This is a genomic window from Nocardia sp. 348MFTsu5.1 (assembly GCF_000383535.1).
Taxonomy (GTDB): domain Bacteria; phylum Actinomycetota; class Actinomycetes; order Mycobacteriales; family Mycobacteriaceae; genus Williamsia; species Williamsia faeni.
On record NZ_KB911524.1, the window covers coordinates 1 to 57,538 of the forward strand.

At 65.5% G+C, this 57,538-nt stretch carries 52 protein-coding genes (1 of these 52 cut by a window edge); 18 read left to right on the top strand and 34 right to left on the bottom strand.

Going from position 1 to position 57,538, the window contains the following annotated elements; all coding sequences use genetic code 11:
• Positions 1-65: 65 nt before the first annotated feature.
• A complete protein-coding gene (locus H290_RS30930) occupies positions 66-284 on the top strand; it encodes a hypothetical protein (RefSeq protein WP_231373822.1) in 219 nt (72 codons plus the stop codon).
• A 60-nt stretch (positions 285-344) separates the two neighbouring features.
• Here H290_RS30930 and H290_RS0123390 read toward each other — a convergent pair whose 3' ends face one another.
• Positions 345-1,400, bottom strand: a complete 1,056-nt coding sequence (locus tag H290_RS0123390) for a PDZ domain-containing protein (protein WP_020109275.1) — start codon at positions 1,398-1,400, stop codon at positions 345-347.
• A 131-nt stretch (positions 1,401-1,531) separates the two neighbouring features.
• Here H290_RS0123390 and H290_RS0123395 point away from each other — a divergent pair, with 131 nt between their 5' ends.
• From H290_RS0123395 to H290_RS0123405, 3 genes are all read left to right on the top strand, one after another.
• Complete coding sequence (locus H290_RS0123395) at positions 1,532-2,893, top strand: zinc-dependent metalloprotease (protein WP_020109276.1); 1,362 nt, start codon at positions 1,532-1,534, stop codon at positions 2,891-2,893.
• A gap of 122 nt (positions 2,894-3,015) precedes the next feature.
• A complete protein-coding gene (locus H290_RS0123400) occupies positions 3,016-3,915 on the top strand; it encodes a hypothetical protein (RefSeq protein ID WP_036520032.1) in 900 nt (299 codons plus the stop codon).
• 48 nt (positions 3,916-3,963) lie between these two features.
• Positions 3,964-5,280, top strand: a complete 1,317-nt coding sequence (locus H290_RS0123405) for an AarF/ABC1/UbiB kinase family protein (protein WP_020109278.1) — start codon at positions 3,964-3,966, stop codon at positions 5,278-5,280.
• 87 nt (positions 5,281-5,367) lie between these two features.
• Here the strand turns inward: H290_RS0123405 and H290_RS0123410 are convergent, their stop codons facing one another.
• Entirely contained in the window at positions 5,368-5,586 is a 219-nt protein-coding gene (locus tag H290_RS0123410) for a WhiB family transcriptional regulator (protein WP_051122190.1), read from the bottom strand.
• Between the two features lie 575 nt (positions 5,587-6,161).
• Complete coding sequence (locus tag H290_RS0123415) at positions 6,162-8,246, bottom strand: ATP-dependent DNA helicase UvrD2 (RefSeq protein WP_020109280.1); 2,085 nt, start codon at positions 8,244-8,246, stop codon at positions 6,162-6,164.
• A gap of 106 nt (positions 8,247-8,352) precedes the next feature.
• On the opposite strand from H290_RS0123415, the gene H290_RS0123420 reads away from it, so the two are divergent.
• Complete coding sequence (locus H290_RS0123420; protein WP_020109281.1) at positions 8,353-8,577, top strand: mycoredoxin; 225 nt, start codon at positions 8,353-8,355, stop codon at positions 8,575-8,577.
• Between the two features lie 19 nt (positions 8,578-8,596).
• Here the strand turns inward: H290_RS0123420 and nudC are convergent, their stop codons facing one another.
• Together nudC and H290_RS0123430 are read right to left on the bottom strand one after the other, a co-directional pair.
• A complete protein-coding gene (gene nudC / locus H290_RS0123425) occupies positions 8,597-9,541 on the bottom strand; it encodes an NAD(+) diphosphatase (protein ID WP_020109282.1) in 945 nt (314 codons plus the stop codon).
• Positions 9,542-9,595: 54 nt separating this feature from the next.
• Positions 9,596-10,666 carry a TrkA family potassium uptake protein gene (locus H290_RS0123430; protein WP_020109283.1) on the bottom strand — a complete coding sequence of 357 codons (1,071 nt, stop codon included), beginning with the start codon at positions 10,664-10,666 and terminating at the stop codon, positions 9,596-9,598.
• 114 nt (positions 10,667-10,780) lie between these two features.
• Between H290_RS0123430 and H290_RS0123435 the strand changes: the two genes are divergently transcribed.
• Positions 10,781-11,188, top strand: a complete 408-nt coding sequence (locus H290_RS0123435) for a hypothetical protein (RefSeq protein ID WP_020109284.1) — start codon at positions 10,781-10,783, stop codon at positions 11,186-11,188.
• Between the two features lie 5 nt (positions 11,189-11,193).
• Here the strand turns inward: H290_RS0123435 and H290_RS0123440 are convergent, their stop codons facing one another.
• Both H290_RS0123440 and H290_RS0123445 read right to left on the bottom strand, forming a co-directional pair.
• Complete coding sequence (locus H290_RS0123440; protein WP_036520035.1) at positions 11,194-14,562, bottom strand: ATP-dependent DNA helicase; 3,369 nt, start codon at positions 14,560-14,562, stop codon at positions 11,194-11,196.
• Positions 14,555-17,881 carry an ATP-dependent DNA helicase gene (locus tag H290_RS0123445; RefSeq protein ID WP_020109286.1) on the bottom strand — a complete coding sequence of 1,109 codons (3,327 nt, stop codon included), beginning with the start codon at positions 17,879-17,881 and terminating at the stop codon, positions 14,555-14,557. Before H290_RS0123445 ends, H290_RS0123440 begins: the two co-directional genes overlap by 8 nt.
• Before the next feature lie 119 nt (positions 17,882-18,000).
• Here H290_RS0123445 and H290_RS0123450 point away from each other — a divergent pair, with 119 nt between their 5' ends.
• Complete coding sequence (locus H290_RS0123450) at positions 18,001-18,780, top strand: alpha/beta fold hydrolase (protein WP_020109287.1); 780 nt, start codon at positions 18,001-18,003, stop codon at positions 18,778-18,780.
• A 1-nt stretch (position 18,781) separates the two neighbouring features.
• Positions 18,782-19,081, top strand: coding sequence for an MGMT family protein (locus H290_RS0123455; RefSeq protein ID WP_020109288.1), 300 nt, complete (start codon positions 18,782-18,784; stop codon positions 19,079-19,081).
• Positions 19,082-19,172: 91 nt separating this feature from the next.
• Here H290_RS0123455 and H290_RS0123460 read toward each other — a convergent pair whose 3' ends face one another.
• The 14 genes from H290_RS0123460 to H290_RS0123525 form a co-directional block, all read right to left on the bottom strand.
• Entirely contained in the window at positions 19,173-20,465 is a 1,293-nt protein-coding gene (locus H290_RS0123460) for a CdaR family transcriptional regulator (protein ID WP_020109289.1), read from the bottom strand.
• Positions 20,465-21,895, bottom strand: coding sequence for an NAD(P)/FAD-dependent oxidoreductase (locus H290_RS0123465; protein WP_020109290.1), 1,431 nt, complete (start codon positions 21,893-21,895; stop codon positions 20,465-20,467). The genes H290_RS0123460 and H290_RS0123465 overlap by 1 nt, the downstream gene beginning before the upstream one ends.
• Entirely contained in the window at positions 21,892-23,766 is a 1,875-nt protein-coding gene (locus tag H290_RS0123470; RefSeq protein ID WP_020109291.1) for a DUF3556 domain-containing protein, read from the bottom strand. The genes H290_RS0123465 and H290_RS0123470 overlap by 4 nt, the downstream gene beginning before the upstream one ends.
• Before the next feature lie 90 nt (positions 23,767-23,856).
• Entirely contained in the window at positions 23,857-25,311 is a 1,455-nt protein-coding gene (locus H290_RS0123475; protein WP_196809620.1) for an AMP-binding protein, read from the bottom strand.
• A gap of 161 nt (positions 25,312-25,472) precedes the next feature.
• Entirely contained in the window at positions 25,473-26,174 is a 702-nt protein-coding gene (locus H290_RS0123480; RefSeq protein ID WP_020109293.1) for a sirohydrochlorin chelatase, read from the bottom strand.
• Entirely contained in the window at positions 26,171-27,403 is a 1,233-nt protein-coding gene (locus tag H290_RS0123485) for a uroporphyrinogen-III synthase (RefSeq protein WP_081631699.1), read from the bottom strand. Before H290_RS0123485 ends, H290_RS0123480 begins: the two co-directional genes overlap by 4 nt.
• Positions 27,360-27,683: a nitrite reductase small subunit NirD gene (gene nirD, locus H290_RS0123490; protein ID WP_369758844.1), complete on the bottom strand. Its 324-nt coding sequence runs from the start codon at positions 27,681-27,683 to the stop codon at positions 27,360-27,362. Before nirD ends, H290_RS0123485 begins: the two co-directional genes overlap by 44 nt.
• 38 nt (positions 27,684-27,721) lie before the next feature.
• Positions 27,722-30,223 (bottom strand): nitrite reductase large subunit NirB, encoded by a 2,502-nt coding sequence (gene nirB / locus H290_RS0123495; protein WP_231373823.1) that lies wholly within the window; start codon positions 30,221-30,223, stop codon positions 27,722-27,724.
• 68 nt (positions 30,224-30,291) lie between these two features.
• Positions 30,292-31,743, bottom strand: coding sequence for an FAD-dependent oxidoreductase (locus H290_RS0123500; RefSeq protein WP_028463606.1), 1,452 nt, complete (start codon positions 31,741-31,743; stop codon positions 30,292-30,294).
• A gap of 2 nt (positions 31,744-31,745) precedes the next feature.
• On the bottom strand, positions 31,746-33,896 hold the full coding sequence (locus H290_RS0123505; RefSeq protein WP_020109298.1) for a molybdopterin oxidoreductase family protein: 2,151 nt from the start codon (positions 33,894-33,896) through the stop codon (positions 31,746-31,748).
• Positions 33,893-35,317 (bottom strand): NarK/NasA family nitrate transporter, encoded by a 1,425-nt coding sequence (locus H290_RS0123510; RefSeq protein ID WP_020109299.1) that lies wholly within the window; start codon positions 35,315-35,317, stop codon positions 33,893-33,895. Before H290_RS0123510 ends, H290_RS0123505 begins: the two co-directional genes overlap by 4 nt.
• 199 nt (positions 35,318-35,516) lie before the next feature.
• A complete protein-coding gene (locus H290_RS0123515; protein ID WP_028463607.1) occupies positions 35,517-36,371 on the bottom strand; it encodes a TIGR02569 family protein in 855 nt (284 codons plus the stop codon).
• Positions 36,372-36,468: 97 nt separating this feature from the next.
• Entirely contained in the window at positions 36,469-37,644 is a 1,176-nt protein-coding gene (gene moeZ / locus H290_RS0123520; protein WP_020109301.1) for an adenylyltransferase/sulfurtransferase MoeZ, read from the bottom strand.
• A 115-nt stretch (positions 37,645-37,759) separates the two neighbouring features.
• Positions 37,760-38,977, bottom strand: a complete 1,218-nt coding sequence (locus H290_RS0123525) for a DUF3152 domain-containing protein (protein ID WP_020109302.1) — start codon at positions 38,975-38,977, stop codon at positions 37,760-37,762.
• Between the two features lie 81 nt (positions 38,978-39,058).
• Here H290_RS0123525 and H290_RS0123530 point away from each other — a divergent pair, with 81 nt between their 5' ends.
• Positions 39,059-39,739 carry a TetR/AcrR family transcriptional regulator gene (locus tag H290_RS0123530; protein WP_020109303.1) on the top strand — a complete coding sequence of 227 codons (681 nt, stop codon included), beginning with the start codon at positions 39,059-39,061 and terminating at the stop codon, positions 39,737-39,739.
• A gap of 5 nt (positions 39,740-39,744) precedes the next feature.
• On the opposite strand, the gene H290_RS0123535 is transcribed toward H290_RS0123530, so the two are convergent.
• Positions 39,745-39,978: a DUF3107 domain-containing protein gene (locus tag H290_RS0123535; protein WP_028463609.1), complete on the bottom strand. Its 234-nt coding sequence runs from the start codon at positions 39,976-39,978 to the stop codon at positions 39,745-39,747.
• A gap of 102 nt (positions 39,979-40,080) precedes the next feature.
• Positions 40,081-40,776 carry a ferritin-like fold-containing protein gene (locus H290_RS0123540; RefSeq protein ID WP_036520067.1) on the bottom strand — a complete coding sequence of 232 codons (696 nt, stop codon included), beginning with the start codon at positions 40,774-40,776 and terminating at the stop codon, positions 40,081-40,083.
• Between the two features lie 225 nt (positions 40,777-41,001).
• Here H290_RS0123540 and H290_RS0123545 point away from each other — a divergent pair, with 225 nt between their 5' ends.
• Together H290_RS0123545 and H290_RS0123550 are read left to right on the top strand one after the other, a co-directional pair.
• Positions 41,002-42,726, top strand: coding sequence for a DEAD/DEAH box helicase (locus H290_RS0123545; protein ID WP_020109306.1), 1,725 nt, complete (start codon positions 41,002-41,004; stop codon positions 42,724-42,726).
• A gap of 6 nt (positions 42,727-42,732) precedes the next feature.
• Complete coding sequence (locus tag H290_RS0123550) at positions 42,733-43,959, top strand: PQQ-binding-like beta-propeller repeat protein (protein ID WP_020109307.1); 1,227 nt, start codon at positions 42,733-42,735, stop codon at positions 43,957-43,959.
• A gap of 31 nt (positions 43,960-43,990) precedes the next feature.
• Here H290_RS0123550 and H290_RS0123555 read toward each other — a convergent pair whose 3' ends face one another.
• A complete protein-coding gene (locus H290_RS0123555) occupies positions 43,991-44,782 on the bottom strand; it encodes a ParA family protein (RefSeq protein ID WP_020109308.1) in 792 nt (263 codons plus the stop codon).
• A 79-nt stretch (positions 44,783-44,861) separates the two neighbouring features.
• On the opposite strand from H290_RS0123555, the gene H290_RS29570 reads away from it, so the two are divergent.
• Positions 44,862-45,524, top strand: coding sequence for an acid phosphatase (locus tag H290_RS29570; protein WP_051122189.1), 663 nt, complete (start codon positions 44,862-44,864; stop codon positions 45,522-45,524).
• A gap of 34 nt (positions 45,525-45,558) precedes the next feature.
• Here the strand turns inward: H290_RS29570 and H290_RS0123565 are convergent, their stop codons facing one another.
• Positions 45,559-46,038: a hypothetical protein gene (locus H290_RS0123565; RefSeq protein WP_020109310.1), complete on the bottom strand. Its 480-nt coding sequence runs from the start codon at positions 46,036-46,038 to the stop codon at positions 45,559-45,561.
• A gap of 117 nt (positions 46,039-46,155) precedes the next feature.
• Between H290_RS0123565 and H290_RS0123570 the strand changes: the two genes are divergently transcribed.
• Positions 46,156-47,157, top strand: coding sequence for a diacylglycerol kinase family protein (locus H290_RS0123570; RefSeq protein ID WP_020109311.1), 1,002 nt, complete (start codon positions 46,156-46,158; stop codon positions 47,155-47,157).
• Between the two features lie 270 nt (positions 47,158-47,427).
• On the top strand, positions 47,428-47,682 hold the full coding sequence (locus tag H290_RS30935) for a WhiB family transcriptional regulator (protein ID WP_020109312.1): 255 nt from the start codon (positions 47,428-47,430) through the stop codon (positions 47,680-47,682).
• 123 nt (positions 47,683-47,805) lie between these two features.
• On the opposite strand, the gene H290_RS0123575 is transcribed toward H290_RS30935, so the two are convergent.
• Both H290_RS0123575 and H290_RS0123580 read right to left on the bottom strand, forming a co-directional pair.
• On the bottom strand, positions 47,806-49,314 hold the full coding sequence (locus H290_RS0123575) for a sensor histidine kinase (RefSeq protein ID WP_020109313.1): 1,509 nt from the start codon (positions 49,312-49,314) through the stop codon (positions 47,806-47,808).
• Between the two features lie 37 nt (positions 49,315-49,351).
• The gene (locus H290_RS0123580) at positions 49,352-49,570 is read right to left on the bottom strand and encodes a biotin/lipoyl-binding carrier protein (protein WP_028463612.1); all 219 of its coding nucleotides are present in this window, start codon (positions 49,568-49,570) and stop codon (positions 49,352-49,354) included.
• 121 nt (positions 49,571-49,691) lie between these two features.
• Between H290_RS0123580 and H290_RS32100 the strand changes: the two genes are divergently transcribed.
• Positions 49,692-49,766, top strand: a complete 75-nt coding sequence (locus H290_RS32100; RefSeq protein ID WP_369758845.1) for a 50S ribosomal protein bL37 — start codon at positions 49,692-49,694, stop codon at positions 49,764-49,766.
• A gap of 51 nt (positions 49,767-49,817) precedes the next feature.
• Here H290_RS32100 and rsrA read toward each other — a convergent pair whose 3' ends face one another.
• A complete protein-coding gene (gene rsrA / locus H290_RS0123585; RefSeq protein ID WP_020109315.1) occupies positions 49,818-50,129 on the bottom strand; it encodes a mycothiol system anti-sigma-R factor in 312 nt (103 codons plus the stop codon).
• A complete protein-coding gene (locus tag H290_RS0123590) occupies positions 50,126-50,860 on the bottom strand; it encodes a sigma-70 family RNA polymerase sigma factor (RefSeq protein ID WP_020109316.1) in 735 nt (244 codons plus the stop codon). Before H290_RS0123590 ends, rsrA begins: the two co-directional genes overlap by 4 nt.
• A gap of 145 nt (positions 50,861-51,005) precedes the next feature.
• On the opposite strand from H290_RS0123590, the gene H290_RS0123595 reads away from it, so the two are divergent.
• Positions 51,006-51,488, top strand: a complete 483-nt coding sequence (locus H290_RS0123595; protein ID WP_028463613.1) for an aminoacyl-tRNA deacylase — start codon at positions 51,006-51,008, stop codon at positions 51,486-51,488.
• Between the two features lie 12 nt (positions 51,489-51,500).
• Here the strand turns inward: H290_RS0123595 and H290_RS0123600 are convergent, their stop codons facing one another.
• The gene (locus tag H290_RS0123600; protein WP_020109318.1) at positions 51,501-51,908 is read right to left on the bottom strand and encodes a helix-turn-helix domain-containing protein; all 408 of its coding nucleotides are present in this window, start codon (positions 51,906-51,908) and stop codon (positions 51,501-51,503) included.
• Positions 51,909-52,022: 114 nt separating this feature from the next.
• Between H290_RS0123600 and H290_RS0123605 the strand changes: the two genes are divergently transcribed.
• Positions 52,023-52,925, top strand: a complete 903-nt coding sequence (locus tag H290_RS0123605) for an NADP-dependent oxidoreductase (protein ID WP_020109319.1) — start codon at positions 52,023-52,025, stop codon at positions 52,923-52,925.
• Positions 52,926-52,947: 22 nt separating this feature from the next.
• Here H290_RS0123605 and H290_RS0123610 read toward each other — a convergent pair whose 3' ends face one another.
• The 4 genes from H290_RS0123610 to H290_RS0123625 form a co-directional block, all read right to left on the bottom strand.
• Complete coding sequence (locus tag H290_RS0123610) at positions 52,948-54,273, bottom strand: diacylglycerol kinase family protein (RefSeq protein ID WP_020109320.1); 1,326 nt, start codon at positions 54,271-54,273, stop codon at positions 52,948-52,950.
• Positions 54,274-54,283: 10 nt separating this feature from the next.
• Positions 54,284-54,679: a DUF5313 family protein gene (locus H290_RS0123615; RefSeq protein WP_020109321.1), complete on the bottom strand. Its 396-nt coding sequence runs from the start codon at positions 54,677-54,679 to the stop codon at positions 54,284-54,286.
• Positions 54,676-55,416, bottom strand: a complete 741-nt coding sequence (locus H290_RS0123620; RefSeq protein ID WP_020109322.1) for an SOS response-associated peptidase — start codon at positions 55,414-55,416, stop codon at positions 54,676-54,678. The genes H290_RS0123615 and H290_RS0123620 overlap by 4 nt, the downstream gene beginning before the upstream one ends.
• 103 nt (positions 55,417-55,519) lie before the next feature.
• Positions 55,520-56,269, bottom strand: a complete 750-nt coding sequence (locus tag H290_RS0123625) for a hypothetical protein (RefSeq protein ID WP_020109323.1) — start codon at positions 56,267-56,269, stop codon at positions 55,520-55,522.
• A gap of 134 nt (positions 56,270-56,403) precedes the next feature.
• Between H290_RS0123625 and aroA the strand changes: the two genes are divergently transcribed.
• On the top strand, positions 56,404-57,538 hold the 5' portion of the coding sequence (gene aroA, locus H290_RS0123630; RefSeq protein WP_020109324.1) for a 3-phosphoshikimate 1-carboxyvinyltransferase. Its footprint extends 128 nt past the window's final position; 1,135 of the gene's 1,263 nt are visible here — the first part of the coding sequence; it begins with the start codon at positions 56,404-56,406; the stop codon falls past the right edge of the window.

Here is a 57,538-nt window from a genome sequence, read left to right on the forward strand (position 1 = left end):
ACGACCTGGCTTGCCCTGACCGATTCGATGACATCGACCACGCGCGGCAGTGGACCGCACAGTTCTTGGACCGCTACGCCCACCACCACCGTCACAGCGGTCTGGGCCGTCACACGCCGGCCTCGGTGTTCGATGGCACCGCCATCGAACACCGAGCCCGCCGCCAAAGACGACTCGACCAACTTTGGCAAGCCAACCCCCAGCGCTACCGGCGACCGCCGATAGCACCAGCGATACCTGACCAAGCAGGAATCAACATCAAGCACCTGTCTCAGACAGGTTGACAATTACCGTATTTGTGGCTCGTCCTCGTACAACTGGCTCGTTTGGTGGGGCAGAGACGATCAGCAGCTGGGCGCGGTCCGGCCGGCGTCGATGTCGGCCATGCCGTTGATCGCGTCGTCGAGGGTGTCCACCTTGACCAGGGTCAGCCCATCCGGGGTGTCGGACTTCGCTTCGACGCAATTCCCGGCCGGAACCAGGAATGCGGTGGCGCCGGCGTCGCGCGCGGCGCGCATCTTGTGCTGGATGCCGCCGATCTCGCCGACATCGCCCGATGAATCGATCGTTCCGGTACCGGCGATGAACTCTCCGCCGTTGAGCTCGCCCGGGCTGAGCTTGTCGATGATGGCAAGCGTGAGCATCAGGCCCGCCGACGGTCCCCCGATGTCACCGACATCGAAGTTGATCTCCAGGTTGGGGTCGCCGTTCTGTTCGGACAAAGTGATCCCCAGCAGTCCCTTGGTCTCGTCTTCGGGATTCGGAACCAGGGTCACCGTCTCGGTGACCGGCTTTCCGTCGCGGATGACGTCGATGGCAACCGGGGTCCCCGGAGCGATACCGGCGATCGCCTCCCGCAGCGCCTCCGACGTGGCAACCGGTGTGCCGTTCACCGCGACGATCTCGTCCTGCGGCTCCAGCTTGCCGGCAGAGGGCCCGTTGTCGGCGACACCGGAGACCAGGAGATCGATGGGACGGCCGAGGTGACTCAACGCGGCGATCTTCGCGGAGTCCTCCGAGCCCGACATCTGCTGGCGGTTCTCTTTGTCGACCTCGTCGTTGGATTTACCGGGTGGGTAGATCTGGTCGCGCGGCTGCAGTTGATCGTCTCCCGACACCCACATGCCGATCGCCTGAAAGAGGGTCAGTCCGTCGGTCACCGACACCGTGGTGAGGTTGAGATTGCCGGTGGTCGGGTCCAGTTCTGCGCCGGTGATGTTGACCACCTCGCGACCGTCCACCGTTCCCAGGGTGTTGACGGTCGGGCCCGGGCCGAGTGCCACGTACGGCACCTTCACAAGTGTTCCGACCAAGACGAATACGATCAGGAATGCCAACGCCACAAAAAAGGTGACGATCCGCCGGTATCCCGGAGCGATTCTGAGGGACTGCAGTTTCACCAGGCCCAGGGTAGAGGTCGACCTCGTCGGCCTGCCGCGCAGGAGACCGCACGTGGCACACCCGTTCACGTTTCGCGCACAGCGGATCGGTGATGCTCGGGTCCCGACCGATTCGCCGGTACCGTGGAGGCATGAATGACTTGCCCTTTGGATTCTCCCCTTCGTCCGGCGACGACGGGGATGGTGATGACGGCAAGAAACCCGGCGACTTCGATCCGAATCAGCTGGGTCAGATGCTCTCGCAGCTCGGCCAGATGCTCTCGGGCATGGGCGCGGGCATGGGGACCGGCGGCACCGCCGAACCGGTCAACTACCAGGTCGCGACCAGCCTGGCCCGTCAGCAGATCGGCAAGCACTCCCCCGTCAGTCAGGGTGAGTTGTCGGCGATCACCGACTCGGTGCGTCTGGCCGAGGTGTGGCTCGACAACGTGACCACGCTGCCGGCCGGTGTCACCAGCACCGAGGCGTGGACGTCGGTCGATTGGCTCGAGAAGACGCTGCCGACGTGGAAATCGCTGTGCAATCCGGTGGCCGAGCAGATTGCCGGCAGCTGGTCCACCAATCTGCCCGACGAGGCAAAGCAGTTCGCCGGTCCGATGATGGGCATGGTCAGCCAGATGGGCAGCATGGCTTTCGGTACCCAACTGGGTCAGGGTCTGGGCCAGCTCGCCAAAGAGGTCCTGACCTCCACCGAGATCGGACTGCCGTTGGCGCCCACCGGAACCGCGGTCCTGTTGCCGGAGGCGATCGGCATCTTCAGCGACGGCCTCGAGCAGCCAAGCCAGGAGATCCTGGTCTTCCTCGCTGCCCGCGAAGCCGCGCATGTCCGGCTGTTCTCCCACGTGCCGTGGTTGCGTCAGCGACTGCTCGCGACGGTCGAGGAGTACGCACGCGGCATCAGCATCGACTTCTCCGGTATCCAGGACGCCGCTGCCGGCATCGATCCGGCCACGCTGTTGTCGGATCCGAGCAAGCTCGAAGAGCTGATGGCCGGTGGCACCGCCTTCGAACCGAAGACCACACCGCAGCAGCAACATGCGCTCTCCCGCCTCGAGACGCTCCTCGCGTTGATCGAGGGCTGGGTCGAAACCGTGGTGTCGCAAGCCCTTTCCGATCGGATCCCATCGGTGGGCGCCTTGACCGAGACCATGCGCCGTCGGCGTGCGACCGGCGGCCCCGCCGAGGAGACCTTTGCGACGCTGATCGGTTTGGAGCTGCGCCCGCGCAAGCTGCGGGAGGCCGCCGATCTGTGGCGCAAACTGCTCGAAGCGTCGGATCTCGTGACCCGCGACGGTGTCTGGGCGCATCCCGACCTGGTGCCCGATGGCGACGACCTCGACCATCCGGCCGCGTTTGTCGACCGGGTGATCGGTGGCGGCAACCATGCATTCGACGATCCGATGGCCCAGCTCGAGAAGACCATCGCCGACGAGGCCCGCAAGCGTGAGGAAGAAGGCAAGGGCGACGGCCCCGGTACATCTCCCACCGCCTGATCCCTCGTCCTGCTGATCAATTGCCGTAGAGCCGCGTCACCGCTGTTCACGGCGTCGTCGACCTGTGGATAACCTTCGCCTGCAGGCCGCGCTGGCTGCCATCGTTCTGGTTCTGTGTTGCCATGACACACGCGCCTTTGCCGCTACTTCGTGCCGGAGCGGTGATCTTGTTGCGGCCCGGCGGCCGCATTCAGGTCGGATTCGACCCGGACCGGGCGGTGATCATCGACCCACCCGCGCATGTGGCCCCGGATCGGCTCACCGCATTGTTGCGGTCGCTGACCGGACCGCAGACATCCGAGGACACCGCGGCCCGGGCCGCGGCGGCCGGTCTGTCGGTCGACGAGATCCGTGAACTGCTCGATCAGCTCGTGGACGCCGGCATCGCCCACCACAGCAGAGCCGTGCTCACCCCGATGCGGATCCGTGTCCACGGTGCCGGTCCATTGGCCGACGCGGTGACCACTGCGCTCTCCGGGCCGGAGTTCTCGGTCCGGCAGTCGGTCCGGCGCCCACGGCTGTTCGACGGCGAAGTCGACCCGATCACCCACGAAGACCGGATGGTCACCTGGGCAACGGATCTGGTGATCCTGACCGACTTCCTCGCCCACGATCCCTGGCTGGTGTCGAGCCTCATGCGGCACCGGATCCCACATCTCATGGTCCGTCTGCGTGACGGTACCGGCGTGATCGGGCCGATGGTGCTGCCCGGGTTGTCGAGCTGTCTGCACTGCGCCGATCATCACCGCCGCGACCGCGATCGGGACTGGCCGATCGTCAGCGCCCAGCTGCTCGGCCAGAGCGGCTGGGCCGGGTCGGCAACCATCGCCGGGACCGCCGCGATCGTCCAGGGTGAGGTCGAACACATTGCAGCGGCGACCCGGCCCGACCGGAGGGAAACCGGGGACCTCCCCGCCCCGGCCAGCCTCGATGCCACGATCGAGTTCCGTGCGGACCCGTCCGCACTCGTCATCCGGGGCTGGTCACCACATCCTTTGTGCGGCTGTCGGCTACCAGAGTGATCTCAGGGTCGTCCACTAAGCTCGGGTCCATCGGAAAGGGGAAACTCAATGGCTGAGATCACACGAGGCGGTGCAAGGCGCAATGCCAAGCTCGCAGCGCTTCCGCTAGGGGTGGCGGGACGAGCAGCATCAGGATTCGGTAAGCGGCTCGCAGGTGGGGACAAGAACGAGATCGCAGCGGACATGATGGAGAAGACGGCGGAGCAGCTGTTTGCGGTGCTCGGCGAGCTCAAGGGTGGGGCGATGAAGGTCGGGCAGGCGCTCTCCATCATGGAGGCCGCGATCCCGGAAGAGTTCGGGGAGCCGTTCCGCGACGCGCTCACCAAACTGCAGGCGGAGGCACCGCCACTTCCGGCCGCCAAAGTGCATGGTGTGCTGGACAATCAGCTCGGCACCAAGTGGCGGGATCGGTTCAAAGATTTCTCCGACGAACCGGCCGCCTCCGCGTCGATCGGCCAGGTACACAAGGCAGTCTGGCACGACGGACGCGAGGTGGCCGTCAAGGTTCAGTATCCGGGCGCAGATCATGCGCTGAAAGCCGACCTCAAGACTTTGTCCCGGATGACCGGTCTGCTCAAACGACTCTCCCCCGGCACCGACGTGAAGTCGATGATGGATGAGCTGATCGAGCGCACCGAAGACGAGCTGAATTACACGCTCGAGGCGAACAACCAGCGGGCCTTTGCCAAGGCCTTCGCCGAAGACCCGAACTTCGTGGTCCCGCGCATCGTCGCATCGGCACCGAAAGTTCTTGTGTCCGAATGGGTCTATGGCACCCCGATGTCGAAGGTGATCAAGAACGGCACGCTCGACGAACGCAATGCCGCCGCCGCCAAGATGACCGAGTTCGAGGTCAGTTCACCCACCCGCGTCGGCCTGGTCCACGGTGATCCGCATCCGGGCAACTTCCAGTTCCTCACGGACGGCCGGATGGCAATCCTCGATTTCGGCGCCGTCGGACATTATCCGGACGGTCTGCCGGCGGCCACCGGGCCGATCCTGCGGTTGTGCCGGGACAAGAAGTACGACGAACTCAAAGAGGAAATGGTGCGTGCGAACTTCATTCAGCGTTCGCATCAGGACAAGGTGACCCCGTCCGATCTCGAGGCATACCTGCGTCCGTACGTCGACCCGCTCTACGGCGAGTCGTTCCACTTCACCCGCAAGTGGTTGCAACGCGCCGCGGGTGCTGCCTCCGACCCCCGCGGTGATGTCTACAAGACCTCACGAAACCTGAACTGCCCCAAGGAATACGTGATGGTGTTCCGAGTGCTCGGTGGATGTGTCGGTATTGCGGCACAACTCGACGCAGAGGCGCCCTACCGCGCCATCATGGAGAAGTGGGTCCCCGGACTGGCCGAATAAGACGGCCGCTTCCTTGGGCCCAGACGCCGAGCGGGCGGACACAGAACTCCTGTGTCCGCCCGCTTCTCGTTGTCAGATCTGACGTGATCATGCCGCGGTCTGGGTCTTGCGCGGCCGGCCGCGGGGACGTTTGCGCGCGATGACGACGCCCTGATCGAAGATCTCCCCACCCCAGACGCCCCATGGCTCCTCGCGGTTGAGCGCTTCGGCCAGGCATTCCCGCCGCAGGGGGCAGTTGCCGCACAGGGCCTTCGCCTGTTCGAGTTGGCCAGGGTTCTCGGAGAACCACAGGTCGGCGTCCGCCATTTGGCACGGGAGTTCCGTTTTGGATGCATCCAGTGCGAGTTCGCTGTCCCCGAAACCGTTGTCCCGGTATGACTCGAGTACATCGGTCATGAGTTCCTCCACTGTCGAATGTGCTGCTCGGATTGTTTTGAGACCCGGGCCGCTGATGTGGTGGAACAAGATTCGTTCTCAGATCACAAAAGAGGCCACGGGTTCGCTGTCTGCGATTCGCCGTGGCCTCAAATGGAGTCTGAGCTGTGTCAGATTTCTATTCGTTGCGAGAACACGGGGAACGCGAAGCGGGCACGGCGACGGACTGGTATAACCGTCGGCGGCTGGGGCGCCGGAATCACTGCTGTCATAGCCAGGAATTCCGGCTGGAGGGCAGCGGCGTGCGCAGTGCGGACTGCATTCGGACGGGTCGCGAGGGGCGATACGCGATGCCACGAAGCACATGCCATGACGGCATGGTCGACTACGCTCTCGGCGTTGTGAAAATCATTCACCGAACCTCTCCTTTCCCGTCTGTTCTGTGAGCCATTTGTGGCACCACAATGTTGTTGTCCACAGTAGGTGGTGCTCAAACATCGCACAACCTATTTTTGACCTGCGGGTTTACCGTTCCGAACAAGTGTCAGGACGTCTTCGCCGTACGAGTCGAGTTTCTTCTGACCGATCCCCGGAATCGCCACCAGGGCAGCGACATCACCGGGCTGCTGTTCCGCGATCGCGATCAGGGTGTTGTCGGAGAACACCACATACGCGGGAACCTTCTGCTCCTTGGCACGCCCACTGCGCCACTCCTTGAGTGCCAGCAACAACCCCTCATCGAGGTCTGAAGGGCATCGCTCGCAGCGGCCCAGCAATGATGCGGTCTTGCCCAGCAACGGCTTTCCGCACACCCGGCACTTGGGTCCGGAACGGGTCCGCTTGGGTTCGGCGATCTTCGACGCAGGCGAATCGTCCGGAACCAGGTTCACCACAAACCGTGACCGCCGCCGCGTCCCCCGGCCACCTTCGTTGCGGGACAGCGCCCACGACAGCTGCAGATGTTCGCGGGCGCGGGTGACGCCTACGTAGAGCAGCCGTCGTTCTTCTTCGATCGCGGCGTCGCCGGCCTTGATGGCCTGGCTGATCGGCATCGACCCGTCGACCAGTCCGACCAGGAACACCGCATCCCACTCCAGGCCCTTGGCGGCGTGCAGCGACGACAACGTCACACCCTGCACGGTCGGTGGATGCCGGGCTTCGGCGCGCGCGGCGAGCTCACGGGCGAGATCGGTCAGCGTCAGATCGGGAACATCATTCAGCATGTCCTCGGTCATCGTCACCAACGCCCGCAACGACTCCCAGCGCTCGCGGGCCTGTGCACCGGCCGGGGCCTCGTCGGTCAGGCCCAGCGGGACCAGGATCGCCCGTAGAATCGTCAGCGTCTGCGCTTCGGCCGGCAGATCGTCGCGCTGCGCGGTCTGGTTGACCGCCCGCATCGCCTGCCTGACCTCCGACCGCGAGAAGAACGCCTCACCACCACGCACCTGATACGGGATCCCGGCCGCGGTCAGCGCCTGCTCATGCACTTCGGACTGAGCGTTGACCCGGTACAGAATCGCTATCTCCGAGCCGGGGACACCGGAGTTCATCAGCCGTTTGATCGCGCGTGCGACGGCCTTCGCCTCGGTGGCCTCATCGGGGTGTTCGGAAAAATCGGGTTCGGGACCGGGATCTCGCTGGCCGATCAGCTGCAGCCGGGTTCCGGCGATGCGGCCCCGGGCGGCACCGATGACGCTGTTCGCCAGCTGCACGACCTGTGGCGTGGACCGGTAGTCCCGTTCGAGTCGGACCACCGTCGCGTCGGGGAACCGCCGGGAGAAGTCCAGCAGGTAGCCGGGCGTGGCGCCGGTAAACGAGTAAATGGTCTGGTTGGCGTCACCGACCACGGTGAGATCGTCGCGTGGCCCCACCCAGGCGTTGAGCAATGCCTGCTGGGCCGGTGTGACGTCCTGGTATTCGTCGACCACAAAACAGCGGTAACGGTCGCGGAACTCCTCGGCGATCACCGGATGATCGTCGAGGATGGCCCGGGTCATCAGCAGCAGGTCGTCGAAGTCGAGGAGCTGGTCACCCGACGGCGACACCTTGGCCTGCTCGTAGCGCTCGTAGACCAGGGCCACCTGCTCGGCGGGCAATGGTGATTCGCGACTGCTCTTGTAGATCGCGGCCGGGTACTCGGATGGCCCGATCAACGACCCCTTGGCCCATTCGATCTCCGAGATGAGGTCGCGCAGCGACTCGGTGGTGGTCGGCGCTCCGGCGGCCCGGGCCGCGCGGGAGACCACGGGAAACTTGTTGTCGAGCAGTTCCCACTGGTTGTCGCCGATGGCCTGCGGCCAGAAGTATCTCAGATGTCGCATCGCCGCGGCGTGGAACGTCAACGCCTGCACGGCATTTCCCTGGCCCGAGATACCCAGCGACCGCAGTCGGGTGCGCATCTCGCCGGCAGCTCGCGAGGTGAACGTGACGGCCAGAACCTGACTGGCCCGCACATGTCCGTCACCGACCAGATGCGCGATCCGGCGCGTGATGGTGCGCGTCTTACCGGTGCCTGCGCCGGCCAGGACACAGACGGGTCCGCGGGGTGCGAGCACTGCGGCCTGCTGCTGCGGGTCAAGTGAGGCATCCATGCGCATCAGTATCCCAATCACCACCGACAGCGCTCCGGCCGGACGGGAACACCGCCCGAACTCATGGTGTTATGTAGGCGTGACTACGGACAACTCAGTTCTGACGATGTACACCACCACCTGGTGTGGATACTGCAAACGCCTCAAGATGGGCCTCAAGACCGCCGGCATCGAGTGGGTGGAAATCGACATCGAGCAGGACCTGTCGGCCGCCGATTTCGTCGGCAGCGTCAACGGTGGCAACCATGTGGTTCCCACCGTCAAGTTCGGCGACGGCAGCACCGCCACCAACCCGACGGTCGCCGACGTCCGCAAGAAACTGGGCGTCTGACCGGCCCGGAATCCTCGGGTCAGCGCACCCCGGTTGCCGGGGTGTAGGCCCAGGCGCGGATCAGGGCACTGGCGATGGAAATTGATCCCGGCAACCGTAACCGCGCGTTGTCGACGATCGGATTGCCGTCCGGACCCATCCAGTCCTGCTGCGCCTCAATCGCTTCGATCACCTCGGCCCGACCGAACCACTCGGCCGCCGCGATTTCACCGTCGATGAAGTCGAGCGGTTGGTCGGGGTCCGCGGTGACCTCGAAGCCCACCATCAGCGACCGTGGGAACGGCCAGGGCTGAGACCCGATGTACTGCGGGTTCCAGGCATCCACACCGACCTCTTCGTGGACCTCCCGCAGCACGCATTGCTCGAGTGACTCGCCGGGTTCGACAAACCCGGCGAGGGTGGAGAACCACCGGTCGGGCCATTGCTTCTGCCGGCCGAGCAGGATGCGGTCGCCGCCGTCATGAACAACGGTGATGATCGCGGGATCGGTCCGCGGGAACTCCTCGCGTCCGCTGATGACGTTGCGGCGGGCCCATCCACCTTTGATCGGTTCGGTGTGGGCACCATCGACCGGCGAGAACCGGGCCGTGTCATGCCAGTTGAGTACACCCAGTGCAGTCGAGAGAATCCCGGCCTCGTTCGGGCCGAGTAGCTGGGCACCGCGACGGGGATCGTCTTTCGGTCCGTCGAGGACGTCGAAGCGCATCGCCCACATGTCGTGGCCGTCGTCAGGGTGCAATCCGAGGAACACCGCTTCCGGCGGCGGCGCATCGTCGATGTCGACCGCCGGGATCCAGCCGAGGCCGTCTTCACCGAGCGGATACCGGCCGGTGGGGTCGATCTGCAGGAGCAGTGCCCGCGACCACCCGTCCTTCAACCGCTGATGGTCGTCCCGGATCTCGTCGGCGCGGTTGTATTCCGCCCGCGACAACATCGGGGGCTGATCGAACTCAAAGCGCCGCACTGATTTACCTCTCGGATTTCGGTCGATGGTCTGTTCCACTGAATGCCGCGGCCGTCAGTCCGAGCTGCCCTGCCGGACGAACAGCAACCGGTCACCCTGCTCGATCGCATCGACCTTGCTGTCGTCGATGCGATGCAGTTTTCCGTCCCTGACGACACCGAGCACGATCTCCGGCAGGTGTCGCGGTGAGCCGCCGACCTCGTCGGGTTCCACATCTCGTTCGGCGATGGCAAAACCCTGGTCGGGTGTCAGGAGATCTTCGATCACCTCCACCACCGTCGGCGTGATCGTCGCCAGACCCAGTAGACGGCCCGCGGTCTCCGAGCTCACCACCACCGAATCGGCGCCCGATTGTTTCATCAGGTGGGTGTTCTCCGATTCCCTGATGGAGGCGACGATCTTCGCGTTCGGGGCCAATTCCCGGGCGGTCAGCGTGGCTAGCACGGCCGTGTCGTCGCGGTTGGTGGCCACGATTATCGAGGATGCATGTTGGGTGCCGGCCAGCCGCAGGACATCCGATCGGGTGGCATCCCCGCGAACGGTGACCAGCCCTTTGGCCGAGGCGTTGTCGAGCACGGCCTGATCGCCGTCGACAACCACGATCTCGGCCGGTTTCTGCCCGTCTGCGATCATCGCCTTCACAGCGGTCTTGCCTTTCGTTCCGTAGCCGATGACCACGGTGTGGTTCCGCACCTTGTTCCTCCATCGCTGGATCTTGAGCGCCTGCCGTGACCGTTCGGTCAGAACTTCGAGGGTGGTGCCGACCAACACGATCAGGAACATCACCCGCAGCGGAGTGATGACCAGGACGTTGATCAGCCGGGCCTCCGGTGTGAACGGCGTGATGTCACCGTATCCCGTGGTGGACAGGGACACCGTCGCGTAATAGAGGCAGTCCAGGAACGAGAGCGGGCTGGTCTGCACATCGCGGTAGCCGTCCCGGTCGAGATAGACGATGAACACCGCGGCGAACAATGCGGTCAGGGCAAAGACGACGCGACGGCTGATCGCCCGTCCCGGGCTCGATTGCATCTCCGGGATGCGCACCACACCGACCAGCGCGTGGTCGGGCATATCGGTCAGCTCGTCTTCTTTGAACCGCCGCCGTAGGCGCCCGGTGGCCATCTACCCGACCTCTGTCTCGCCGCGACCCACCGGTCGCAGAGTTTGCATCTGCACAAAGTGGGACTGTAGTCCTATCTGCCACCGGCCGGTGACACCATCAGGCATGGTGGAGGGATGACGGATACGAAGCAGAGGTTGCGGCAGTTGGCGTCTCCCAAGGAGCAGAAGCTCGCCACCCGGATGGGTGCGGCGCTGCTGGGAATGGGAACGCTGCATTTTGTCGCCCCCCAGCCGTTTGACCAGCTGATTCCCACTGAACTGCCGGGCAGTGCCCGCGCCTACACCTACGGCTCGGGGGTGGCCGAGCTGGCGGTCGGCGCTGCACTGCTGGCGCCCAAGACACGCCGCTACGGCGGACTCGCGGCCGTGGCCCTGTTCATCGGCGTGTATCCCGGCAACATCAACATGGTGCGGTTGTACAAGAACAAACCGTTGCCACAGCGCGCCGTCGCGTGGGGCCGACTGCCACTTCAGATCCCGATGATCTGGGCCGGATGGCGGGTCTGGAAGTCGACGCCGTGACCTGATCAGGACGCACCCTTCTCGCGGCGGATCAGGGCCGCGAGTCGGGCGCGGTCCGGCAGGTCGCGTGGCCGGAGCGTCGAGTTGGAACGCACGTAGTGGAAGGCCGCCCGCACCTTGTCGAGGTCGGTTCCGGTGAGTTCCGCCCACGCCACCCGGTAGGCGGCCAACTGCACAAAGACCGAATGCTCTTGCGCCGGTGTCGGTTTTGCGCCGGTTTTCCAGTCGACCACCGTGTATCCGCCATCCGGTTCGGCGAACACCGCATCGATACGGCCGCGGATGATCGTGTCGGCGATGACGGTCTCGAACGGCACCTCGACCTCGACCGGGTTGCGGGCGGACCAATCCGAGCGCAGGAACGCCTCGCGCAAGACGTCGAGGTCGGCGTCGGATCCGCCTTCGGCGTCGGCCGCGCCCGGTAGCTCATCGATGTCGAGAAGCCGGGTGGCACCGAATCGCCGTTCCACCCAGGCGTGGAATGCCGTGCCCCGGCGGGCCATCGGATTCGGCTTGAACGGCAGTGGCCGCCGGAGCCGCCGGGCGAACGCATCGGAATCCTTGTCGAGTTCGACCAGCTGACTCACCGAAAGATGTTGCGGCATGGTCACTTCGATGTCGGAGCCCAACCCTGCGGATCGCTCGGTGAGGAGCACCGCCAGATCGTTGGCCCATTCCCGGATCTGCGGGTCGTCGTCGCCCGGTTCGGGGGCGTCGTCTTCCCCGATGGCGAACAGCGCAGGTTCACCACGCTCGCGCAGTGCCGCCCGGACGAGGTCGGCGCCACGCTCGGTTCCGGGCCGGCGCGGCCCCAGCGGATCCGCCGGCCACGACGCCCCGACCGCCAGCATCGCCAGCGGATTCTCCGCTCCCTCATCGGGCTGGGGTGCCCACTGCGCGATGGTCAATCCCGGCGCACCGTCGTGAGATGTCTCGATCAAACTCTGTGCGATCTCATGCAGTTCGGTCAGGAACACCGACGGACCCTTGGGTTTGTCACCGGCCGGCGACCAATGATGTCCACTGATGATCAATGCCCGTTTGGTTCTGGTCAGCGCCACATAGAGGAGCCGCCGATCCTCTTCCAGCTTGCGGGCCCGCAACGCCTCCTGATGTGCCTCGATGGATTCTTCGAGTTCCTTGCGGTTCTCCAGGCCATCGAGCACCAATGGCGGAAATCCCTCGCCGTCCGCGGAGTCGGCGAGGTCACCCCGCAGTTCGGCAGGCAGTTCCCGGGCGCTCTTGAGCCAGGTGCCCTCGGCCTTACCTCCGGGAAAGATGTTGGTACACAGGTGCGCGATCACCACGATGTCCCATTCGAGCCCCTTGGCGGCGTGGACGGTCAGGATCTGCACCCGGTCTTCGGCGATCTCGACCTTGCCCGGTTCCAGACCCTTCTCGATATCGGCCGCTGACGCCAGGAACGCCAGTAGCCCGGGTAGCGTGGCCGCGGACCGTTCCGCGTAATTCGCGACGTATTCGGCAAAGGCATCGAGGTGTTCGCGCCCGGTGATGTTGCCGCGGAGTCCACGCGCCCGGATCTGCGCCTCCACATCGACCCCGGTCACCCGTTCGACCTCGGCCACCAGTTCGGGCAAGGGACCTCCCATGCGGGCCCGCAGCACCGACAGCTGATGCCCGAGCAACTTGATCCGGCGGTACCCGTCCGGCGAATAGCGGGCCGCCGGACCGGGATCGGCGAGTGCGTCGCCCAGACCCGCCTGATCCACGGTCTCCGACGGCACGGCCGAATCGAGTGCGCTGTCGAGTTCTTCGAGGCTGGTCATGGTGCCCGACACGATGCTGGTTCCGGCCGCGAGATCACGCGCCCGCGCCCACAGCGCCGCGAGGTCCCTGGCACCGATCCGCCAGCGCGGGCCGGTCAGCAACCGGACCGCCGCCGTGCCCGCCATGGGGTCGGACATCAGCCGGAGCATCGCCACCACGTCCTGCACCTCGGGCACGCCGAGTAGTCCACCGATCCCGACAACCTCTGCGGCGATCCCACGATCCGCGAGCTGCGCGGCGAGCGGTGCCGAATCCTGGTTGCGGCGCACGAGAATTGCCACGGTCGGCGGTTTGCCCTCGGCCTGGTTGTACTCGCGCTCGATCTGGTCGACGATCCACGTGCGTTCATCCGCCACGGTATCGGTGAGCGCCATGTCGATGGTGCCGCGCGGGGCATCGTCACGAGGTCGCAGGATGCTCACCGGAACGCCCCGGCGACGCAGTTCGTCGGACGCCGCGTTGGCCATGTCGAGGGCGTACCGCGCGTTGCGCCAGCTGGTGAGCAGCTCGAGCCGCCTCGCCGGACTGCCGTCGCTGCAACGGAAATCGGTGGTGAATCGTGGCAGGTTCGCCGCCGAGGCACCACGCCAGCCGTAGATGGACTGGATCGGGTCACCGACCGCGGTCACCGCGATCCCGGCACCGGCCGTCACACCCGGCGGGGTCCCGAAGAGTTGTGAGAGCAACACCCGTTGCGAATGACCGGTGTCCTGGTATTCGTCGAGCAGGACCGCACCGATGGCGGCCCTTTCCGCCTGGGCGACTTCCGGGTGTGTGGTGACCAGCTTGGCAGCCAGCGACATCTGGCTGCCGAAATCGAGCACGTTGGCATCGCGCATCGCCTGCCCGAGTGCCGCCACCAGTGGCACCAGCTGACGACGTTCATCGATCGCGGCCTGGATGTCTTTCAACTTCACCGGCGGCGTCGGCTTCTGGCGGCCGACCGGAGGAAGCGTGTCGATGAGCCGGTAGAGGTCGTCGCCCGCGGCGGCCAGCTGGTCGAGGTCCACGAGGTGTTCGGACAGCTCTCCGTACAGCTTGAGCACCGCTTCCGTCACTCCCCCAGGTGTTTTGGGGGTATCGAGGTCTTCGGACCAATTACCGACCACCGAAAAGGCGAGCTGCCACAGCTCGGTTTCGCTGAGCAGGCTCGCGGATGGTTCCACCGGCAGCAGCAACCCGTAGTCGGCGATCAACCGGCCCGCATACGCATGGTAGGTGCTGACCTGCGGGTCGGCCGAGCGCAGCTGTGCCCGAAGGTCGCCTTCGGGGTCCCAGCGCGACATGGCCGAGGATCCGGCCAGCATCGACAACCGGCGCCGGATCCGCGCGGCCAGTTCCTGTGCGGCCTTGCGGGTGAACGTCAGGCCGAGGACGGCGTCGGGTTCGACCAGGCGGTTGGCGACCAGCCAGACCACCCGGGAGGCCATCGTTTCCGTCTTGCCGGCCCCGGCGCCGGCCACCACCAGCACCGGTTCCAACGGCGCTTCGATGACCTCGACCTGCTCATCGGTCGGCGGTGGCTGATCCAGCGCACCGGCCAGCACCCGCGCGGAAATCCTTGTGTGAACCGCAGATTCAGCCATCGGTCACCATCCGTCCCTCGAGTTGGGACGGGCAGCTCGACTTCAGCGCGCAGTGCCCGCAGCCGTCGTTGACCGTCGCCTCGAACCCCGGCCCGATGCTCCGATACGCCGCCGACCGGACCACGGCCAGCCACTGGTCGACCTGCGCTTCATTGAGCGGGTCCTGATTACGTTGGGCCGCACCGGTTTTACCGTTGGCACTGTTCACATAGACGAGCGCCCCGCCGCCGGGTTCGACATTGCCGAGCTCCGGCACGCCACCGAGCGTCAACGCCAGCTGGTAGGTGGCCAATTGGGCGTGCTCCTGTCCGGCGGCCACCGAGATCGTGTTCTTGCCAGTCTTGACGTCGACGACCACCGGCCGGCCCTTGCTGTCTGCCTCGAGCCGGTCGATGCGCCCGCGCAGCCGTACCTCGGGGATGGCGAGTACCTCACCGTCTGCGTCCACCATCTGCGCCGGCTCGACCCGGGCGTTGACGTCGATCTCCACCCCGACCTCGGTCATGCCCTCGCGAGACATCCGCAGCCACTGCCGGAAGTTGGTCAGCATCTCTTCGGTGCGTTCGAGTTCCCGGCGCGAGAACCAGGGTGCCCCGACATCGACCTGATCCCAGACCCGGCGAAGCGACGCCGTCACGTCTTCCGGCGGGATCTTGCCCGCGACCGCCTGGACGAGGGTGTGCACGAGCGTTCCCGCCACGGCCGGACGCGAATCGCCGTCGCGGCCGCCATAGCGTTCCAGCATCCACCGCAGTGAGCAGGCCCCCAGCGATTCGACGCTGGACGGCGACAGGGTCAACGGGCCCGACGCCTCGGACCAGAGCGGCTCGGTGGTGCTCGGACCGGCCAACCCGTACCACTCGTCGGGGTGCGCGCCGGCCACACCGGCATCGGCCAATTCGGCCAGCATGTCGGCCGCGGCCCGGGTCCGCGGATCGTCTTCGTCGGTGCCCGCGCAGACCTGGGCGCGGAGTTCGGCGACCAGCGAGGACAGCGAGAGCACCCGGCGGAGTCCGGGTTCGACGGGCAACTCCAGCTCCGGTTCGTCCGCTTCACCGGAACCTGCCACCACCGCTGCCAGCTCTCCGACGAAACGGGACGGCGCGGCGTCACCGCTCCCGTCGTCCACCGCGCTGACCATCAATCGGAGGCGGGCCCGACTGCAGGCGACCAGCAGCAGTCGTCGTTCCTCGGCCAGCGCGACCGCGGTGCGCGAGATGGTGTCGATGGCTTCGGCTGCCACGCCGTCGAGGAGGTCGACCAGCTGGCCGGTACCGAGAATGCTCCCGCGGCTGCGCAGGCTGGGCCAGAGGCCGTCCTGCACACCGGCCACCGCGACCACATCCCATTCACGACCGGCCGCGGCGTGCGCCGAGAGCACCGTCACCGAATCGGAGGACGCCTGGGCCATCCTCGATTCGGTGGGGATCTGCAGGGCACTGAGATAGTCGATGAATCCACCGAGCGTGGCTGCGGGCAGGCTGTCGGCGAAGTTGGCGGCGGCATCGAAGAGCGCCACCATGGCGTCCAGGTCTCGATCCGCCTGGGCACCGCCGGGACCGTGGTCGCGGCGCATCACCTGATTGGACCACCGCGGACCCAAACCCGTTGCCTGCCATGCCTCCCACAGGATCTCCTCGATACTGCGCCGGCTCTCCGACGCGGTACGCGCCGCCCGGATGACCGCCAGCACCCGAACGAGAGGCTGCTTCTCCGCGTCGGTCAGCCCGTCGAGGTGTCGATCGATGTCGATGGCGGGCTCGCCGATGTCGGTCGGGCGGGCGCTGACCAGTTCTGCGATCACGGTGGCCGAATCGCGGTCACGGCCCGACTCGGTCTCGATCCGTCGTACACCCCGCCGCAACCGCCGCAGTGCTGCCGGGTCGGCACCGCCGATGGGCCCGGACAACAATTCCAGCGCCGAGTCGGGGTCGAGCGGCATCTCCACCGCACGCAGCGCCAGCAGCATCGCGGACACCGAGCGCGCCAGCGCCAGTGGGATCTCGCTGGCCGGTGTCATGACCGGCACACCGGCCGACCGCAGGGCCCGCCGCAATGGGGCCATGGCCCGGGGAACGGACCTGACGATCACGGCCATCCGCGACCACGGCACGTCGTCGTAGAGGTGGGCCCGACGCATCATGTCGGCGATCGCCGTGGCCTCTTTGGCAGCCGAACCATAGATACGGACCACCGGGGCCGGAGCATCGCGATGATCGGCCCGCTCCAGCTCTTTGGACAGCCTGTGCCGGCGACGTCCGGGTAAGCGGGCCGCGATGGACCCGGTGAGGTCACTGATCGGGGCGGTCGACCGGAAGTTGTTGTCCAGCAGGATGTCCCGCGCCGGATCGTCGAGCTCGTCGAGGAACCGGGCGCTGGCACCGCGAAACCCGAAGATCGATTGGTCGCCGTCTCCGGCGACCACTGCCTGATGGGTCCCGGCGCCGACCAGCCGGATCAGCGTGGCTGCCTGCGGATCGAGATGCTGGGCATCGTCGACCAGCAGATACCGCACCCGGGCGCGCTCGCTCCGCAACAGGTCGGGGTCGGTGGCGAATGCGGTCAGTGCGGACCCGACCAGTTCTGCCGCGTCGACAGCCGGGGCCGTGGCCTGCGGCGCCTCGAGTCCGACCGCACCGCGCAGCAGACCACTCTGCTCGTACTGGCGGTATGCCCGGCCGGCCGCCTGCCACTCCGGCCGCCGGTGGGTGCGGCCGAGCGCGATCAGGTCCTCGGGACCAACGCCGCGTTCGGCGGCGCGCATCATGATGTCGCGCAGTGCCTGGGCAAAACCGTTGGTACCCAAGGCCGGCCGCAATCGCTCGGGCCAGTACTCGGCGCCGTCCTCGATGTCGCCGGCGAGTAGCTCGCGGAGCACGGCGTCCTGTTCGGCACCGGTGATCAGACGTGGGGGCGGGTTGTCGTGGGCCGCGGCCTGCAGGCGCAAGACCGCAAACGCGTAGGAATGCAGCGTCCGGACGATCGGCTCGCGGGTGGCCTTCGGTGTGCGTGCCGGCCCCGTCCCGGTCGAAAGCAGGCGCGCGGTGATCTGTTCACGCAGCTCGGTGGCCGCCCGCCGACTCGCGGCGAGCACGAGGATCGATTCGGGATCGGTGTCCGGATCGGACAGCCGCGCAACCGCGATGTCGACGATCAACGACGTCTTCCCGGTACCCGGGCCACCATGAACCCGATACGGGAGGAACCCCCCGGCGGCGCTGAACTCACCGTCGATCAGGGCCTGTACGTGCGCCGGCCAGATGCGCGGAAGCGCTGCGGCGACCGGCGCGGACACCAATCGCGTGGTCAAAGCGGGCACGCACACATCCTTTCCCTCGGCTGCGTCGATGGTGTCATGTTCGTCCGACAGACTCTCGACCCACGGCGGAGCCGCGGCACCACGGGCGATATACCGCCACGTCCGGCAAGATCACGGGTATGTCTGCACTGAACGTCGAACTGTTCGGACCGTTCGACGGTCCACCCGTCTTGGCCCTGCACGGCCTCACCGGGCACGGCAAGCGCTGGGCAGATCTCGCCGACGCACTGCCGCACGCCCGGATCGTGGCACCCGACCTCCTCGGTCACGGTTTCTCCCGGTGGACACCACCCTGGTCGATCGAGGCACAGGTGCTGGCGCTGTGTGAGGTCGTGGACGAACACATCGACGGACCGGTGGTGGTCGTCGCGCATTCCTATGGCTGCGCGCTCGCCATGCACCTGTCGCGCCTGATCGGCGAGCGGATCCGGTCGTTTGTGCTGCTCGATCCGGCCATGGGACTCGATCCTCAGATGATGGGGGACGTCGCGATCGACACCATGGCGCACCACGACTATCCCGATGAGGCCGCGGCCCGCGAGGGCAAGCTCTGCGAATCGTGGGCCGAACTCGACCCGGGCATCCTCGATCGCGAGATCTCCGATCACCTGATCAACGTCGGAGATCGGGTGAACTGGCGCATCCATCCGGGGATGGTGGTCGCCACCTGGAGCGAACTGGCGCGCCCGTTCACGCTCCCTCCCACCGGCATCCCTGTCGACGTGGTGCAGGCGATGCGGGTGCAGCCCCCTTACTTCACCGCAGAGTTCCGGGCTGCACTCGCCGAGCAGCAGGGCGACCTGCTGACGGTGATCGAGGAGGACTGCGGACACATGGTGCCGTTCGCCAGGGCCGAGTTGACGGCCGAGCTGGTCGCGAAGGCATTGGCCCGCAACTGAAATGGCGGCCGTGACGGAAGAAGAGGTCGAACGGGTCCGCGACATCGTGGCCTCGGTACCCGCCGGCAAGGTCACCACCTACGGCGATGTCGCGGCGGCGGCCGGACTGTCCAGCGCTCGCATCGTCGGATGGATCATGCGTACCGATTCGTCCGACCTACCGTGGCACCGCGTCATCGCGGTCAGCGGCCGGCCGGCGCCACACTTGCGAACGAGACAGCTCGAACGCCTTCAGGCCGAAGGTGTTCCGGTCTTCGACGGTCGCGTCGACATGAAAGTCGCCCGTCTAGCGCTCCCCTAACCCGATCCTGTGCCCTTTTGGCGAACAAACCCCCAGGTGGGCTCCGCCAAAACACCACATCATCGGGGTGCGGCGGTAACGGGGTGCGGGGTCACCGCGACGTGAGGACTGCCGCTCCGAGCAGATGACAGGCATGCAGGGCGACCTCAACATCGAGGCGGTCGACATCGACCGGTCGTTGCCGAACCGCCTCGGCTTTACGGATCCGGTAGCGGACCGAATTGCGGTGCAGCATCAACTGTTCGGCAGTCTGCGTATGACTTCGTCCGGTTTCGAGGAACACCCGCAGGGTCTCACGCAGCATCGCCTCGCTCTCGGTGTCGTTGGCGAGCGGACCCAGCACGTCCCCGACCCAGGTCTTGGTCGCGTCCAGGTCGCGGGCGAGCATCGCCACGATGGCCATCCCGCGGTCCCCGAAGCTGACCGCGGTCCGCGCCGAACCCGATGCCGCCCTCACCACCGCCACCACCGACTCCGCCTGCTGGTGGGACTGGCGAAATCCGGGTACACCGACCTCGGGGAGCCCGAAGGTGATCCGGGCACCTTCGAAACGTTCCAGTCTGGTGCGCACGGGGTTCACATCGATCGGCGATCGGTCCTCGCCGCGCCCGAACCACACCCAGGCGGTGCTGCGGTCGACCGCGGTGAACAGCACCGCCGACCGCGGACCTATCACCTCGGTGATCGCGTCGGCGATCGACTGCAGCGAACGGGTGTGGTCGAGACCGGGATTGGCGTGCTCGATCCACAACACTGCACCGACGTGCGCCTGCTCCAGTCCATAACGCGTCTTCTCGGCGAACTCGAATCGATCGACGCTGTGCTCGCTGAGAACCTCCCGAACCAGCGTGGCGGTGACACCGGCGGTCCGGTTGAGCCACAGGCGGCGCTCTTCTTCGTGGGCGAGCAGCACGATCTGGGTGATCCAGTCGATGTACTTGTGGATGAACGAATCGAGTTGATGGAGAAGGCGGAGCTTCAGATCGGCGGCCACGTCGAGGGACGAGATCTCGCCGAAGATGGCCTCTCGGAGGTCATCTGAGCCGAAATGGTAGGCCCGACGCAACGATGAAGGCGGCACTCCACGCTGGGCCAGTAGCAGCGCGTAGTCGACGGCCGGGCGGATCGGCTCGACGTCGGCGAGCGAAATGTTGTGTTCGAGGATATCGAGCATGGTCGTGACATTGCCGTGCACACTGGCGTGGAGCGCCGCTCCCAGGTCGCTGGCATCGAGCGGTTCGACCTCGCGGGCGATCAGGTCGGTCATGTGCGCGCTGATCTCGCCTTCGCGCTCGCCCAGCCGCTTGGCGATCGTGACCACAGCTGCCGCCAGTTCCGGATCATCGGCAGCCACCACCCAGTCGCGCGTCCGCTGATCGGTCATCACATCGCCACGTCCGAGGTGGTCAGTGCGCCGAGTGCCGAGCGGGCGGCGTTGTGGCCGCACATGCCATGCGCGCCCGCACCCGGCGGCGTCGCGGCAGAACACAGGTACACCCCGTCGATGCCGGTGGCATACGGGTCCAGAGCGAATCGAGGACGGAACACCAAGCGCCACGGCGTGTTTGCACCGGTCGTTATGTCACCGCCGACGAAGTTCTCATTGTCCGACTCGATTCGCGCCACCGACCGGATACGGGTCGCCACGATCCGATCACTGAACCCGGGTGCGAACCTCTCGATCTGCGCCGTGATCGCCGCGCCCGCGTCGCCCGACCAATTCGCCGGTACGTGGGCGTAGGCATCGATCGGGTGGATGTCGTAGTTCGACCTGGTCGGATCGGCGAGATATTGCTGACCCACCAGCACAAACGGACGCGCCGGCATGACGCCACGGTGCACGTCCCGCTCGGCCGCCACGACGTCGGCGAAGGCACCGCCGACGTGCACCGTACCGGCGGACCGCGATAGCTGATCGGCCCATGGGATCCCGTCCCGCACCGCGTAATTGACCTGGTAGGCCGCCGGTCCGTGCCGGTAGTGCCGGTAGGCGCGACTGATGCGTGCCGGCATCCGATCACCCGCGATCCGCGCGGCCGCCGCGGGTGAGGTGTCGAGCATGACGATGTCCGGGGCGTCCAACTCCGACAGCGAGGTCACGTGCACCCCGGTTTCGATCGTGCCACCGAGGTCGACGACTGCAGCGGCCATCGCCCTGGTGATGGCCCCTGAACCACCACGGGCCACCGGCCATCCGTAGGTGTGGGCCGCCGACCCCAGCGCCAACCCGATCGCTGACGACATCGGCGTTCCGAGTGGCCGGAACGCATGGGCTGCAACACCTCCGAACAGTGCCTGCGCTTCTTCCGTACCGAAGACCCTGGCCAGCACAGTGGCCGGCAGCGCGGCCAGGGCACCGAACCGGGCCAGCTTGATCGGGTGGTCCGGCACGTGCAGCAGTGGTCGGGTGAAATCGGTCGCGATGTCGGCGAACCGATCCGACACCGACCCGAAGACGCGGCGCCACGCCGGACCCGCGGACCCCAACCCGGCGACGGTTCGCTCGACCGAGCGGTACACCCCCACACCACGCCCGCCGTCGAGCGGATGCGAGTACTGGATCTCCGGCCACTCCCAGTTCAGTCCGTACCGCTGCAGGTCGACGCTGCGCGAGAACGCGGTGTCGAGGGCAAGCGGATGAGCCATCGAACATTCGTCGTGCACCACACCGGTGTCGGTGTAGTCCCCGCTGCGGGTGCCGCCGCCGATGAGCGGCGCGGCTTCGAGCACCCGCACCCGGACACCGGCGGCGGCGAGGGTCAGGGCCGCAGCGAGCCCATTGGGTCCGCTGCCGACCACGACTGCCTCTGTCATCCATCCACCTTGGCACGGTCGGGGGCCTCCGTACTCGCTTCGGCCACCTCGATCATTTCGAAGTCGCCGGTGCCCACAGGCCAGCCGGACCGTGCCCGGGTCAGATCACCCGGGGCCTGGTAACCATGCATGGTCCAGGTGACCTGATGCGGGATAGGTCCGTTCGGCAACCAGGGCTGCTCGTCGGTGGCGTCCTTGACCACGTACGTACCGCGTTCGACCACGCCCAGGGCTGCGTCGATGACCCGATATTCGATGTAGTTGCGGTGGATGGGCTGCGACTCGGTGAATGTGACGATCAGCTCGCCCGGTGCGAAATCGCAACGGCGCTGGACGGCTTCGATCAGCCGCTCGTCGTGCAGGTGGGCATCGCCGAACTGCCAGCCGACCAGCGTGGTGCAGACGAACTCGCCTTCCCGGATGACGTAGTTCTCCAGCGAGTCCGTATGCCGCATCATCAGCGAGATCAGCGCACGTCCCTGACTGTGCATGGTGCGCCAGGCGACTGCCTTCTGCATGAAGATCTCGGCAACCTCTGCGCCGAAAGCCGCTGTGAGCTGGTCGATCTGGTTGGTGTTGTACTTCACGATGTGGGTATTGAGCTTTTCTTCCATGTCCCGGCCACGGAACGCCCAGGTCGCCGACGCCCAGTTGCCCGCGTACTGGCGCATGGACGGAAGGAACGAGACCTGTTGTGGGCGAAGGTTACCCAGAATCGGGAAGAACAGCGCAGCCACCAGAGCCGCGATCAACCATCCGGTGCTCATGTCGCCGACACCGTATCCCGCACCCGCGTCGAACCCCCAGAACAGGAAGACCGTCGCGAAGATGAAGAAGACGTTCCATTCCAGCGGAACGGCGAGCGGGAAGGTGGAGATGATGAAGACGTGGAAGCAGACGATGACGATGATCGCCAGCAACGTCACGGTGCGGTTGGTCGAGAACAACAAGACCAGCGGCACCACCAGTTCGACCACCGTGCCGCCGATGTGGGCGAGCGCGGACGACCGGTGCGACGGCCGGATGTCCTCGGGGAAATTGCGGTAGAGACTGCGCTTGAGACGCGTCGAGGTGATCCACGGGGTGTTGCTCGTCATCGGCGCCACCACGTTGGTGAAGTGCCGGCCGAACTTCGAGACCCCGGCACCCATCCAGATCACGACCATCACGATCTTTGCCGCGACGATCATGTCGACGAGGTTGGTCATCACACCGAAGAAGAACAGGATCGCGATGTACTGCTCGGATCGGGCCGCGAGGAAAACGACCTTGTCCCGCAGTCCCATCAGCACGATCAGGCCGACGTAGCTCAGCAGCGCCCAAGACGGCGGTAGGCCGGCCTCACTGCCGGGCACGATTGAGGTTTCCTGCCCGGGAAACACCAGGATGAAGGCGAGGTTCGCCAGGATCACGAAGTACAGGCCGACGTCCCAGAAGGTTCGATGGTCACCCGCGGTGAACGGAACCTTGCCCGGCCAGGGCGCGACGCGCAGGGTGTTTCGGCGGCTGAAGTAGAGAAATCCACCGATGAACGGGCTGAACTTGAAGGCAAGCGGGCCGGAAGATGATGCCAGGCCGGTGATCTCGAACAGAATGGTCCAGGCCATCAGCTTGAGGTACACGATGGGTTCGTTCCACCAGGAAGCAAAATCTCCGAACCCGCCGAGACCCGGAGTGGTCAAGCCGACGATGACGACGCCGAGTCCGACATAGAGGATCAGCTTGTAGACATACAGCATGTGCAGCTGTTTGGGACTTCCGAATCCGTATTCACACCAGTGGGTGGCGAGGAGTCGCATCCGGTCCATGAACGGCAGGGAACCGAACTCCGCCGGGTCAACCGGCGGCATGTCGGCTGTCTTGAATCCCATGTCTTCTCCTTCGTTGAGAGCAGCTGATTTCGGGCAAGGGGTATCGCCGCGGGAGGTGACCCGCGTCGGTGGTTGTATCGGGGTTGCGAGCTAGGCGGTCTGCAGGGCGCGTCGAAGTTCTGGTTTGTTGATCTTTCCGACCGGATTCTTGGGCAGGGCTTCGACGATCGTGATCGATTCGGGCACCTTCACCCGCGTCAGGTGCCGCCGGCAGTGGTCGATCAGATCGTCTGTGGTGCAAGAAGATCCGGGATAGAGCGTCACATAGGCGACCGGCACCTCACCGAAGATCGGATCCGGTCGACCGACGACCGCCGCCTCGAGCACGGAATGATCTGCGGCAAGGATGTTTTCGATCTCTTTCGGGTAGATGTTCTCGCCGCCGCGGATGATCATGTCTTTGAGTCGGTCGACCAGGGTGAGGTAGCCGTCGTCGTCGAGTCTGCCGATGTCCCCGGTGCGCAGCCAACCGTCGATGATCGTATCCGCGGTGGCGTCCGGTTTACCCAGGTATCCGCGCATCACGGTGGGTCCACTGATCTGCACCTCGCCCGGTTCACCCACGCCTGCGACGCTGCCGTCGGCGCGGACCACCCGGATGTCCAGCCCGGACAGCGCCGGACCGACCGTTCCCGGTTTGCGCTGTCCATGCACCGGGTTGCATGCCGAACCACATGTGGTCTCGGTCAGGCCGTAGCCTTCGATGATCTCGAAACCATATCGCTGTGAACACTTTTCGAGAAGCTCGACCGAGACCGGAGCAGCGCCGCAAACGACAAACCGCAGCGACGACGTGTCCGGTCGAACCTCCTCTGGGAGGGCGGCGAGCAGCGCATAGATGGTGGGTACCGCGGAGAAGTAGGTGGGGCGCAGCCGCTCGATGTGGTCAAAGAAGGTGCGCGGTGAAAAGCTTCCGACAATCGAGAGTTGACCACCTACCGACAATGGCGCAAAAGTGCTGACCATCAAGGCATTCGCGTGGAACAACGGCAAGATGAGCATGCAGTGATCATCCTCGGTCAACTCGAGGTGTCCTGCGAAGATCGTGGCCATCGAATCGACATTCTGATGGGTCTGCATGACCCCCTTCGGTTTTCCGGTCGATCCGCTCGTATAGACGAGCAGCGCGAGGTCCTCGGGTTCGAGCACCACCGGTTGGTGATCCGAGATGGCGGTCATCGCGAGATCGTCGGCCACGATGGTGGTGATTCCCGCCGCCGCGCCGGCTTCCGCGATCAGTAGGCTGGCACCGGAATCCTCGATCTGGAAACCGGCTTCACCCTCGGTGAATGCCGGGTTGATGGGCGTCGCCGCCGCACCAAGTCTCCAGGCCGCGAGGATCGCGAGTACCAGCTCGACACGATTGGGCAACATGATCGCGACGACATCCCCCCGACCGAACCCCGTAGCGGCAAACTGCTCGGCGATCGCGGCAACCCGCCGGTCCGCCTGCGCGTAGGTCAGCGCGCCGCGGTCGTCGCGCAGACATACTCGCTCACGCCGCACCTCGGTTTGTCGCCAGGGAAGATATGCCAGATCCACTATGGGTGCCCTTCGGTCCACGCCTGCCGGATTCGACCGGCGAACATCGCTGTGACCTAGAACACTATGGAGCCGGTGCGCACTTCACGACGGCCTGAAGGGACGAAATTAAGCTCAATCGTTGTGCAGCGAGCACAACAATCAGGCTTTTGCCCGACCGGAACTCATATCGCCGGAACTACCCGCCGGACCGAACGCATCCGCCTGACCACCAGATCGACCACCCTCGGATCCGCCCCGAGCGGCTCCGACACCCCATCGGCACCGACGCCCTGCAAACGATCATGGAACAGGCCCTGCGCCAGCAGATAGGACGCGATGAATACCCGGCGCCGGGTCTGCGCCCGAGTCGCCGCAACAACGTCGGCGATCCGGGGCTCGCCGGTCGCGATGTACCCGACCTCGACATGGGCACCGATCATTGCCCCGAGCAGTGTGGCGGCCCGCCGGACCTGACCGAGCGCATACGCATCCGATGACCCCGCGGCCGCGAGGACCACCGAATCCCCACGCTTCCAGCCACATTCGGTCAGGCGCTGGGCAAGAACGCGGGCCAGTTCCGGATCCGGGCCGAGCGCCCGGGACACGCTGGTGGCCTGATGGCCACTGGCAACGATGTGTTCGGGCAGATCCTGGCGGACGTGGTAGCCCTCCGCCAGAAACGCCGGGACCACCACCGCAGGTCCGTCGACGCCGGACAACACCTCGGACGGCGAGGGCCCGAGAACGTCCACAAACGCCACCCGGGTTGGTCCGATCTGCGCCGACACCTTATCGGCCAGATCTGCGATCATCGCAGTGCCGTGCTCCGAACGGGTCCCATGGGCAACCAGGATGGGCTGCGCACCAAGATGATTGAAGATCATGTGTTCTCGCCCTCCTCGTATTCGAGATCTATTGACAGTCTGTACCCGCGTTTCACCACGGTCTGGATCATGCGGGAGTCCCCCAGCCCGGCGCGCAGTCTGGCCATCGCGGTCTCGACCGCATGTGTGTCCTCACCCCCGCCGGGTAGCTGGGCCAGGAGCGCCTGCCGCGACACCACCCGGCCCGGACGCTGTGCCAGCGCCTTGAGCAGTGTCAGTCCGGCCGGCGACAACGGCCGCAACTCGCCGTCGACCATCACCGCTCGACTGCGAATACTCATGTCGTGCCCGGCGACCCGCATCGTCGGGACCCGGCGCGGCATCTCTTCGGCGATGTGACGAGCCAATGCACCCAACCGGAACCGGCCCGGTCGCGACGTCGGAACCTTCAGTGCAACAAGGGGTCCCGCGGTCACCGGACCGACACACATGGCGGCGACGTCGGTCCGCAACGATTCGAGGAGCGCGTCGAGGCGTCCGGTGTCCTGTGCCCGGCCGAGCATCGAGGCCACCGCCGGCGCACTGGTGAACGAGACGGCGTCGATGTCGAAGTTGATGATCTGAGAGATCATCTGATCCAGCTCAGTGGTGTCGCGCGGTGGCAACCACCGATATACCGGAATCGGGAGCACCTCGGCGCCTGCTTCCCGCAAGACCTCACAGAAGTCGGGCAGCGGCTCCCACTCCGTGGTCGCACCGTGGAGCTGAACACCCACCCGGACGCCGTCGACCCCTTCGGCCAGGAGATGTTCGAGAACCTCGCTCGACGACTCGTTCGGCGGCGACCATTCCTCACGCAGGCCACCGGCCCGGATCGCACCCTTGGCCTTGGGACCGCGGGCCAGTACCCGAGACCGGCCCAGCGCCTCGACCAACGCCTCTGCCATACCCCAGTCCTCCGCGGCCTCCATCCAGCCGCGGAATCCGATACCTGTTGTGGCAACCACGATCTCAGGTGGATGCGCAACGACCTTCTCGGTCGCTGCCCGCAACTCCGTGTCGTCGGCGAGCGGGATGATCTGGATAGCGGGCGTCCGCTCGATCACGGCCCCACGTCGCTCCAGCAGAGCCGCGAACTCGTCGGCTCGGCGCGCCGCCGTGATCCCGATGGTGAATCCGGTCAACGGACCTGTATCACCCTCAGTGCTGCGACCACCCGAACTCACTAGACCTCCATTTGTCACGCTATCGCGGCCGTACCTGCACGAGGCCGGCTCGTTGCCGCACATCGTAGACGGGCAAGATTACATTCTCGTCTCCCAGGCAGCGCCCGTCCACCAGGGAGAACACCTGCTTGAGCAGGGGCGAGGCGACAGTCGGCTCACCGTCGCGGTCGCCGACCAGCCCGCGCGACATGACTGCCGCATTGCCGAACGGGTCGATGTTGCCCACGGCGTACAGCTCCCCGTCGACCATCCGGAACAGTGCCACCTGTTCACCCCCGGGCAGCAGGACCGCGACTCCGAAGCCCGGCACGAGCCGGTCGAAGTGGCAGGCCGCAGTCCACATGGCGGCGTTCGTATCAACTCGTGTGTCGTCGATGAGACTCATCGTGACGTTTCCTCCGTTCCCCGGCGGACTGCGCCGAGCTGCGGTATCCCCAAGAGTACGGGCACTTTACGTCCGCCACTCTCCGAGAAACCAATGGTGGGATCGGGTTGTTCCGGCGCATTCACAAAAGACACGAAACGGGCCAGTTTGTCCTCGTCGTCGAGCACACCGGCCCACTCGTCCTTGTATCCGGCGACGTGGGTTTCCATCGCCGCCTCCAGCTCGGCGGCGATGCCGAGGCTGTCTTCACACACAACATCTTTGAGGTGATCCAGGCCACCTTCGAGCGATGAGAGCCAGGGTGCCGTTCGTTGCAGCCGGTCGGCCGTGCGGATGTAGAACATCAGGAATCGATCGATGTATGTGACGAGCGTCGCATCATCGATGCCCGATGCCAGCAACTGGGCGTGCGCCGGACTCTGACCGCCGTTGCCGCCGACATAGAGATTCCAGCCGTGTTCGGTGGCGATGATGCCGACGTCTTTGCCGCGGGCCTCCGCGCACTCCCGCGCGCAACCGGACACACCGAACTTCAGCTTGTGCGGTGATCGCAGACCTCGATAGCGGTTCTCCAGGTCGACGGCCATGCCCACCGAATCCTGGACCCCGTACCGGCACCAGCTGGTACCGACACAACTCTTCACGGTGCGCAGGCTCTTCCCGTACGCATGACCGGATTCCATGCCGGCGTCGACCAGCCGCTGCCAGATGAGTGGCAACTGCTCGACGCGGGCGCCGAACAAGTCGATCCGCTGACCGCCGGTGACCTTGGTGTAGAGGTCGAAATCCTTTGCCACCTGACCGATCACGATCAGCTGATCCGGTGTCACCTCGCCGCCGGGCATCCGCGGAACCACCGAATAGGTGCCGTTCTTCTGCATGTTGGCGAGGAACCGGTCGTTTGTATCCTGCAGTGCCGCTTGCTCACCCGAGAGAATGTGATCACTCGAGGTCGACGCCAGGATCGACGCGACGGTGGGCTTGCAGATCTCACAACCCAGGCCGTGGCCGTGCTTGGCGACAAGCTCGCTGAAGGTACGGATACCCGTCGCCTGCACGATCTCGAAGAGTTCGGCGCGGGAATGCGAGAAGTGCTCACACAGCGACTTCGAGATCGCGACACCGGAATCCGCCAGCAGGCGGGTGATCGACGGGATACAGCCGCCACAAGTGGTACCGGCCTTGGTGCAGGTCTTGACCGCTTCGACATCCTGCGCCCCATGGGCGATGGCTCCGCAGATGGAACCCTTGTCGACGCCGTTGCAGGAACAGATCTCCGCACTGTCGGGCAGGGCGGACAGGCCGATGCCTTCGCCCGCGGCCGGCGCGATCAGTGCCGCGGGATCACCCGGAAGCGGTCCGCCGACCATCGGCTTGAGCAAGGCGTACTGCGTTGCATCACCGACGAGCACGCCGCCGAGCAGTGTCTTGGCATCATCACTCACAACAACTTTGGAGTACGTCCCGGCAACCGGATCGTTGAAGACCACCTCGAGGCAACCCTCGGTGGCACCCATCGCATCACCGAAACTCGCGACATCGACCCCGAGCAATTTGAGCTTGGTCGACATGTCGGCGCCCTCGAACTCCGACCGTCCGCCGAGCAGCCGATCGGCCACGACCTCCGCGGTGCTGTAGCCCGGAGCAACCAGCCCGTAGCAGCGGCCGTCCACCGCGGCGACCTCACCGATCGCGTAGATGTCCGGATCATCGGTACGGCAACCACTGTCGACAAGTACGCCGCCGCGCTCACCGACCGCCAGATCGGCGTCCCGGGCGAGCTGATCACGTGGCCGCACACCGGCGGAAAAGACCAGCAGCGCAGCATCATCGATGGTGCTGCCATCCGAGAGCGTGATGTTCAGGGAGCCACCCTCGACCTGTTCGATGGCCGACGTACCCACGCCGGTGTGCACCGTGACGCCGAGTTCGTGGACCAGGTTGGCCAGCAATGCGCCACCACCGGCGTCCACCTGCAACGGCATCAGCCGGGGCGCGAACTCGACCACGTGCGGCTTCAGGCCGAGGAGCTTGAGGGCGTTGGCCGCCTCCAGGCCGAGGAGTCCACCACCGACCACGACCGCCGTGGCACCGGCCGGAGCGGCCTCGGCGGCAGCGCGGATCTGGTCCAGGTCCGTCAGAGTGCGATAGACGAAGCAGTTGTCCGAGTCCTTTCCGGGAACCGGAGGCACAAACGGGTACGAACCCGTGGCCAGAACCAGGGCGTCGAACACAATGCTGGAGTCGTCATCGAGGACGGCGGTCCGCTTGACCCGGTCGATTCGTTTCACCGACCGGCCCAGCAGGAGGGACACCAGCGGGTCACCCGGGTAGGTGTTCCCGTCGAGCGCCAATGACTCCGGGTCCCAATTGTTCACGTAGGAGGACAATCCCACCCGATCGTAGGCCGCGGTCGGTTCCTCACAGACCACCACAACCCGCCACTGATCGGTGACATCGCGCTGGCGCAGTTCCTGGACAAAGCGATGGCCGACCATCCCGTGACCAACCACCACAACGGTTTTAGCGGACACTTCAGCCCTCTTTCTCACATCTGTTGTCATTGTCATGCGTCTGCCGTCTTGAGCCATTCACACAATCCGTCGACCACGGATTGGCAACTGCCACAACCGGTTGTCGCCCGGGTGGCATCGGCCATCGCACCCGCACTGCGGGCACCCTTTCGCCAGGCGTCGGTCAGGTTCTTCTTCGACACCGTGTTGCACCGGCAGATGATCGCGTCGCCGGGCATCTGTGCCGGGCTCGCCGATTCGGTGGCACCTCCGACGAGGTGCCCGAGCAGCAGACGCATGCGGTCGGTCGGCACCGGCGCACCGGAGTCGAACAACTGGGAGATGGTGCCCACCACCTCCGGGTTGCCCAGCAGCACCGCCCCGGCGATGCGGTCCTTGCGCACGACCACCTTGGCGTAGCGACCGCGGTGGGGATCGGACAGCGTCATCACCTCGGCCTCAAGATCATTCGGGTCCGTGTCGATCTCGCCCATCGACGCCAGGTCGATGTCGTGGGCCTTGAGTCGCAGGATCTGCTGCGTGCCCTCGTATCCGACCAGGCTCTCGCCGACCAGGTTCTCGGCCACGGTCTCGGCCATCTCCCACCCCGGCTGTACCAGTCCGTAGACGATGTTGCGGTGCTGGGCGCATTCACCGATCGCGTAGACGGCCCGGTCGCTGGTGCGGAGTTCGTCGTCGACGACGATTCCGTGATCGACTGCCAGCCCGGCCTCCGCGGCGACCTCGGTGTTGGGCGCGATCCCGGCGGCAACGATGACGAGATCGGCGCCCAGGGTCGAGCCGTCGGTGAGCACCACTTCACGGCCGGTCTGCGGATCGTCGCGGATCGCGCTCACCCGCCCGCCGAGCACCACGTCCATCCCGATCTCACGCAGGATCCGGGTGAGAACCGCTCCACCGGCACTGTCGAGCTGCTTTTCCATCGGATGCGACCGCGGATGGACCACTGTCACCGCAGCGCCCTGCAGGAGTGCACCGCGGGCCGCCTCGAGTCCGAGCAGACCGCCACCGACGACGACCACCCGAACACCCTTTCCCAGTGCCGAGACGATCGATTCACAGTCGGCGAGGTTGCGGAAGGCGACGACGCCGGGCACCGGCGCACCCTCGTCGTCGAGTGCGCCGGCGATCGGTGGGACAAACGAGCGACTACCCGTGGCGAACACGAGCTTGTCGTAGCGGTGGACGGTTCCGTCGCTGCAGTGCACCGTCTGGGCGGCCCGGTCGACACGCTCGACGCGCACACCGACATGCGTCTGCAGGTTGCGTTCGCGGTACCAGTTCTCGGCACGAATCATGGTGTCGGCGGGGCGGATCCGGCCGGCCACCACATTCGACATCAAGATCCGGTTGTACGCGGCGGTCGGCTCCTCACCGATGACCACACTGGTGACGCGCTCGCCACCGGGGTCGCGCCGATGCAGTTCTTCTTGCAACCGGGCACCGGCCATGCCGTTGCCCACGATCACCACACGCTTCGTCATGTTCACCCCATCGGTTCCAACTGTGCGGCCGGTTCCATCCGCACCGCGCAGATCTTGAACTCGGGCATCCGGCTGGTCGGATCGAGTGCGGGATTGGTCAGCAGGTTGGCGCGCCCATCACCGGCGTAGTGGAAAGGCAGGAAGACGGTGTCGGGCCGCAACGAGTCGATGCACCGGGCCGCAGCGATCACAGACCCGCGGCGCGAGGTCACTCGCACCCGGTCCCCGTGCGTAATTCCCAGTCGCTCTGCGGTGTCCGAGTTGACCTCCACGAACATGGGGCCGGCGGCATCGGCCAGCGCCTTCACGTGACGGGTCTGGGCGCCCGACTGGTAGTGCGTCAGCACCCGCCCGGTCGTGCAGATCAGCGGATAGTCGGCGCTCACCGGCTCGGTCTGCCCGTGATGGTCGACCGCGACGAACTTGGCCCGTCCGTCCTCGGTGCCGAAGCGGTCCAGGAACATCCGCGGGGTTCCGGGGTGACCGACCTCGGGGCAGGGCCAGTGGATCGCCTCGTCGTTGTCGAGGCGGTCGTAGGTGATGCCGGTGTAGTCGGCCGGACCACCGGCAGAGGCTCGTCGCAGCTCATCGAAGACCTCGCGGGGGTCGGTCTTGAACCGTTCGGCGGGCTGACCGAGCCGAATGGCCAACTCCGACAGCACTTCCAGTTCGCTGCGCGGACCATCCGGGACCGGCACCGCCTGACGCCGGCGCAGCAGCCGTCCCTCGAGGGACGTCATCGTCCCTTCCTCCTCGGCCCACTGCAATACCGGCAGCACGACATCGGCCATCGCCGCGGTCTCCGACATCAGGAAGTCGTTGACCACCAACATGTCCAGGGACTGCAGCCGATCCACCACGTGTCCGGCGCGCGGCGCCGACACCGCCAGGTTCGCACCGTGCACCATCAGCATCTTCGGTCCGCCGGGCTGTCCCAGGGATTCGAGCAGTTCGTAGGCGCTGCGGCCGGGACCGGGCAGGTCGTCGGGATCGATGCCCCACACCGCGGCGACGTGCTTGCGTGCCGCCGGGTCGGCGATCTTCCGGTAGCCCGGCAACTGGTCTGCCTTCTGGCCGTGTTCGCGACCGCCCTGACCGTTGCCCTGCCCGGTGATGCAGCCGTAGCCGCTGCCCCGCCGTCCACACAGGCCGAGCACCAGCGCCAGACCGATCACGGCGCTGACGGTGTCAGTACCGGTCGAATGCTGTTCCGCCCCACGGGCTGTGAGCACATAGGCGCCGGTTCCGCGATCACGGGAGGCGGCCAGCAGCTGCACGGTCCGGCGCATCGCACTGACCGGGACGCCGCTGGTCCGCTCGGCCCGTTCCGGCCACCACTGCCCCGCGACTCGCCAGAACTCGTCGAATCCGCTGGTGCGGTCGGCGATGTAGTCCAGATCGGCGTACCCCTCGGTCACCGCGATATGAACCATGCCCAGGACCAGGGGCAGATCGGTGCCGGGCGAGAGTTGCAGGTGCACACCGCCATCGGTCACCGCACGTTCCACCGTTGCCGTCCGGCGCGGATCTGCGACGACCAGTCCACCGGCACGGGCAGCGGTCATGAGATGGCTGACCATCGGCGGCATCGTCTCGGCCACGTTGCCGCCCAGCATGACGATGCACTCCGCCGAACCGATGTCGGCCAAGGGGAACGGCAATCCCCGATCGATGCCGAACGACTTGATTCCGGCAGCGGCCGCCGAGCTCATGCAGAACCGGCCGTTGTAGTCGATGTTCGAGGTTTGCAATGCCACCCGCGCGAACTTGCCCAGCTGGTAGGCCTTCTCGTTGGTCAGACCGCCACCACCGAAGATTCCCACCGCGTCGGCGCCGTGCTCACGGCGGGCGCGAGCGAAACCCTGCGCCACGATGTCCAGCGCGTTGTCCCACGTCGTCGGTGTCAGCTCTCCGTCGACTCGGACGAGCGGTTCGGTCAGCCGGTTCGGGTTGCGGAGCACATCGGCTGCCGTCCAACCCTTTTGGCACAACCCGCCCTTGTTGGTGGGGAACTGCCGTGGGGCGATCTCGGCATCGGCGGCGCCGGACCCGGTGATGGTCATCGCGCACTGCAATCCGCAGTACGGGCAATGTGTCCGGGTTCCGACCGAGCCCTCGGCCGTGAGGTCGAGGGGGATCGTCTGCGTGGTCACGGCTGCACTACCGGGGTGGCGGATTCGACCGGAGCCGGCTTCGCCGTCGCTTCGGTGACCTCGAAGGACTCACGAACGTAGAACCACCAGGTCACGATCGCCGCGAGGACATAGAAGGCCAGGAAGATGATGAAGGCCTGGGTGGCCGACTGATTGGATTTGTAGCTGTCGCGCAGCACCAGGTTGATCCCGACGCCACCGAGACCACCGAATGCGCCGGCAATACCGATCAGTGCACCCGACATCGACCGCGACCAGTTGGTCTTGCCCAGCGTGTTCAGGGCTGGATTGATCTTGGCCTTGTGTTCCCAGATGCTCGGGATGATCTTGTAAACCGAGCCGTTGGCGATGCCCGAGATGAGGAACAGCAGCACAAAGCCGATCACGAACGCGGTCAGTGTGCCGCCGGTGATCTCTTTGTCGTTCGCGTCCGAGATCAGTCCCGCCACCACCAGGATGGCAGCCGAGGCGATCATCGCGAGGAAGCTGAACAGCGTCACCTTGCCGCCGCCGATCCTGTCGGCAAGCTTTCCGCCATATGGCCGGCTCAGCGATCCCAGCAGGGGTCCGATCCAGACGATCTGCGCGGCAGCCAAAGCCGGGTTCGAGTTCCCGGACGCGGCGAAGCTGATGTTGAGGACCTGACCGAAGGCAAACCCGAAGCCGATGAACGAACCGAATGTTCCGACGTACAGCAGCGAAATGATCCATGTGTCACGGAACTTCAGCGCCTGGACCATCGACCGACCGCTGGCGGTCTGGTGGTCGAGATTGTCCATATAGATCGCGGCACCGACACCGGCGAAGGCCAGCAGAACCAGGTAGATGGCACACAGGACCTCGGGGTTGTCGGCAAACAGCCAGATCACCAGCAGCCCCATCAACTGGACGACCGGTACGCCGATGTTTCCGCCGCCGGCGTTGAGTCCCAGCGCCCAGCCCTTGAGACGCTGCGGGTAGAACGCGTTGATGTTGGTCATCGAGGACGCGAAGTTGCCGCCACCGAAGCCGGTCAGCGCGGCCACGAACAGGTACCACCCGAAGCCGAAGTCGCCCGGATTCATCATCAGCATCAGGAGCAGACCGGTGGGGATCAACAGCACGACGGCCGAGAAGATCGCCCAGTTCCGTCCACCGAACTTCGCTGTGGCCTGGGTGTAAGGAATACGCAAGCAGGAACCGATGAACGTCGCGGTGGCCGCGATCGCGAACTTCTGATCGGCACTGATCCCGTATTCCGGACCCATCATCAGCGCGAGGACCGAGAACATCGCCCAGATCGAGAACCCGACGTGTTCACAGATCACCGACCAGATCAGGTTCCGCTTGGCGATTTCGGCGTTGCCGTTGTCCCACGCCTCGACGTCTTCGGGATCCCAGTCGGTGATGTAGTGCTTTCGCTTTGTGGCCTTGGCAGTCACTTCGTGCCCTCCTCGTATGTCCGGGTCCAGTTACCGGATGACTTGAGGAGAACGGTAGGAAATGGGTGTTGCGAAAGCTTTGCATGCAGTGACCGAACAATCACAGTGTTCTCACTCCTCACCCGAAAAGGGTGTGAGAAGTGGGATCAACGATGGCCGCTACATGGCGAAATCGGCGGGAAACAGCAGGTCAGGAGTGCTATACGAGGAATCTGACCATATCGGCGACCCGTTTGAGCCCCGGGAGTGCACCGGACGTCGACCGGGGATGTAACGCGTGAACGGCCAACCTGAACATGACGGCACGCAACATCATCTGCGGCCATTCCGGCAGATCTTCCCAGCGATCGACGAGTCCGTCGTCGGCCCCACCCCAGGCCAGGGCGTCCACCACGACGACCGCGGACGCCCAGGCAGCGGGTCTCCAATACGGGGTGATGTCGGTGATTCCGGGCGCGGCAGTACCGGCGAACAAGACTGTGCCGAACAGGTCACCGTGGACGAGCTGCGACGGCGACTCCACTTTCTTGCGAAGGGTGGCCAGCGTGTGCAGCATCTCGAGGCTGGTGACACCGTCCGGTGAGGTCGGGTCACCCATCCCGGCAGACCGGGCCGCGCGCATCGGGACGTCATCCCAGGCGGCCCGATCAGAAGCGGTGAACACGTCGACGTCGCTGAACGGCGGCGCCGGCGGTTGCGTCAAAAAGCGCGGACGCTCCAGTTCTGCGGTGGCCTCATGGAGTCGATCGGCCAGCGAGACGACCTCGTCGAAGCGGGGTTCAGGTGTTCCGGCGATATAGGTGTCGGCCCGCCAGCCCGAGACCACATAGCGTCCGTCAGAGGCCCGGACCGGACGTGCAACCCGGACACCATCGACGTACAGCGTCTCCCGGACCTTCGCCGACCAGGCCGCGCGCGCGTGGTCGGGTACGAGCGAGAGGACCGTCTCGCCGATCCGCCATCCACCTTCCCAGCCGTCACCTAATGCCTCCACGGGATGTCCGGTCAACCCGAAGGTCTTCAGGACATGCTCGGGCGGCTCGACGGAGGTCAAGTCAGAGGTCACGGCGCCAACGTTACCGGCGTGTTCGAGAGAATCACCGCAGGCTCGAAGGGTGTCGCCGCACGCGTCCGCGAGCGATGTGCAGGGATCAGTAGACGGGCAGTGCGGTGTCCACCTGCTTGGCCCAGGCGGTGATTCCACCCTGCAGATGGGTGGCGTCCGCGAAGCCGGCCTTCTTGACCGCCGCAAGCGCCTCGGCCGACCGGATACCGGTCTTGCAGTACAGGACCGCGGGCCGATCCTGTGGCAGCTTGGACAGCCCCTCGCCCGACTCGATGTCGCCCTTCGGGATCAGGGTGGCACCTTCGATCTTGACGATCTCCCACTCCACGGGCTCCCGGACATCGATCAGGGCGAGCTTCTCCCCGGAGTCCAGACGCTGCTTGAGTTCGACCGCGGTCACGGTCGAGCCGGTGGCCGCCGACACACCCGCGTCCGAGACCACCCCGCAGAACGCGTCATAGTCGATCAGTTCGGTGATCTTCGGCGCCTGCGGGTCCTTGCGCAGATTGATGGTCCGATAGCGCATGTCGAGGGCGTCGTACACCATCAACCGGCCGAGCAGCGTCTCGCCGATACCGGTGATCAGCTTGATCGCCTCGGTACCCATGATCGATCCGATCGAGGCGCACAGGATGCCCAGCACACCACCCTCGGCGCACGACGGCACCATGCCCGGCGGCGGCGCCTCGGGGTACAGGTCGCGGTAATTCAGGCCGAGTCCGTTCGGCGCGTCCTCCCAGAACACCGAGGCCTGGCCCTCGAAGCGATAGATCGATCCCCACACGTACGGCTTACCCGCGAGCACGGCGGCGTCGTTGACCAGGTAGCGGGTGGCGAAGTTGTCGGTGCCGTCGACGATCAGGTCGTACTGCCCGAACAGCTCGACGGCGTTGCTGTTGTCGAGGCGGAACTTGTGGGTGTGCACCTCGACGAAGGGGTTGATCTCGAGGATCGAATCCTTTGCGGAATCGGCCTTGGGCCGGCCCACGTCGGACTGCCCGTGAATGACCTGCCGTTGCAGGTTGGACTCGTCGACCTCGTCGAACTCGACGATTCCTATGGTGCCGACCCCGGCGGCCGCCAGATACAGCAGTGCCGGAGACCCCAGCCCACCGGCACCGATGACCAGCACCTTGGCGTTCTTGAGACGTTTCTGTCCGTCGACTCCGATGTCGGGGATGATCAGGTGCCGGCTGTAGCGGGCGACCTCTTCGCGGGTGAGCTCTCCTGTGGGCTCAACCAGCGGCGGCAACTGTGACACAAGCACTCCTCACGCGATTCCCACCTGCACCGGGGCCTCACGGACACCGGCTCCATGTTCAACGAATGTCCCACACAGATGATTCCACCAGCGCAGAATCATCAGCCGGCCCGGATCAGCGCCCCGGGAACGGCCAGGGATTGGGATTGCAGACATAGTTGTGATCGGCCTTCATGTCCGGATCCAGAGCCATGATCTGGCTGTTGGCCGTACCGAATGTCTGCTGCATCATCACCGGCGCCAGTGCCCCGTTGACCTTGCACGGCTCATGGTTGACGAAACCGATCGCGTGGCCGATCTCGTGGTTGATCAGATACTGCCGATAGCCCAGGTCGTCGCCCTGGTAGGAGAGCGCACCGCGCACCCAGCGGGCCTCGTTGAGTGTCACCCGGCCCTCGGGCGGGTAGTAGCAGCTCGATTCGAGCTGGATCTCATAGCCACACAGCTCCCGCGTGGTCTCCGGAGAAGTCAGGGTGACCCGGAAGTCGGGGGTACCGCTGTCGATCCGGCGGAAGCTGAACTGCCCGTCGCCGATCCAGCTCTTCGGATTCGCGAGAGTGGTGTCGACCAGCTTGGCGTACGTGGGGTCGCCGCCGTAGTCACCGGAGTTGAGTCCGTTCTCCACCTCGACGGTGTACGTGAACTCTTGGCCACCGGATCCGATGCGCGGCGTCGTACCGGGGACGATGCGGTAGGTACTGTCACCGCTCTGGGTGAACGGGCCACCGTCGGGCAGAGTGCCGGCCGGCAGTTGTTCGGCCTGGACCTCGGCCGGTGGCGCACCGATCGCGGTGGTCACGTTGTTCACGTCGGTGCTGCGGACCGAATCCGGATCGGAATCGGCAGCGGCCACCGACGGCGAGCTCTCCTGCTCCGACCTCACGGTGAGCACGATCATCACGATGGTGAGCACCACCAGGACCGGAATCGCGTAGGCGCGCCAGCCGTAGGTTGCGACGAACCGCCCCAGCGCACTCTGTTTTTTGCGATCCGTGTCGCGTTCCGCGCGTTGCCGCCCGGGATCATCCGTCGGGTCCCACCGGGCCCGCAGCGGCTGATCCGGAGCGGGACGTCCCGACGACACCGGAGGATGGATATCTGTGCGCTGATTGGCGAGCCGCGCATCCGCCTCGGCCTCGGCCCGGGCTAGTCGGCTCGCCCGATCGGCGGCACGTCGTGCCTGGTCAGAGTGTTCGTTCCCGTCGACGACTGCTGTCCGGCGACCGGAGGAGCGACGCCCTGAACTCTCGTCACCGCGACCCGATTCAGCCCGGGTGCCGCGGGGTGAACGTCGTGTTCCCCTGCTCCCCGAGCCTCCCGCATCAGTCACCATTCAACCTTCTCACAGGCATCGTCAATTCACCTGTAAGCCACCACCGGTGGCGGCCCGGGAAGACAGATATACCCTCGATCCATGGACGAGACGGCAGCAGCAGGCACCGGGGTGAAGGCGAACTCCGCCAATGCTGGACGCCGGAGCGTTCGGATGCCACGGAGCGCACGCCGACTGCAGTTGATGGATGCCGCCAGTGAGATCTTCGTCGAACGCGGTTACCACTCGGCGGGCATGGACGAGATCGCAGTCCACGCGGGTGTCAGCAAACCCGTTCTCTACCAACACTTCCCGAGCAAACTCGACCTCTATCTCGCGGTCCTCGACCTGCACGCAGAATCGATGGTCAACCGGGTCACCGGAGCACTGCTGACGTCCACCGACAACCGGCACCGCGTCCGCTCCGCAGTGGAGGCGTTCTTTGATTTCATCGATGAGGACAATCAGGGATATCGGCTGATCTTCCAGTCGGATGCACTCGATCCGGCGGCGATCCGCCGTGTCGAAGGCGCGACCGAGGCCTGCGTTGACGCCGTGTACGGCCTGGTGATGCACGATTCCGGCCTCGACCAGAACCGGTCCCGCATGCTTGCCGCCGGTCTCGTCGGCCTCAGTCAGGTCAACGCCCGCCACTGGCTCGACGCCAAGCGGCCCATGACCAAAGAAGAAGCCATCGACATCACCGTCACGATGCTCTGGGGCGGACTCGCCCGCGTGCCGATGCAGCACGCGAGCGACTCCGAACTCGGCCCCGAGGTCTGAGCGAGCTAGATTGCGCCGAACCCGACCTTGCGGGATTCGGAGGTGCCGACCTCGACATAGGCGATCTTGGTTACCGGAATCAGGTACCGCGCACCTTTGTCGTCCTGCAGACGCAGGAGCTGATCGCTACCCGACAGTGCGGCCTCGACCGCGGCGTGGGCTTCGTCGCTGTCCTGGTCGATGTGCACAACCAGCTCGCGCGCGCTGTCGGTGATCCCGATCTTCACATCAACGGCCACAGATATCCTCCATAGATCTCAGGCGTACTTCCTACGGTTGTGAATCTATCCCCAGCCGCGGCCGGACCGGCAGTCAGGCCGACCAGCGCCGAAGAGGATTTTTCAGGTCAGGCCCATGTCCGCCATGCGGCGGGCGTGACGCTCCTGGATCGAATCGAAGAATCCGGCGATCCCGTTGAGGTCGGTCTCGACGGAGAAGAGCAGCTCGGTCAGATCCTCCTGACCCGCCAGAACGTACTGGGTCTGGGTGATCGCCTCGCCGAGCAGACGCCGTCCCCACAACGTCAGCGGCGATTTCAGATTCGGGTTGGCGGCCACGGCGTCGCGAATCGCCTGCACAGCGAACTCCGAATGACCGGTCTCGGCCATCACCGCACGGACCACGGCCTCGGCCTCGGGAGGCAGCGTGCCCGCGATCTCGAGGTAGAAATCAGCGGCCAATCCGTCGCCGACATACACCTTGACCAGCGATTCCTCCCAGGTACTGGGCACGGTCGAGGCATGGTAGCGATCGAGCACGGCCTCGTACGCGGCGATCAACCCGTAGACGTCGACACCTCGTCGCTGCAGCTCGTCCTGGAGGGTCTCGAAATGCGCCATCTCGGCCGCGGCCATGCTCGCCATGGCCACCCGGCCCCGGATACCCGGCGCCATCAGCGCCTCGGAGGTGAGTCGGTAGAACGCCGCCAGTTCGCCGCACGCGAGCACCCCGAAGAGTTCGGTGATTCCGCGATGATCGGGCGAAACCGAGGTCGGGACCGCAGCCACCGGCGGTTCGGTTTGTGAGCCAGAAGACATGGGTTCGAGTGTAGTGCTCACGTGCTCCGGGGACTCGCCGGACCGCTGCGCGAAGAACACCGATTCTTCGAGACCGTCTAAATACCCGTACACTGCCAGGGGTGAGTCATGCTCGACGCGGACTCGCACCGAATTTGTGCGCGCACCAACGGTCGCCTGATATCGATCAGGCCCGATTCAGCCAGATACCGGTTGCCAGGATCCTCGGGTTGTTTCGAGGCCGCAATGCTGACCTGTTTGGTTGAACCTTTGCAGTGCGCGCGGGAGCACATTGCGAAAGGCAATCAACTGAACATCGAAAGCAAAACCCAAGAGTCTGTCATCGACGTGGTCGAAGAAGTCATCGTCGCGGAAGATCACGTCTCCCCCACGTTCGCCGAACTCGGCGTCCGTAAGGAAATCGTCGACGCCCTCGCCGCCGACGGAAAAACCAACACCTTCGCGATCCAGGAACTGACCCTGCCGCTGGCGATGGCCGGCGACGATCTGATCGGCCAGGCCCGAACCGGCATGGGCAAGACCCTCGGCTTCGGCGTCCCGCTGCTGCAGCGCGTCTCCCAGGCGGTCGCCAATGTCGGCGAACCCGGCATCTGGAAGCTCGACGGCACGCCACGCGCGCTGATCATCGTCCCGACCCGTGAGTTGTGCATCCAGGTCACCGATGACCTCGAGATCGCGGCGAAGGGCCTGCACGTCGACACCGCCGACGGCCAGAACCGGCCGCTGCGGCTGCTCTCGATCTTCGGCGGACGCCCGTTCGAACACCAGATCAGCGAGCTCAAGATCGGCATCGACGTGGTGGTCGGCACCCCCGGCCGCCTGCTCGACCTCGCCCGCCAGGGTTATCTGATCCTGGGCAAGGTGCAGGTGCTGGTCCTCGACGAGGCCGACGAGATGCTCGACCTCGGATTCCTCCCCGATATCGAGCGCTTGATGAGCTCGCTGCCCGACGCCCGCCAGACGATGCTGTTCTCGGCAACCATGCCCGGACCGATCGTCACCCTGGCCCGCACGTTCCTCACGAAGCCGACCCACATCCGGGCCGAGCACGCGAACGACTCCGCCGTGCACGATCGCACCACCCAGCACGTCTACCGCGCGCATGCCATGGACAAGTCCGAACTCGTCGCACGCATCCTGCAGGCCGAAGGACGCGGCGCCACAATGATTTTCACGCGGACCAAGCGGACCGCACAAAAGGTCGCCGACGACCTCGCCGAGCGCGGATTCGCCGTCGGCGCCGTCCACGGTGACCTCGGCCAGATCGCCCGCGAGAAGGCACTGACCGCTTTCCGCGAGCATCGGATCAACGTGCTGGTCGCGACCGATGTCGCCGCCCGCGGTATCGACATCGACGACGTCACCCACGTCATCAACTACCAGTGCCCCGATGACGAGAAGACCTACGTGCACCGGATCGGACGTACCGGCCGCGCCGGACGCACCGGTATCGCGATCACACTGGTCGACTGGGACGAGCTGCACCGCTGGGAGATGATCAGCAAAGCACTCGACCTGAAGATGGACGATCCGGCCGAAACCTATTCCAGCTCACCGCATCTGCGCGAAGAACTGAACATTCCCGAGTCGGCGACCGGACGTGTCGGAACCGTCAAGCCCGCCCGCGAAGAGCGCGAGCCGCGTTCGGGTGGACGCTCGTCCGACGACGAGAAGCGCGTTGTCGCCGGACGCGGCCGCGATTCCGCCAAGCGCCCGTCCCGCCAGCGTCGGCGCACCCGCGCCGGCGGCCAGGACGACAACGGAGCAGTCACCGGTGACGCGACGGTGACCACCACCGAGGCGACCACCAAGACCACATCCGAGACCCCGGCAGCCGCGCCTGCCGATGGTGCCGAGAGCAGTGACCGGCCCCGCCGTCGACGTCGCCGCCGGACGGGTGCCGGCAGCGGCACCGATACCGGCGACGCCGTGGGTACCGCTTCGGAGTAGCTGACGGTGCTCAGGCCGGAGCGGCGGACGCCGCTCGACATCGTGATCGTTGTTGTCCTGATTGTGATCGTCGCGGCGTCTGCCGTGGCGATCTGGGCAACCAGCTCGGCACAGAACACCGAGTCGGATCCGGCCGCCCTGGCCGCGGCCGAACCCGCGGAAGCGACCTCGGTTCCGCTCGCGTTCACCGAGGCCTGGCGGGCCAGCAGCTCGGCCACTGCGACACCTGTCGCGATCGGTGGCGTAGTGGTGACCGGCGACGGCGGAGCCGTGGTCGGACACGACCCGGCCACCGGCGCCGCACTGTGGTCTTATACCCGCGATATCCCCCTGTGTACCGTCACCGGATGGTCGGCCGGGGGCCGCGATTACGCCATCGCGATCTACCGCAACGCCCGCGGGTGCAGCGAGGTGACTGCACTCGACGCCGCGACCGGGAAACGCGCATCGTCTCGCAGCAGCGATGCCGACAATTCCCTCGACATCAGTTTCGATCGTGATTATGTTGTGGCACAAGGTGATACGCGCCTGGAAGCGTGGCGCACCGACCTGGTCCGCACCATCGAATACGGCCGCGTCGACGCACCGGTGAACCCCGGGACACAACCCCGCTCGGGTTGCGAGTTCGTCTCCAGCGGGGTCGGTTCATCACGCATCGCGGTCATCGAGCGCTGCGGTATCGAGCCCGGCTATCGCCTGACCATTCTCGGTGCGACCCTCGACAACGATGAAAAGCTCCAGGAGTTCGCGTCGACGATCATCACGGGCGAACTGGGCGTTCCACCGCGCATCGTTGCCGTCAACCAAACGGGTGTGACCATGTATGTGTCGTCACCGAGCCCGATGCTCGAGACCTACGGCGCCGACGGCACCATCAAGAACCGCACCACCGTCCTCGGCGACCCGATCGGCATCGAAAGCAAACCCATCACCAGCGGCGACGTCATCACATTCTGGACCGGCAAGGCCACCGTCGTGATCGATCCCGCCACCCTCGAGGCCCGATTCCAGGTACCGGAGACCCTCGGCCCCGGCGTTGTCATGGCCGGTTCCCTACTGCTGCCGAGCGCCACGGGCATCAGCGAACACAACCTGACCAACGGACAGCCGATTGGCTCGATTCCGGTCGAGCGGGCCGGCTACAACGGCGGCATCATCACCCTCGCCGACATCGGCAATCAGCTCGTGCAGCAATGGGACTCCACCGTCTCCGTGCTCGCACCGGCGCAGTGATCCCGGACAACCTTCCGCGCGGTGGCCCCGCTCAGACCGCGTCGATGGTCTGAAGTTCGACGTCGTCCTTCCAGTGATCCCAGAGATTGTCCGCGAGATCTCGATATGCCTGCGCGCCCTTGCTCTTTCGACCGGCGAGCACACTCGCACCCGAGGCCGACGCCTCGGCGAAACGGACGGTGCGCGGGATCGGCGGCGCCAGAACCGGCAGGTCGTAGCGGTCTGCGACATCGGCGAGGACGTCGCGGCTGTGAGTGGTGCGGGCGTCGTAGAGGGTGGGCAGCGCACCGAGAAGTTTCAGATCGGGATTGGTGATCTGCTGCACCTCGGTGACCGTGCGGAGTAACTGCCCCACGCCCCGATGGGCGAGGGTCTCGCATTGCAACGGCACAATCACCTCATCGGCTGCGGTCAGCCCGTTGAGCGTGAGAACCCCGAGCGAGGGCGGACAGTCGATGATGATGACGTCGTAATCCTCCTCGACGGTCTTGAGTGCCCGCTTGAGCGCGTACTCGCGTCCCGGGCGCATCAGCAGCAACGCCTCGGCACCCGCGAGGTCGATCGTGGCCGGGAGCAGGGTGACCTTGTCGTCGGTGTCGAGCAGGGCCTCTGCCAGAGTCCCCTCCCCCAGGAGCACGTCGTGGATCGAAATCGTCAGCTTGTCCGGGTCATGACCCAATGAAAAGGTAAGGCACCCTTGCGGATCCAGGTCGACAACCAGGACCGACAAACCCTTGTCGGCCAACGCGGCGCCCAGCGAGACCACCGTGGTGGTCTTCGCGACGCCCCCCTTTTGATTCGCCACTGCAAGTACCTTGACCATTGCTGACTCCCTCCAAGCCGAGCACTCCGAACGCGCTGCCGCAGTTTGTTTCCTTGACCCTATGCGCAGGCAGTGCAGAATGTCTGGGGTGAGCACCCCGAGTTCTGCCATTCATCGACTGATTCTCATCCGGCACGGAGAAACCGAGTGGTCGAAGGCGGGCAAACACACCGGGACGAGCGATATCCCGCTCACCCCGCTCGGCGAGGAACAAGCGGCCGGCCTGCGCCGACCGCTCGACGAATTGCTCCTGACCGATCCGCTGGTGCTTTCTTCACCGAGAATTCGCGCCACCCACACCGCGGCATTGGCCGGCTTGACGATTTCCCGCACCGACGAATTGTTCACCGAATGGAATTACGGCAGCTACGAGGGAATCACCACCCCGCAGATCCGCGAGACCGATCCGGGCTGGACGGTGTGGTCCCGTGGCGGACCCGGCGGTGAATCACCTCAACAGATGAGCGACCGGATGGATGCCGTCATCAGCGGCCTGCTGGACGATCTGACCACCAGATCCGTGATCCTCATCGGACACGGCCACCTGTCGAGGTCGCTCCTGGCCCGCTGGATCGGCGCACCCATACATTTCGGTGCGCATTTCGCGATGCTCCCGGCGTCGCTCTCGGTCCTCGGATTCGACGGCGAGACCCGTCAGATCCAGTCCCTGGGCATCACCGGATACCGCAGCGCCGACTACGTCGACGCCGGACGTCCGGCCCACGTGCGCACCGGCGCCTGACGCGGCGGGTACCCGCCGACAACGAACCGGAGCGTCAGTGACGCTTCTTCTTGCGTCGCTCGATGGTCTTCGCGACGGGCTTGGGTTCGATCGCGACCTCGTCGTCCTCACCCGGTTTGATCGCGTAGGCGAGTGCAAACCACTTCATCGACGACGGGCTGAACAGGAAGTACAACGCGATCGCGAGCACCACGAGCACGGGTGTACCGATGAGCGGCAGGTCGCTGTCGGTCATCAGGGCAATCGCCACCGGGACCAGCAGCACCTGCGTCATCACCGCGATGGCCCGGCCCCAGCGACGTCCGGTGAGCAGCGCGATGCCGGCGGCCAGGACACCACCGCCGAGGATCACAAACCAGGCCGCGGTTCCATAACCGCTGATGAAGTCACCGTCGTCATGACCCAGCAACTCCCGGATCACCATGTAGATCGCGGCCGCGACGGCGAGGGCGCCTTCGAGTGCAACTATTGCGCCGGCCCGGCGAACATTGATCGGTGGAGTGGATTCAGACACCTGACCACACTAATGGTCGCGCCCGCCGAGCCTCTCCCAGGTCCTTCGCGGCCCCGGTGAACAGCGCAAAGGGCGGATTCGCCCCTTCTGGCGCTAGGCTCGGTTCTCGTGCGCGCGATGCTGATCGTCAATCCCTTTGCCACCTCGACCACCGAGGCCGGCCGCGACGCGCTGCTCCATACCCTCTCCGCGTCGCTGCGCCGCCCGGAAGATGGGGCCGGCGAGATGGCGGAGACGAAGCGCAGCGGAGCTCGACCACAGTATGTCGATGTCAGGGTCGAACACACGACTCACCGCGGTCATGCCGGCGAGCTCGCCGCACTGGCCCGCGCGGAGCGTTATGACGTTGTCGTGGTCCATGGCGGCGATGGCAGTGTCAACGAGGTGGTCAACGGTCTGCTCGATCCTCCGTCCGTGCCCGAGAGCGGCATGCCATCCCCGGCACTCGCGGTCGTACCCGGCGGCAGCGCCAACGTATTTGCACGGGCATTGGGCATCGATCCGGATCCACTGAAGGCGACCGGGCAGCTCGTCGACCTGCTCGCGACCGGGCAGCGACGACGAGTCAGCTTGGGGCACACCAACAATCGGTGGTTCTTGTTCAACGCCGGAGTCGGTGTCGACGCGCAGGTGGTGAAGTCCATCGACGAACAGCGCACCGCGGGGCATCGCGCGACCGCCACCCGCTATCTGTGGACCGCGGTACGGACGTTCATGGGCGCTGCCCGCAGCAAGCCCACGCTGACCGTCACCATCCCGGGTCGCGAACCGCTCGGGGGCGCACATTTCGCGTTCGTCTCGAATGCCAGCCCGTGGACTTATCTGGGCACACGGCCGATCGAAACCAATCCGGATACGAGTTTTGACAGTCGACTCGGCGTTTTTGCATCAACGTCGATGGCCCCGATCCGCAATTTGCCACTGGCCCGGCAATTGTTGTCTTCGAAAGCCAAGCCGCACGCCAAACACCTTTTGCGCGCAGATGATGTCGCATCTGTCGAGATTCGTAGTTCCGAACCCATCGACATGCAGATGGATGGCGAATACCTTGGTACCCGGACGGTGCTCGAGTTCGGCTGCCGTCCCGCCGTACTAGAGGTTATTTCTCCCAAATCGTGAAGCAGCGGTCTGCGACCTGGGAGAGATCCCGGTCACAAGTGCTTTTATATGTGATTCGCAAGACAAGTTCGCCCGCACAGTAGTACAACGGGGTAGGGACCTTCGGAGGTACCCCCTGCACAGTGATGTTGCCCACGTGTTATGGGAACACCATTGACATCATCTGGATTCGTGAAAGTATTCACAAAGCAACAGTGCGGAAACAAAACCTACGCACACATGAACAGACGGTTACGAGTGGCGCAGAGAAGCGCCTGAAGGAGCAGTGGGATGGACTGGCGTCACAACGCAATTTGTCGCGACGAGGATCCGGAGCTGTTTTTCCCGGTGGGAAACAGTGGCCCGGCCATCGCGCAGATTGCTGATGCGAAGCTCGTCTGCAACCGCTGCCCGGTTACAGCTGATTGCCTTACGTGGGCACTGGAGTCGGGCCAGGATGCAGGCGTGTGGGGCGCGATGAGCGAAGACGAGCGGCGCGCACTGAAGCGGCGCAACGCTCGCAGCCGCACTCGCAGCTCGGTGTAGACACAGCAAGAAATGCGAGGCGGTCGCAGCAAGGCGACCACCTCGACGGCAACCAACCCGGTGGCACAGGCCACCGGGTTTTTGTTGTTCAAGGACACCAAAAATGCTGCGGCACAAGCCCGTTCAGCGCAGCGGGACGGTCAGGACCGCATCGGTGCCACCGGTCGCACCGGGGCGCAGTTCGAGTTCGCCCGACAGCTCGATCTGCACCAGCGTGTGGACGATCTGCAGACCCAACCGATCCGACTGACGCGGATCGAAGTCGGGGTCGATGCCAACGCCGTTGTCCTGCACCGTGATCACGAGTTCCCGGGTGCTCCTCGAGGTGTCGATCAGCACCCGGCCGGACTCCTCGGGCGCAAAGCCGTGTTCGACGGCGTTCTGGATCAATTCGGTGAGGACCATCACCACCGGCATCGCCAGGTCTGACTTGAGCACACCGATCTTGCCCACCCGACGAACCGTGACCGCGGTACCGCCCGACGCCACGTCGGCCATGACGGGCACCAGCTGATCGATGACCACGTCGAGATCGACTTCCTCATCCACACTGCCCGAAAGCAATTCGTGCACAAGGGCGATCGCCGCAACCCGGCGGACCGCTTCTCCCAGGGCCTGGCGGGCTTCGTCATTGGTGGTGCGCCGCGCCTGCAATCGCAGCAGGGCCGACACACTCTGCAAATTGTTCTTGACGCGGTGATGGATCTCGCGGATCGTCGCGTCCTTGCTGATCAGCGCGAGGTCCCGACGTTTCACCTCGGTGACGTCACGCACCAGGATCACGGCGCCGACCAGCTCACCGCGAGGCCGCAGGGGCACCGCACGGATCAGAACGGTCGCGCGGCGGGCGTCGGCCTCGATCCGCATCCCCGCCTTGCCCTCGACCGCCGCCCGCAGCATCGCGGCCGCTTCTTCGGATTCGAAGGGATCGCTGAGCAGGCTGACCGTCACCTCGGCGAGGTCGTTGCCGCTGAGCTCGGAGGTCCAGCCCATGCGGTGGTAGGCAGACAACGCGTTGGGGCTGGCATATTGCACCACCCCGCGCTCGTCGACCCGGATGAAGCCATCGCCGGCACGGGGTGTCGACAGTCCACGAGGGTTCCCCTCGTTCTGCGGGAACGTCCCCTCTGCCACCATCTGGCACAGGTCGTACGCGCAGTCCTGGTACGACAACTCGAGCGGTGACGGCATCCGCGGCTGGGTGAGATTGATCGCGCGGGCAAGAACCGCGACCACCGCGCCCTCGAATCGGACCGGGACCGCTTCGCGCCTGATCGCCGTCGATCCGATCCACGTCGGATCCTCCTCGCGGAGGATGCGGCCATGCGACAGGGCACCGAAGACCTGCGGGTTGTCGGCCTCTGAGATCGACGTACCGACCCCATCGGTGGGGAAGACAGTCGGTGCGGTGTTCGGCCGGCATTGGGCCACACAGACCATCTGGGGCCCGGCAGTGCCCGACTCCGGACGACCGGAGTCGCCGGCTGCGTTTTGCGACTGCACCCACATCTGGAAGTCGGCAAACGACAGATCAGCCAGCAATTGCCATTCGGCCACCACCCGTTGCAGGTGTCCGCCGGCCGCGCCGGACAGTTCGGTGTGTTCCGCGAGCAACTCCGAAAGAGTCGACATCAGCCGGAGCCCGCCCGTGCGTCAGTGGTCGCGGACGTCAGTTGTCGATGACCGCGATGAGGTCACCGGCCTGGATCACATCCCCGACGTTGACCTTGACCTCTGTGATCGTGCCTGCTTCTTCGGCCAGAACCGGGATCTCCATCTTCATCGATTCCAGCAACACGAGCGTGTCACCGACCTCGACCGTCTGACCGGCACTGACAACCACCTCGAGAACGCTTGCAACGATTTCCGCTACGACTTCTTCTGCCATCGCCATCCTCCAGGTGTTCGGGTTACGCCGGTATAAACCTAGCGCAGCACCCTGGGCCCGGGCGATTCTCGGCAATCGTGCACTTCGTGTCACAATGGAGCGCTGTCGAAAGGAGACTGCCATGGGAAAGCGTGGACGCAAGAAGCGGGCTCGCAAGAAGAATGCGGCCAACCACGGCAAGCGCCCCAACGCCTGAGCGTTGAGGCCCTTACCGGGTTTGGATCCCTGGCGGATTCGGAGTTGAGGACTATCCCCGCGTTTCGCGGATGATGACTGTCTTCCGGATCTCCAGGGTCAACCGTTCCCGCAGTCCCTTGGGCGCCTGTTCTCCACCGCACTTGCGGTTCACCAGGCTCTTCAATTGCTGTTCGATGCCGTAGTGCTCGAGGCACGGCGTGCACCCATCGAGATGCGACTTCAGACGTGCGCGAGCATGCGGATCGCACTCGTTGTCCAGCAGCAGCCACACGTCGGCGATCACTGCGGAACAGTCGAGTTGCTGCGTCTCGTCGAAATCCTCGTCGGCGTTCGAGCCGCCGGCTACGTTTCCGGTACTCATCCGGCAACCTCCTGTTTGTGGCCGGACTGGCCTGCGGCCGAGTGGCCGGAAGTTCCTCTGTTGAATCCACGCTCGCGAGCGACATCGGCGAGCAGTTCCCGCAGCTGTTTGCGGCCGCGGTGCAGTCGTGACATGACGGTCCCGATCGGGGTGTCCATGATCTCGGCGATTTCCTTGTACGGCAAACCCTCGACGTCGGCGTAGTAGACCGCCATCCGGAAGTCCTCCGGGAGCGCCTGCAGGGCTGCCTTGATCTCGTCGTCGGGCAACGCGTCGAGCGCCTCGATCTCGGCGGACCTCAGACCCTGCGACGTGTGCTCGGCCGTGGCGGCCAGCTGCCAGTCGGTGATCTCATCAGTCGGATACTGGGCCGGCTGACGCTGCTTTTTCCGGTATCCGTTGATGTAGGTGTTGGTCAGGATCCGATAGAGCCAGGCTTTGAGGTTGGTCCCCGCCTTGAACGAGTGGAACGCCGAGAAGGCCTTCACATACGTTTCCTGGACCAGATCCTCGGCGTCGGCGGGGTTCCGGGTCATCCGCAGTGCGCCGCCGTACAACTGGTCGAGCAACGGCAGTGCATCACGTTCGAACCGCGCAAAACGCTCTTCCGACGTCTCTGGGCTCACTTCGGGTGTTTCGGCTTCGGTCACGACATTCCCTTCGAGACCTGCGGGAAAATCAGGTCTGTCGAGCAAGCCTACCGACCCGCGCTCTTGCGAGTTGCTGTACACACCACACCTCCTTCAGGTGGAGTCAACAACGGCTTGTCACGACTTGTTCCGGGCGTGTCACTTTTGCCCATGCTGCGCCGATGCTTGCCACCTCATGTACCTGGTGAATATCGTGCGGCCGACCGACCTGCGAGAATCGACAGCCATGGCAGCGACCGCGGCGATCAGCGTTCTCGAAAATGCCGGGGTACGGCATCAGGTACACAAGTACGACACCCGCTCCGATGGTGACTGGGGGCCGGAAGCTGTTGAGCACCTGCGCACCTCGATCGGAGCCGAACCCGAACAGATCTTCAAGACCCTGGTGATCGACGTCGGCGGCACCCTGGCGGTGGCGGTCATCCCGGTTCCCGAACGTCTGTCCCCCAAAGCCGCAGCCGGCGCTCTGGGGTTGAGCGGAAAGGCCACCATGGCCGATCCGGTGGCGGTGGTGCGCGTCACCGGTTATGTCCTCGGCGGGGTTTCACCGGTCGGTCAGAAGAAGCCACTGCCGACGGTGATCGACGAGACGGTCGAACTCTGGGATTCGGTGTTCTGCAGCGCCGGCAAACGCGGACTGGAGATCGAACTCGCCCCGGCGGACCTGATCTCGGTCACCGGCGCGGTCGTCGCAGACATCCTCTCGTGACCAAGAGCGGCACTACCGCTCGTCGTCCCGGTGGTCGTAGCGTTCGCGGGCCTCGAAGACCTCGTCCATGTGAACCTCGGCCCAGTCCTTCACTCCGCGCATCAGCTGCCTCAGCGACAGACCCAGAGGTGTGAGCGAATAGTCAACGCGCACCGGAACACTCACGGTGACCTCGCGCGTCACCAGACCATCGCGTTCCAGCGTGCGCAATGTCTGGGTCAACATCTTCTGACTGACCCCGGCCACGGCCCGGGACAGCTCCGAGTAGCGCATGGTGCGGTCTCCGAGGGCCACCAGGATCAGCGCCACCCACTTGTCACTCATCCGGTCGAGCAACATCCGGCTCGGACAGCTCGCGACGTACGCGTCGTATTCCCGTTTCGCCTCTCCGCGGCGATCGGCGGCGGTCATGGTCGGCATCGGGACTCACCTTCCGGAAGGTTACGCACTTTTAGGTGCCTACTTACCAATAGAGAGTGCCACCGGCATCGTGGAGAAGGCAAGGGGCGTACGACACGAGAAAGGACTCCGCTCATGCGAACAATCCTCACCACCGGTACAGACGACTTCACGATCATCGACCGGGAGGCACCCGAACCCCGGGCCGGAGAGGTCCGGATCCGGGTGGCTGCCGCCTCGGTCAATCCGGTCGATGTCGGCGCCGCGCACGGCGTCTTCCACCGAATGGGTGTCATACCCGCCGGCGCAGCCGTGGGCCTGGGCTGGGACGTCTCCGGCGTCGTCGACGCAGTGGGCCCCGACGTCGCCGGGCTGACCACCGGGACTGCGGTCGCCGGTCTACGCCACGGAATCGGACCGGACATCGGCACGTACGGCGAGGCCGTCGTCCTGCCCGCGAACGCGGTTGCACGACTGCCCAGGGGCCTCGATCCGGCCGACGCCGCCGCGGTGCCGCTCATCGCGCTGACGGCATCCCAGGCGATCGACCTGCTGAATCCCGGCGGCAGGCGGCTCCTGATCGTCGGGGCGTCAGGTGGGGTCGGCGGATACGCCGTCCCGCTCGCTGCCCAGCGCGGTGCCACGGTCACCGCCGTCGGCAAGCGTGGCGATGTCGAGAACCTGATTCACCACGGCGCCGACACGGTTGTCACGGACGTCGCCGAACTGACCGACAGGCGTTTCGACGCCGTCTTCGATCCGGCCGGAGCCGGCGCCGGGCTACTCGACCTGCTCGTCGATGGCGGGCATTACCTGGGAACCGCACCCCGAAACGCGCCCGCGCCGGTCCGTGGCATCACCAGCGGCTGGATCGAGGTGCGCGCCGACGGCGCCGAACTCGCGGGACTGCTGACCGAGGTGGCAGCGGGCAGACTGCCCCTGCGGATCGCCGGGGACTTCGCACTCGACGAGGCGGCCAAGGCGCACCAGGCATTCGAGGACAAATCCATCCCCGGCCGGTGGCTGTTGCGGATCTGAACACCCGCCGACGAAGCAGAGGTCAGCGCCAGGCCAGCTGCCGCAGCCGCACCCAGTCCACCGGACGCTTGGGCGGCCGGACGCCGGGGCGATGTCGCGGTACCCGCACGCGCAACGCCTGCGGGGTGATCGTGCACCGCACCGGGGTCGCGAGCATGAGCGCCTCGCCGTCGACGCCGACCGCGATCTCGGGCTGATCGGCTTCGATGATCGCTTCGAGGCCGGAGTACTGCGTCAGACCGTGTTGGCGTGTCCGGCGGAGCAGCCCGACTGCCTGCAGGGTGCTGCTCACCGACACCGCCACGACTCCGAGTGCACCCGTGTCGATGCGGGGCCGCCGGCCGAGTCCGGCCAGGTCGCTCATCTCGTAGGCGCCGTTGCTCACCAAGACGGCCTGCGGCTGATTGATGGTCACCTCGCCGGCACGGGCGAGCAATCGCGGACCGCGGGTGCCGGAGATCAGATCAGGGAGCATTGCCAGCATCGTGCCGGTCTTGTCGTCGCGATAGGCCGGGCTCTGCACCACCTCGGCGTACGCACCGAACGATGCGTTGTTGACAAACGTGCGGCCGTTGACGGAGCCGAGGTCGACCCTGATCTCCACCCCGTCGGTCAACGCGTCGAGGCAGGTCGACGGATCGTCGCGGTCCAGACCCAGGTCGAGCGCGAAGTGGTTGCGCGTTCCGGCGCTGATCACCAGGAACGGCAGATCGTGTTCGGCTGCGATGCCGGCCACGAGCGCCTGCGTGCCGTCGCCGCCGGCGACCCCGAGCAGGTCGGCGCCGCGCTCGACCGCAGCCCGGGTCAGTGCCGCGACATCAACCGGTCCGGGCCCGTCGAGCAGGGCAACTTCGACGCCCAACGCCTCAGCGCGACTCTGCAATTGGAACTTCTCGACCTTCCCGCCACCCGAACGCGGATTCATCACCACAAACGGGCGCTTCGGCGGCGGGACCTCATGCTCGGGCATCGTCCAGTCGGCGCGATCACGACCCAGCGCTGCGCGGGCGAAGACACCGGCCAGCACCAGGAGTGCGATCACGGCCAGTACCACCCACAGCAGGTGCTCGGCGATGAGGAAGACGAGCAGCGCGATCGGGATCACCACCGAGAAGGCCAACGCGACCCACCGGAAGAACCCACGAACGGTGAGGAACCAGTAGATCGCCGCGACGCCGATGACCAGAGCACCCACCGTGGCGATCAACACGATGAAGGTCTTCAGACCGGCGAACACCACCAGGACGAGCACCGCGGCGAATACCGCGGCGAAACCGGCGCGCGCCAGCCATCGTCGGCGAACGTCGGTGTCGCCCATCGGTTCCGGCTTCGCGTGTTCGTGTGGCATCGGGCCCCGTTCAGTTCGGTTTTTTTGGGTATTTCGCTTCGTATTCGTTCTTGGTGATTTCTTGCTTGGCACGACGTTTGACCCCGATCAGGGCACCGTCGATACCGTTGGTGGTCAGCAGATGCCGACGATAGATGCTCATCAGCGCGATCTCGAAGTACACCAACGGGATGAGCAGCAGCGCAATCATTCCGAGGCGATAGATCACCGGTCCGGGCACAAAAGAGAAGGCGATGAAGATCGGCAGGAACGGCAGGACCCCGCGAATGATGTAGCGGCGGATGCAACCCGGACCGGTCACGTCCCGGATCACCCAGTCCCGCATCGATGCCGGCAACGGTCGGCCGAGGAGGTATTTGACCAGCTGCAGAAAGTTCGGTCGGGTCTTGCCCGAATCACCGGTCACAGCGGCTCGATCAGGTCGGAGCGGTTGTTGCGCACGCTGTTGACGTCCGTCGACACGCGATACGGCACCAGGTGCGGCTCGGGCAGGGCCTCGAGCAGATCCCGCGCCACCGAGGCCTTTCCGCTGGTGCAATCGAGCCAGTCGTCGCGCAGGTCCGGAGTGACGATGACCGGTGTGCGGTCGTGGATGTGGCCCAGCGCGTCGGTGGCCGGACGGGTGATCACCGTGGTGGTCCACAACCAGCGATCGGGATCGTCCTTCGACTTGCCCGGATCGGGCCACAGTTCGTAGAGGCCGGCGAAACCGAGTATCGGCGCGTCCGGGTCGTGCATGAAGTACGGCAGCTTCTTGCCTTCCTGATCTTTCGTCCATTCGAAGAAACCGGCCGCAGGAAGTATGCACCGGCGCCGGGCGGCGGCGGCCTTGAACGAGGGTTTCTCGGTGAGCGTCTCCGACCGGGCATTGATCATCCGGCTGCCGATGCCCGGGTCTTTGGCCCAGCTCGGGACCAGACCCCACCGGAGCGCCCGTAGCTGCCGGACCACCTCGGGCTCCGCGTCCTCTTGGGTGTCGGGGTCGGCGCGAGATACGCGTTCCAGGATCACCGGCACCGTGGTGGTTGGCGCAACGTTGTAGGACGGATTGGCGAGCTTGCTCGCATCATCTTCCGCGAGCGCCGCGTCAAAAGCCGCAACCAGATCAGAGGTACTCGCCGTCGTGGCGTATCGACCACACATTGTGGTCATTATCCACCCCAGCTGTCAGTCCCCTACAACCGACAGGCCCCGTGGAACGTGTCCACGGGGCCTGGTCGGAGTTCGACTTGGGTGCCGGGTCGCCCTACGCGGCCGCGGCGTCCTGCACGATGGCGATCTGCTTGTTGAGCAGTTCGACCAGCGTCGCTTCGTCCGAGGCGCTCCAGTTGCCGGCGTTCTCCCCTACGAGCGTGATCTGAACACTCACGGTGGTGCCCTCGACGAAAGCACCGGTGGAACGGATCGTGAGCGGGGTGACCTGGTCGCCCGATGTCATCGTGCCCGTACTGGTGATGGTCTTGGCCGGAACGGTCGAACCGTCCACATCCTCGATCGAGTTCTCCATCTCGGCGACGAGCTCCGTCCCGTCTCCGGACGGAATCCGCATGGTCATCGCCGGGCAGTCCTCGACCTGGCTCACGATGGTGTCGAAGTCATCGGCCTGCCCGAGGACCACCTCGGTCTCGATGGACGTGCCGTCGTCCATGTCGTACTCGACCTGAGCACGGTCGAACGCGTCGGTTTCGTCCTCGTCATTGGCGATCGCCGCACAATTGGCCGGGGTGACGTCCGGGTCGGCCGACTTGTCGGCGTCGATGGCGGCCTTGTCCTTCACGACATACGTTCCGGTGCCCGGAAAATCCGACTCCGGCAGCATCAGATCCTCGACGCGTACGTCGAGCTCCACCGCAGACGCTTCCGCAGAGGTCGAATCCGCCGCACTCGGGGTCGAGTCGGCGCTGTCGTTCGAGTCATCCGAACAGGCGGACAATGTCAAAAGTGCTGCCGCGCAGAGTACAACCGCTGCTCCGCTGCGAGAAAGTCTCAGGTTCATGGATCGAACATAGCGGCCGAATCGGTCGCTCACACCCGATGTCCGCCAATTGACCGACCGGTTTCTCCGGCCCAGCTTTGCGCCGTCTCAACAGGGAAAACCAGGTGTCCCGGGCAGCATGAAAGACTGTCTGGGTGACTGCATGGAACGCACCGTTCGCACCGGACCCGTTGCACGCGACGGTGACGCTGCCCGGGAGCAAGTCGATCACCAACCGTGCCCTGGTCCTCGCGGCCCAGGCCGACGGACGCTCGACCGTGTCCGGAACTCTCCGTAGTCGCGACACCGACCTCATGCTCGACGCGCTCGCCGCCCTCGGAACCTCGATCGAAACCGATCCGGCGGATCCCACCGCGGTGACCATCACCCCGGCGCCACTGCATGGCGCCACCATCGACTGCGGTCTGGCCGGAACAGTCATGCGCTTTGTGCCGGCGATTGCCGCATCGGCCCGCGGCCCAGTGCATTTCGACGGTGACGAGCAGGCCCGGTCGCGACCGCTGCACACCATTCTCGACGCACTGCGCGACCTCGGTGTGAAGATCGACGGCAATGCTCTGCCGTTCACCGTCGAAGGCACCGGATCGGTCCGCGGCGGCGCCGTCACCATCGATGCGTCGGCGTCATCACAATTCGTCTCCGGGCTGCTCCTGGCCGGCGCCCGATTCACCGAGGGCGTCACCATCACCCATTCGGGCACACCTGTTCCGTCGATGCCACACATCGAGATGACCATCGACATGCTCGCCGCCGCCGGCGTCGCCGTGGACACCTCCATCCCCGACCGCTGGCACATCGCCCCCGGACCGATCCGCGCGGTGGACTGGCAGATCGAACCAGATCTTTCGAACGCGGCGGCTTTCCTGGCCGCCGCTGCGGTGACCGGCGGCAGCATCAGCGTGCCACGGTGGCCGGCCACCACCACTCAGCCAGGAGCCGTCATCGTCGACATCCTCGAGGCGATGGGTTGCCGCACCGAGCTGACGGACGGACTACTGACTGTCACCGGACCCGAAGTGCTGCAAGGCATCACGTGGGACATGAGCGCGGTCGGAGAATTGACACCGACCGTGGCCGCGATGTGTGCCCTCGCGCAGGGATCCTCGACGCTGTCGGGTGTTGCCCATCTGCGCGGCCACGAGACCGACCGACTCCATGCACTGCGCACCGAGATCAACCGCCTCGGCGGCGCCTGCCGCGAAACCGATGACGGATTGATCATCGAACCGTCACCGCTGCACGGGGGCGTCTGGCAGTCGTACGCGGATC

What these genes read in the sequence shown, in the direction of transcription:
- H290_RS0123400 (WP_036520032.1), top strand. Translation starts at nt 3,016, where the DNA reads ATGACACACGCGCCTTTGCCGCTACTTCGTGCCGGAGCGGTGATCTTG.
- H290_RS0123625 (WP_020109323.1), bottom strand. Translation starts at nt 56,269, where the DNA reads ATGAACCTGAGACTTTCTCGCAGCGGAGCAGCGGTTGTACTCTGCGCG.
- H290_RS0123595 (WP_028463613.1), top strand. Translation starts at nt 51,006, where the DNA reads ATGGCAGCGACCGCGGCGATCAGCGTTCTCGAAAATGCCGGGGTACGG.
- H290_RS0123420 (WP_020109281.1), top strand. Translation starts at nt 8,353, where the DNA reads ATGTACACCACCACCTGGTGTGGATACTGCAAACGCCTCAAGATGGGC.
- H290_RS0123465 (WP_020109290.1), bottom strand. Translation starts at nt 21,895, where the DNA reads ATGACAGAGGCAGTCGTGGTCGGCAGCGGACCCAATGGGCTCGCTGCG.
- H290_RS0123470 (WP_020109291.1), bottom strand. Translation starts at nt 23,766, where the DNA reads ATGGGATTCAAGACAGCCGACATGCCGCCGGTTGACCCGGCGGAGTTC.
- H290_RS0123440 (WP_036520035.1), bottom strand. Translation starts at nt 14,562, where the DNA reads ATGGCTGAATCTGCGGTTCACACAAGGATTTCCGCGCGGGTGCTGGCC.
- H290_RS0123485 (WP_081631699.1), bottom strand. Translation starts at nt 27,403, where the DNA reads ATGTGCGGCAACGAGCCGGCCTCGTGCAGGTACGGCCGCGATAGCGTG.
- H290_RS0123600 (WP_020109318.1), bottom strand. Translation starts at nt 51,908, where the DNA reads ATGCCGACCATGACCGCCGCCGATCGCCGCGGAGAGGCGAAACGGGAA.
- H290_RS0123570 (WP_020109311.1), top strand. Translation starts at nt 46,156, where the DNA reads ATGCTGATCGTCAATCCCTTTGCCACCTCGACCACCGAGGCCGGCCGC.
- H290_RS29570 (WP_051122189.1), top strand. Translation starts at nt 44,862, where the DNA reads ATGTCTGGGGTGAGCACCCCGAGTTCTGCCATTCATCGACTGATTCTC.
- H290_RS0123450 (WP_020109287.1), top strand. Translation starts at nt 18,001, where the DNA reads ATGTCTGCACTGAACGTCGAACTGTTCGGACCGTTCGACGGTCCACCC.
- H290_RS0123610 (WP_020109320.1), bottom strand. Translation starts at nt 54,273, where the DNA reads ATGCCACACGAACACGCGAAGCCGGAACCGATGGGCGACACCGACGTT.
- H290_RS0123530 (WP_020109303.1), top strand. Translation starts at nt 39,059, where the DNA reads ATGGACGAGACGGCAGCAGCAGGCACCGGGGTGAAGGCGAACTCCGCC.
- H290_RS0123605 (WP_020109319.1), top strand. Translation starts at nt 52,023, where the DNA reads ATGCGAACAATCCTCACCACCGGTACAGACGACTTCACGATCATCGAC.
- H290_RS0123455 (WP_020109288.1), top strand. Translation starts at nt 18,782, where the DNA reads ATGGCGGCCGTGACGGAAGAAGAGGTCGAACGGGTCCGCGACATCGTG.
- rsrA (WP_020109315.1), bottom strand. Translation starts at nt 50,129, where the DNA reads ATGAGTACCGGAAACGTAGCCGGCGGCTCGAACGCCGACGAGGATTTC.
- H290_RS0123395 (WP_020109276.1), top strand. Translation starts at nt 1,532, where the DNA reads ATGAATGACTTGCCCTTTGGATTCTCCCCTTCGTCCGGCGACGACGGG.
- H290_RS0123545 (WP_020109306.1), top strand. Translation starts at nt 41,002, where the DNA reads ATGCTGACCTGTTTGGTTGAACCTTTGCAGTGCGCGCGGGAGCACATT.
- H290_RS0123540 (WP_036520067.1), bottom strand. Translation starts at nt 40,776, where the DNA reads ATGTCTTCTGGCTCACAAACCGAACCGCCGGTGGCTGCGGTCCCGACC.
- nirB (WP_231373823.1), bottom strand. Translation starts at nt 30,223, where the DNA reads ATGGTCGGCCATCGCTTTGTCCAGGAACTGCGCCAGCGCGATGTCACC.
- H290_RS0123430 (WP_020109283.1), bottom strand. Translation starts at nt 10,666, where the DNA reads ATGGCCACCGGGCGCCTACGGCGGCGGTTCAAAGAAGACGAGCTGACC.
- H290_RS0123405 (WP_020109278.1), top strand. Translation starts at nt 3,964, where the DNA reads ATGGCTGAGATCACACGAGGCGGTGCAAGGCGCAATGCCAAGCTCGCA.
- H290_RS0123410 (WP_051122190.1), bottom strand. Translation starts at nt 5,586, where the DNA reads ATGGCGGACGCCGACCTGTGGTTCTCCGAGAACCCTGGCCAACTCGAA.
- H290_RS0123480 (WP_020109293.1), bottom strand. Translation starts at nt 26,174, where the DNA reads ATGATCTTCAATCATCTTGGTGCGCAGCCCATCCTGGTTGCCCATGGG.
- H290_RS0123580 (WP_028463612.1), bottom strand. Translation starts at nt 49,570, where the DNA reads ATGGCAGAAGAAGTCGTAGCGGAAATCGTTGCAAGCGTTCTCGAGGTG.
- H290_RS30935 (WP_020109312.1), top strand. Translation starts at nt 47,428, where the DNA reads ATGGACTGGCGTCACAACGCAATTTGTCGCGACGAGGATCCGGAGCTG.
- H290_RS0123575 (WP_020109313.1), bottom strand. Translation starts at nt 49,314, where the DNA reads ATGTCGACTCTTTCGGAGTTGCTCGCGGAACACACCGAACTGTCCGGC.
- H290_RS0123555 (WP_020109308.1), bottom strand. Translation starts at nt 44,782, where the DNA reads ATGGTCAAGGTACTTGCAGTGGCGAATCAAAAGGGGGGCGTCGCGAAG.
- H290_RS0123620 (WP_020109322.1), bottom strand. Translation starts at nt 55,416, where the DNA reads ATGTGTGGTCGATACGCCACGACGGCGAGTACCTCTGATCTGGTTGCG.
- H290_RS0123460 (WP_020109289.1), bottom strand. Translation starts at nt 20,465, where the DNA reads ATGACCGATCAGCGGACGCGCGACTGGGTGGTGGCTGCCGATGATCCG.
- nirD (WP_369758844.1), bottom strand. Translation starts at nt 27,683, where the DNA reads ATGTGGACTGCGGCCTGCCACTTCGACCGGCTCGTGCCGGGCTTCGGA.
- H290_RS0123500 (WP_028463606.1), bottom strand. Translation starts at nt 31,743, where the DNA reads ATGACGAAGCGTGTGGTGATCGTGGGCAACGGCATGGCCGGTGCCCGG.
- H290_RS0123415 (WP_020109280.1), bottom strand. Translation starts at nt 8,246, where the DNA reads ATGGATGCCTCACTTGACCCGCAGCAGCAGGCCGCAGTGCTCGCACCC.
- H290_RS0123525 (WP_020109302.1), bottom strand. Translation starts at nt 38,977, where the DNA reads ATGGTGACTGATGCGGGAGGCTCGGGGAGCAGGGGAACACGACGTTCA.
- H290_RS0123435 (WP_020109284.1), top strand. Translation starts at nt 10,781, where the DNA reads ATGACGGATACGAAGCAGAGGTTGCGGCAGTTGGCGTCTCCCAAGGAG.